This is a genomic window from Sorangium sp. So ce381 (assembly GCF_051473845.1).
Classification (GTDB): Bacteria; Myxococcota_A; Polyangia; order Polyangiales; family Polyangiaceae; genus Sorangium; species Sorangium atrum.
Genome location: NZ_CP150336.1, coordinates 12,912,933 through 12,970,603 on the forward strand (window position 1 = coordinate 12,912,933; position 57,671 = coordinate 12,970,603).

A 57,671-nucleotide genomic window follows, 5' to 3' on the forward strand; every position below is an offset into this window, starting at 1 on the left:
AACGGCGGAGCCCTCCGAGCCGGCCTCGCCCGCCGCGGCAGAGCTCGCTGCGGCGTCCTTGCAGCGCGGCGAGGCGGGGGCTGCGCTGCTCGATCAGGAGCGCTCTGCGCTGCACGAGTCCTCCCCTGACGGCGCGCTGGTCGACGCCTTCTTCCAGGCCACGACCGCGGGGCTCGGGATGATCGACCGCGACCTCCGCGTGGTGCGGCTCAACCAGGCGCTGGCGGACATCAACGGGATCCCCCTCGATGCGCACCTCGGCAGGACGATCCCCGAGCTGCTCCCGGAGATGAGCGACGTGATCGTGGCCCATCTCCGGCGTGTCCTGGCGACGGGCGAGGCGTTCACCGCCGAGGTGACGGGGACGACGCGCGCGTCGGAGCGACCGCGCTCCTGGCTGGTCAATTACGCGCCTGTGCGGGCGAAGGACGGGCGCGTCATGGGTGTGGGGACGATCGTCCTCGACATCACCGAGCGCAAGCAGACGGAGGACCGGCTCCAGGAAGAAGGGGAGACGCTCGAGCTGCTCAATCGCGCCGGCAAGCAGCTCGCCGCCGAGCTGGATCTGGAGAAGCTCGTGCAGGCGGTGACCGACGCGGCCACCCGGCTGAGCGGCGCCCAGTTCGGCGCGTTCTTTTACAATGTCACGAACGCCGAGGGGAAGAGCTACATGCTCTACACCATCTCTGGCGTGCCCCGAGAGCACTTCTCCGGGTTCCCGATGCCGCGCAACACGGACGTGTTCGCGCCGACCTTCAACGGAGAGGGCGTGGTGCGGCTCGACGACGTCACGAAGGACCCGCGCTACGGGAACAGCCCCCCTTACCACGGGATGCCGAAGGGCCACTTGCCTGTCGTCAGCTACCTTGCCGTGCCGGTGGTCTCCCGCTCGGGGCATGTCATCGGCGGGCTGTTCTTCGGGCACTCCGGGCGGGGCGTCTTCACCGAGCGGGCGGAGAAGCTGGTGGTCGGCCTCGCGGCCCAGGCCGCCATTGCGATGGATAACGCGCACCTGTTCCGGAAGGCGCAGCAGCTCATCCAGGCGCTCGAGCGGAGCAACAAGGAGCTCGACCGCTTCGCCTACGTGGCGAGCCACGACCTGAAGGCGCCGCTCCGCGCCATCGCGAACCTCTCGCAGTGGATCGAGGACGATCTCGTGGACAAGGCGACGCCGGAGACGCGCCAGTACATGGATCTCCTGCGCTCGCGCGTGGTCCGGCTGGAGGCGCTCATCGACGGGATCCTGCGCTACTCGCGCGCTGGACGGCTCCGCGACAGGCCCGAGATCGTGGACGTCCAGAAGCTCCTCGAGGACGTCCTCGGGCTGCTCACGCTCCCTGCGAGCGCGTCGATCGATATCGCGGCGGGCATGCCGACGCTCCTCGCCGAGCGGGTCCCGCTGGAGCAGGTCTTCCTGAACCTGATCGGCAATGCGCTGAAGTATGCCGAACGCCCCGACGCGCGCGTCGAGGTGCGGGGGCGGGAGCTGGGCGATGTCTGGGAGTTCTCGGTGAAGGACAACGGGCCCGGGATCGAGCCGCGATACCACGGGAAGGTATGGGAGATCTTCCAGACCCTGAACGCGCGCGACAACATCGAGGGGACGGGCATCGGGCTCGCGATCGTCCAGAAGATCGTGCTCAGCAAGGGGGGGCGTGTGTGGGTCGAGTCCGAGCAGGGCGCCGGCGCCACGTTCTTCTTCACCTGGCCTCGGATGGAGACGGACGGCGGGCTCGGCATGCGCTGAGGAGCGGCTGTGGCGCGGCGCGAGACGAGCGTGGCAATCCGCCACGCCCCGCGCCGCGTGGCGGAGCCCGAGCGCCGCGGCCGCTCGCCGCGGAGCGGTGGCGCGCGATCTGCTTCTCGCTGTCGGGTGGGCATGGGCCCTTGCCCCATGCCGGGAGCGCGACGGTGAAGCATCGATCCATGGCGGTCCTCCTGAACTGCTCCTCCCGGTCGAACCGAGCGGCGGCGCAGCGCGCGCGGCTCGGAGAGCTCCTGAGAGAGAGCGGCCTCGCCGCGGAGGTGTTGTGCGCCGAGAAGGGGCAGCAGCTCGGGGAGCTCGCCCGCCGTGTGGCGCGGGGGCCTTTCGACCTCGTCGTGGCCGGTGGCGGCGACGGGACGGTGAACACCGTCGCTGCCGCGATCGCCGGCACGGACAAGACGATGGGCGTCCTTCCGCTCGGCACGGTGAACCATTTTGCCAAGCACCTCGGCGTTCCGCTGACCCTCGAGGGCGCCGTGCGCACGCTCGTCGAGGGGCGGCGCGTCCGGGTCGATGTCGGCGAGGTCAACGGTCGGGTCTTCGTGAACAACTCGACGCTGGGCATCTACCCCGGCATCGTGCGCGGCCGCGAGGCGCTCCGGAAGCGGCATGGGCTCAACAAGTGGATAGCCCTGGCGCTGTCGGCCGTCTCGGGGATCCGGCGGCACGAGCGCGTCCGTCTCCGGCTCGTCCTGGATGGGCAGGAGGTCGAGCTGGAGACGCCGTTCGTGTTCGTCGCGAACAACGACTTCAAGCTTGGCGACGTGGACATCGGCCGCCAGCGCCCGCCGTGCTCGGGCGAGCTCGGCGTGTGCGTGGCGCACGCCGAGAGCCGCCTCGCCACGCTCAAGCTCATCGCCAGCGCGGTCGTCGGGCGCATTCATCGATCGAACGATTTCAGTATCCTACGAACGACGGAGCTCCGGGTGGAGGCGCCCCACCGCCGCCTCCACGTGGCCGCGGACGGCGAGGTGCTCAGGATGACGCCGCCGCTCTGCTATCGCGTGCTGCCTGCAGCGCTGCGCGTCATCGTGCCGCTGTCGTCCGAGCTCCGCGCGGGCCCGCGGCGGGAGGAGGACCCATCGCGCCCGGTCGCGGCGCTGGGGGGATGAGGCGCCGTGCGCACGCTCGTGCACCTGTCGGATCTGCACTTCGGCCGCGTCGACAAGGCCATCCTCCGTCCGCTGGTCGACAGGCTATGGCGGCTCGAGCCGCACATGGTCGTGATCTCCGGCGATCTGACGCAGCGGGCGCGCGACGCCGAGTTTGCGGAGGCGCGCGCCTTCCTCGACGCGCTGCCCTCGCCGCAGATCGTGGTCCCTGGCAACCACGATGTCCCGCTCTACAACCTGTTCGACCGGTTCTTTCGCCCGCTGGACAGGTACCGGAATCACATCACGGACGACCTCTCGCCGTTCCACCTCGACGGGGAGATCGCCGTCCTGGGCATCAACACCGCGCGCTCGCTGACCATCAAGGATGGGCGCATCAACGCGCGGCAGATCCGGGGGATCGAGGCGAGGATGTGCGATCTCGGGCCCGAGCTCACGAAGATCGTGGTCACGCATCATCCGTTCGATCTGCCCGAGAACTCGCCCCACGCGATCGTCGGGCGCGCGAGGCAGGCGATGGCGGCGATCGCGGGCTGCGGCGTCGACGTCATCCTGTCAGGCCACCTGCACATGAGCCACACGGGTCACTCCGCGGAGCGCTTCGACGCAGGCGGCCACTCCTCGCTCATCATCCAGGCCGGCACGGCCACCTCGACGCGGGGGCGCGGGGAGCGGAACGCGTTCAACGTGATCCGGATAAGCGGGCACAAGATCGACATCGAGCGGAATTTCTGGGAGCCGGAGAGCAGCGTGTTCAGGATCGCGGGCGCGGAGCATTTCGAGGAGACGGCGCGGGGGTGGGTGCGGGCGGCGTAGGGGCGGCGCGCACGACTCCTCCGCTGGAGCGAGCAGCCCGAGCTCGTGGAGTGATGTCGGCGATCTCTCGAAGACTCGTGCTGTTTTGCTCTCCATCAGAGGTGCGAAGGTGAGCTTTCATGCGGACATGTAAGCTACCATTCTGACGGCGATAAATTCCATAGCAGTACGTGTTCCTCCCCTGGGGGACGGAGTAGGCATCGCAGATCGCCATCCTGGGAACAAAGGAAGGCTATCCCGCCAGGAAAGAGCGTGGCGAAGGTGGCCGCGGCACGGTGTCGTGAACCGTGTCGTCGCAGCGGGAAGCGTCTGCCTCGTTTGCCTTCTAGCGTCACTGCTTCGTAAACGGCGAGGGCCGCTTTACTCACCTTGATCGGATACCCGGCGCAGAGGATTTCGAGATTCGGGCCTAGGAGGAGAGCGTTGTCAACGGTAGATAGCTGACCGATGTTGTCGATGAGCGCGTCGAGCGCGTCCTCAGTTCTCCGCTCGTCATCCTCTGCGACCATGCGCTCGAATCGATCGTCGTCCGTTATCGGAGCTGTGGACCCGTCAAGCCGCCCGCAGAGGTCCTGGAGGTGCGCACGGCGCAGCGCGAGCTCTGCGGTCTTTGCGGCCAGCGCGCGACGATGCGCCGGTGGTAGCCGATATTTCCCGAGCGCTGCCTGTCGATCCATTTCTGGGGATTCGGGGAGAAAGGCGATCAGGCCGCCGTGGTTCCCTGCGGACATCCTCTCGACGAGACCGGTGACGACACGATAGACGGTCGCGTATTGATGTTCTCGGTGGAATAGATATGGTCGAGGTGACCCATTCACGATACCGGCACAAAGGCGTCGAAGCGCCGACGCGATGATGCTCTCCTGCTCCGACAGAATTTTGAATAGACTTGGTTTGCTGGACAGGTCGACAGCTCCGCCGCTCTCGTATCGAAACCGCTCTACCCCGTGACGCCATAGCGCCACGTGGCCCGGCCTGCATGAACGCAGTACGATGGATGCTGTTTCTCCTTCCGCAGGGAGGTGCGTATGCTCGACGCGTCTCGCGAGGCCCTGGATCACGAGCCGGCCGTTGCTCAGACCGACAACGATGGCAGTTCGCGGAAGATCTGCCGCAGGGGCCACCTTGGCGAGCGTCTTGACGTTAAGCTCGGTGACTCCTGAGCCATGTTCGAACGGAAGGATCTGCCAGGCAGGCATGCGTCGATGACCAACGCCGACGAACCGATGTTCGAGCACCTGCTCGAGTCCTTCGATGCCCTGCTCATGGTAGACGACACTCACACGCGTGGCGCTTCCCTCTTCTTTCTCCAAACTGGCGAAAAAGACGGTGTCGATAAGCTTACCGAGAAGACGCACGTTCTTTTCGTCGTTCTGCGCTTCCGGGATTGATCGCAGCCACGCCTTGAGGGCTTCGCGTGGGTACTGCAGTCGTGCGTCGCTCATATGACAGCCTACCTCGATCTCGTCCCAGGCTCCGCGCCCACGATAGGCGCCCAGCGCGGGGGTCTACGCGCGGGGTCGGAGATGGGCCGATGTCTGTCTGGTCTGTCTGTTGGATCAATCGAGTGAGCGGTAGGCGCCCGGAGAGGGGGGGCTCCGCGCGGGGTGGGGGATGGGCCGATGTTTGAGCCTGAGTCATCCCTCCTCCGGCTCCGCCGGAGGAGGGATGACTCAGGCGAGTTCGGCGGGGCCCCCACCCCGCGCGGAGCCCCCCCTCTCCGGGCGCCGGGCGACCCGGCAAGACCTCACCCCCGCCGGGACAACGACCGCGTTACCGTAGCCGCCCGGCTCCCATCACCCGATCACGCCAGCTTCCCGAGCTCCCGGAACCGCCCGCGCAGATCGTTGTAGAGCCCCCGGTACACCGCATGGATCTCCCGGTACCGCGCCGAGCGCGCCGCGTCCGGCGCGACCCGGGACACGACATGGACGAACGCGTCCGCCGCCTCCTCGACCGACGAGAACAGCCCCGCGCCCGCCGCGCCGAGCAGCGCCGCGCCGTAGGCCGGGCCCTCGGTCGACGTCGTGATCGCCACCGGCGCCTCGAAGACGTCGGCCATCAGCTGGCGCCAGAACGGGCTCCGCGCCCCGCCGCCGGTCAGGCGGATCTCGTCGATCGAGACCGCCGCCGCGCCGTTCGTCTGCCCCACGCCGCGCATCAGGTCCAGCGAGTCCGCGAGCCCGAACGTGATGCCCTCCAGCACCGCGCGCGACAGATCGGCCTTCGTCGTCCGGGCGCTCAGCCCCACGAACGCGCCGCGCGCCGCCGCGTCGTTGTGCGGCGTCCGCTCGCCCATCAGGTACGGCAGGAAGACGACGCCGCCCGCGCCCGGGCGCGCCGTCGACGCCGTGTCCGAGATGATCTCGTACGGATCGACCTTGCGGAGCTCGGCCGCCAGGCGCTCCCCGTCGCCGAGGACGTCGCGGTACCAGCGGAGCGCGCCGCCGGCGGCGAGCATCACCCCCATCAGGTAGAAGCGGCCCGGCACCGCGTGACAGAAGCTGTGGAGCCGCATCTCGGGCTCCACGATCCACGAGTCGGTGTGCGCCAGGATCACGCCGCTCGTGCCGACCGACGCCATCGCCCGGCCGGGGCGCACGATGCCGAGCCCCACAGCGCCCGCCGCGTTGTCCGCGGCGCCCCGCACGACGGGGATGCCCGCCGGCAGCCCCGTGGCGGCCGCCACCTCGGCCGTCAGCTGGCCGAGCGGCGCGTTCGAGGGCGCAGACCGCGGGAACACCGCGCGCGGGACGCCGACCGCCGAGAGGAGCTCGGCGCTGAAGGAGCGATCCCCGGGCGAGAACGCCAGCGTGCCGCTCGCGTCGCTGTCGTCCGTCCCGAGCTCGCCCGTCAGCCGCAAGCCCACGAAATCCTTCGGCATGAGCACCGCGCGGACACGGGCGAACGCCTCGGGCTCGTTCGCCCGCAGCCAGAGCAGCTTCGGCAGCGTGAACCCCTCGAGCGCGCGGTTGCCGACAAGGCGCGCGAGCCCCGCGTCGCCGACCTTCGGGTTCGCGCGGATGGCCTCGCACTCGGCCGTGGTGCGCGTGTCGCACCACAGGATCGCAGGCCGGATGACCGCCTGCGCCTCGTCCAGCAAGACCGCCGAGTGCATCTGCCCCGTCAGCCCGATCGCGCGCACGTCGTCGCGGCGCGGGCCGAGGGCGCGGGCGAGCTCGCCGAGGGCGCTCAGCGCCGCCGCGGCGAAGTCCTCGGGATCCTGCTCGGCCCACCCGGCGTGCGGCGTGGAGAGCGGGTATTCGCGGTGCGCCGACGCGACCGCCGCGCCGCGCTCCGTTTCGACTGCGATGGCCTTGAGGCCGCTGGTCCCGACGTCGATTCCGATCACGATGGCCATGGAAAGCGTCCTTTTTGCAGTTTCGTCTACTTCGGTGATCTTCGTAACGACTCTTAACTAATCGAGAAAATCGTAAGCTTTGTAAGCGCGCGAGCCGCGCGGCTAGAACACGACCTGGAGCTTCATGGGCGCGGTGCCCTTCTTCATCATCTCGAGGCCGCGCGGGAGCTCCTCGACCGGCATCGCCTCGGAGAGGAGCTTCCTCACGTCGATCGCGCCGCGCTCCATCAGCTTGAATGCCCGGTCGTACGTCCGCCTGATCGCGAAGCTGCCGATGATCTCGAGATCGCGCCGGTAGATCTCGAACGGCGAGATCTCGACTTTGTCCTGCGGCCCACACACGCCGAACACGAGGTACCGGCCGCCGTTCTTGACGTACTGGATCGAGTCGCCGAGCACCCGGGCGATGCCCGTCGCGTCGATCACGACGTCGAAGCCGTAGGGCGCGATCTTCTTGAGCTTCGCCTGGAGCGCGTTGTCGGCGAGCACCACCTCGGCGGCGCCGTGCTGGCGGGCGAGGTCGAGCTTCGACTCGACGACGTCGACGACGGTGACCGCGGCGGCGCCGTTCGCGAGGCTCGCCTGGAGGTGGAGCTGGCCGATCGGGCCGGCGCCGAGGACCAGGACCTCCGAGCCGATCTCGATGCGCGCGCGATCCTGCCCGAAGACGACGCACGCGAGCGGCTCGCAGAAGGCGGCCTCGCTGAACGAGACGCGCTCGAAGCGATAACAGTTCTTCGCGGGGACCCGGACGAGCTCGGCGAACCCGCCGTCGCGCGTCACGCCGACCGCGTTCCACTTCAGGCAGTGGTTCTGCCGGTTGATCATGCAGAAGTGGCACTCTTCGCAGGTCACCGTCGGGTCGACCATCACCCGATCGCCGGGCCGGAGGCCCTCGACCTCGTCGCCCACGGCCGCCACCTCGCCGGCGAGCTCGTGCCCGGGGATCAGCGGGAAGGTCGGGAAGAAGTCGCCCTCCCAGATGTGCACGTCGGTCCCGCAGATGCCGCACGCCTTCGCGCGGACGAGGACGTCGCGCGGGCCGATCTGCGGCGGGGCGACGTCGTGGCGAACGGCGATCTTCTTCACGGCTTCGAGCACGGCAGCCTTCATGCGAGACCCTCCTTGAGAAGGTCGCATAGGCGGGCCAGGGCCGCGCGTCGAGGGTCGAGGACCGCCGGCTGCGCCCGCGCCGCGCCGCGCAGCGCCGGAGACCGCCCCGCGCAGCGTCGCACGACGTCGCGCAGGGGCGGCCTGACGCGGGATGTCAGGACTTCGTGGCCGGCTTGGACGGGGAGATCGTGCGCCAGAGGAACGCGTAGACGTCCATCAGATCGCGCGGGGCGAGGCCGCGCTCGCGCAGGCGCCGCTCGAGCTCGCGCGCCAGCGATTGCATCCGGGCATACCCCTCGGCGCTCGGCGCGCGATCGTAGGCGAGGTTGAAGCCGAGCACGGCGGCCTGCTTCTCGAAGAAGGAGGGCTTCACGAAGACGTGCTCGCCCGGGTAGACGAGCGCGCCGAGGATCGTGACGAGCGGCCACGTGACGACCTTGGCCGCGGCGAGCACGCCGGCCAGCCGGTCGAAGCGCGCGGCGTAGTCGCCCGCGCCATAGAGGAGATCCACGACCGCCTCGGCGTAGGCGCGGTGGTGCTCGGCCGGCATCTTGTTGAAGGGGATGAGATCGCCGAGGGGGTGCAGGAGGCCGGTCGCGGCCTTGTGGACCTTGGTGATCCTCTCCATGAAATCGGTCAGGTTGCCCGCCGCGAGCAGCGCCTCGAGCTCGCCCTTGGCGAGGAGCGCGCGCGCGGTCTCGATGGCGCCCTGCTTGAAGGCCTTGCTCTTCTTCTTCGCGCCGCTCGCCGGGCCCTCGGCCCCCTCGCCCCCGGCGGCGCCGCGCTCCTCGGCGATGAACTGCGGACCCCCGAACCCACCCTCGAATTGCGTCTCGAAGCTCGCGACCTGCTCGTCGAAGCTCGTGACCGGCGGCGCGACGACGCGGGCGCGCTGCTTCTTGGCGGCGGCCGACGGCCGGTCACGGAGACCGCGGATCCTGGCCTCGAGCGCGCTCGCCTCATCGTCGCCGAGCTGCACCGGCTCGAGCTTCGACCAGAAAGCCTTGGCGATGGAGTGATTGAGGCCATCCTCGAAATCGTAGAAGCGCTTTTCGTCGCGCTCCTCGACGAGGTATCCGAGTCCCCACTGGGGACACCCCGGGTGCTTGACGATGATCGGGGCCGAGGGTTCCGTTGAACGAGAGGTCGCCATAGGCGGCGCAGCCTACTCGATCTTGGGGCGACCGCACCCGCCCCGGAGCCCCTTCTGGACCCGTGTTCAGGTGCGCCGCGGCGGCCCATGCGGGCAGGCCGGCGCTAGAGGTCTCAGTTGACGTCGCGCGCCGCCGAGGCGAGCGCGAGCTGCTGGAGCGCGAGCGCCTCGGTCACGCGGCGCACCCGCGCGACGACGTCGAGCGTCTCCAGCACCGTCTGCCGCTCCCGCGCGTCGAGGATGAGGTGGTGGGCGCAGAGATCCGCGACGAGCGATGTGGCCGCGTCGCGCGGCAGCCGGAACTCGAAATTGCTGTCCCGATCCCGGACGAGCGCCGCGAACGAGGCTGCGGTGGAGATGAGCGCGGCGTGATCCTGGGCCGAGACCTCCCCGGGCTCGTCCTCGAGGACCGTCGCCGCGGCCGTGCGGTACGGCGGCACGAACGGCCGCTCCGCCAGGCGGACGCGGGCGCGGCCCCGGAGCAGGATGTTGTAGCGGCCCCCGGGCAGCTCGGCGTGATCGATGATCTCGCCGGCGCCGGCCACCCCCGCGATGGCCGGGTGGCCGTGCGCGTCGATCGCCCGGGGGTCCGTGATGAGGACGACCGAGAGGATGCGGTGCGTCTCGAGGGCGTCGCGCACGAGCGCCCGGTAGCGCGGCTCGAAGATGTGGAGCGGCAGCAGGGCGCCGGGGAAGAGCACCGTCTGCGGCAGCGGGAACAGCGGCAGCTCTGGCAATGCCGCACTGAGGTCGCCCGGGCGCGGAGGCGTCGTGTCCACGGGCCGCAGGGTAGCACGCGGGGGGTCGGGTGTGGCGGCGCCACGCACATGCGCATCGAGCTCGGCGGTCCGCACGTCCATGCGCATCGAGCTCGGCGGTCCGCCGCCAGGCGCGCGTCCTGCGAGGGCGAGGACGGCGCGCCGTCAGCCGAACATCTCGATGGCCGAGCCGGTGACGGCGTCGGGGGCGTCGAGCGCGGCGTACACGATGAGCCGCGCCACCTCGTCGGCGCTCATCTGCGGGGGGAACCCGCTCCCGACGAGCATGTCGGTGTCGACCGAGCCGGGGAGCACGGCGATGGACTGGAGCCCCGTCCCGCGCAGCTCTTCGGCCAGGCTCTTCGAGAAGCCGACGAGGCCCCACTTGGACGCCGCGTACGAGGCGTTGCCGGGGGATGCGATGGTCGAGGAGATGCTGCCGACGTGGACGAGGCGGCCGAGCCCCTGCTTCAGCATGGCCGGGAGGAACGCGCGCGAGATGAGGAAGGGGCCGCGGAGGTTGACGGCCATCACCTCGTCCCAGGCGGCGGGCGCGGTCTCGTGGACCTTCGCGCCGCGGCGCACGATGCCGGCGTTGTTCACGACGACGCGGGGCGCGCCGAGCCACGCCACCACCTCGGCGGAGGCGCGCGCCACCTGCTCCTCGGAGGCGACGTCGCAGGGGACCGGAAGCGCGGCGACGTCGAGGCGGCGGACCTCGTCGGTGACGTCGTCGAGGCGCGGGCTCGGAGGGCCGAGCAGCGCGATGGAGAGGCCGCGGCGCGCGAGCGCGAGCGCCGTCGCGCGGCCGATCCCGCGGCTCGGTCCGGTGACGACCGCGACGTCGGTCACGCCCTCCCCCCGGAGAGCGCGGCGAGGGCGAGATCACGCTCGGGGCCTGGCTCGGCGAACACGCCGGCGACGGCGACGGTCTCGATGAGGGCGCCCGCCTTGCGCTCGCCGCGGGCGATGAGGCACGTGTGCGTCAGCGTGAGCTTGCACAGCGCGCCGCGCGCGCCGAGCTCGCGGACGAGGAGCTCGACGAGCTGCCCGCCGATGCGCTCCTGCAGGGTCAGCCGCCGCGCGAGCGCGTCGAGGACGTGCGCGAGCGTGCCGATGCCGGCGACCCGCGCGCCCGGCAGGTAGACGATGGTGCCGGCGCCGTGCCCCGGCAGCAGGTGGTGCGGGCACATCGTCGTCACGGCGAGCTCGCGCGCGACGACGAGGCCGCGCTCGAAGGGGCCTGTCTCCATGGCGCCCTCGCGGAGCACCGCGGCCGCGTCGATGGCCTCGCCTTCGATCAGGTCGTCGGCCCACGCGTCGGCGACCCGCTCGCCCGTGCCCGCGAGGTCCCCCTCGACGTCGCGCCCGAGGGCGCGGAGGAACTCCTCGATCGCCCACGCCGCTCTCTTCCGATCGATCACAGGGGCCTCGTCAGTTGAGCAGCTGCCGGCGCCTCTCGGCGGTGATCGGTTTGCGCCCGGCGTAGCCGGCCTCGAGCCCGTGGTAGTGCTCCACGGCAGGCTCCCCGTAGCGCCAGCAGAGCCAGACGAGGGCGCCGTCGAGGCGCCCGTAGAAGTCGCAGAGGCCGATCCGCTGGTCCTTCACGACGACCCCGAGCTCCTCGACCTCCTGCCACCCGGACTCGTACGAGGCGATCTTCTCGGAGAGCTCGCGCTCGCGGGCCCGCGCCTGCTCGCTGCCGCTGCGCGCCAGCTCGATGAGCTGGTCGGGCGTCGCCGCCGGGCTCTGCACGGCCTGCACGAGCTCCTGCCAGCAGCGCTCGATATCGCTCGCCAGGGCGAGCTGCCGGCCGATCATCGACGAGAGCCGCGGGACGAGCGCGTTCGCTTCTTCGATCGTCCAGATGCGGGAAGTGCTCACGGGACCTCACCTGAAGGGCGGCGCGACGACCCGGTCATGCAGGGCCGGTAAGCGGAGGAGAGTGCGGTGTCAAGGGCTTCTACGGAAGGAGCCGTCGCGCGCTGCATGGCGGCGGGCGCGGCGGGCGCGAGCAGAGCGCGCACGGCGAGGGCGCGGTCGGCACGGGCGTGCGTGAGGTGGGCGCGCGCGGGCGTGCGGTCGGTGCAGGCGCCTCCTCGCGAACGACAGCCAGCGTGGCCGCGATCACCTGCGTCGTGCCCTTCCTCTCCGCCCGGCAATGTGTTGCAAGCGGCGTTCTGCAAGCGATAAGCTCGCGCGGCGATCCTGTCGGGTTGCGAGACCGCCCCATGCGACTCCGGACGATATCGGGCATCAAGCTGTCGAATGTGCTCCTTGGCGGCTGGAGCGGGCTCGTCCTCCTCTACCTGTATCTGCCGATCCTGCTCCTCATCGCCTACTCCTTCAACGACTCGCGGATGAGCGTGGTGTGGGAGGGGTTCACCTTCAAATGGTATCGGCAGCTCTTCGATGAGCTCGTCGCCCACCTGGGCGACGAGCGGCGGTCGCCGCTCATCGAGTCGCTGAGCAACAGCGTGATCATCGCCGCGATCACGACGGCGTTCTCGGTCGCCCTCGGCACGGCGGGCGCCTTCCTGCTCTACCGGTACAGGTTCCCCGCGCTCCGGTCGATCACGACGCTGATCTTCATTCCCATGATCATCCCGGAGATCATCATGGGGATCAGCCTGCTCATCTTCTTCAAGACGGTGGAGCTCGATCTCGGCTTCACGACCGTCATCGTCTCGCACGTCACCTTCTGTTTCCCGTTCGTGCTGATCGCCGTCCAGGCGCGGCTCGCGGGGCTCGATCCGTCGCTCGAGGAGGCCGCCCTGGATCTCGGGGCGACGCCGCTCAAGGCGTTCTTCCTGATCATGGTGCCTTACCTTCTGCCCGCGATCATCTCCGGTGCGCTGATGTCGTTCACGCTGTCGATGGACGAGCTCATCGTCACCTACTTCACCCGCGGGCCCAAGTCCGAGACCCTGCCGATCAAGGTGTTCGGCATGGCGAAGGTGGGTCTGAACCCGATGCTGAACACGATCTCGACGGTGTTCATCGTAGCGACTGCGATGCTCGTCGTGGTCGCCGAGTCGCTGAAGGGCAGCGCGAAGCGGCTCCCCGACGAGGGCTGAAGGGGAGCGGCGCGCGGCGCGAACGCGGGCGCCTGCGCCGGCGCAGGCGAGACAAGGAAAAGGCCAATGAAACGCATCTCAGCGCTCTTGATACTGATGTTCGTCCCGCTCCTCTGCCTCCTCGGCTGCGGGAAGAAGGAGAGCCCGGCGCCGCAGCAGGCGGCCGCCTCGGGGAGCGCCCCGGCGACCGAGCCGAAGCCCGGCAAAGAGCTCAACCTCTTCGGGTGGTCCGAGTACGTCCCGCAGGAGGTCCTGGACGGCTTCACGAAGGAGACGGGGATCAAGGTCAACTACGAGACCTTCGCCTCGAACGAGGAGATGCTGTCGAAGCTCCTCGCGGGGAGCACCCGGTACGACCTCATCCAGCCCTCGGAGTACGCGGTCGAGGCGCTCATCAACCAGAAGAAGCTGCAGCTGCTGGATCAGTCGCGCATCCCGAACCTGAAGAACATCGCGCCCGCGTTCAGGAACCAGCCGCACGACCCGGAGCTCAAGTACTCGGTCCCGTGGATGGCCACGGTCGTGGGCATCGTCGTCAACACCCAGAAGGTGAAGGAGCCCGTGAAGGGCTTCAAGGACGTGTTCCAGCCGAAGTACAAGGGGCGCATCGTGGCCCTGAACGACAACCGCGAGATGGTCTCGTGGGTCATGGTGACGATGGGGATGAACGCCAACGACGTGACGCCGGAGAACCTCGCGAAGGTCAAGCCGACCCTGGCGGAGTGGATCAAGCTCGTGAAGGTGTTCGACTCCGACAGCCCGAAGACGGCGCTGCTCAACGGCGACGTCGACATCGGCGTCGTCTGGAGCGGGGAGGCGGCCCTGCTCTACCAGGAGAACAAGGACAAGTTCCAGTTCGTCCTGCCGCAGGAGGGGACGCACAAGGCGATCGACAGCCTGGTGATCCCCGACAGCGCCCAGAACAAGATCGGCGCGGAGATGTTCATGAACTACATCCTCCGCCCCGAGGTCAGCAAGCTCATCTCGGACAAGTTCCCTTACACGAACCCGAACGCGGAGGCGCGCAAGCTGCTCACGCCGGAGCAGCTCGCGAACCCGGCGAGCTACCCGCCCATCGCGGGGCTGGAGACCTTCCACGACATCGGCAAGGCGGCCGCGGACGTGGACAAGCTCGTGACCGACCTCAAGGCGTCGGAGTGAGCGGCGGGGCGTCATGAACACGGCCACCGGGCAGGTCGTCGAGTTCCAGGGCGCCCGGCGGAGGCCGGGCGTCCGCGGGTGGCTGCTGCTCGCCCCGCTCCTGATCTGGCTCTTCGCCTTCGTCGTGGCGCCCACCGCGATCATGCTCGTCTACAGCTTCTGCGAGCGGGACGAGCTCGGGCAGGTGGTCTTCGAGCTGTCGCTGTCGAGCTACTCTCGGGTCTTCGACCCGACCTACGTCAAGATCCTGCTGAGCTCGATCAAGTACGCCGCCATCACCACGGTGATCTGCCTCATCGCGGGTTATCCGGTGGCGTACTTCATCGGGCGGGCCAGGGAGGGCGTCAGGAACCGGCTGCTCATGCTGGTGATGGTGCCGTTCTGGACGAGCTTCCTCATCCGGACGTATGCCTGGATGTCGATCCTCAAGTCGGAGGGGCTCCTCAACGGGCTGCTCCTCTACCTGCGGATCATCTCGACCCCCCTCGACATCATGTACACGCCGACGGCGGTGGTCATCGGCCTCGTCTACTCGTATTTGCCGTTCATGATCCTGCCCATCTACGGGAGCGTGGAGAAGCTCGACAACGCCCTGATCGAGGCGGCGTTCGATCTCGGCGCGGGGCCCGTGTCGGCGTTCTCTCACGTCATCGTCCCGCTCACCCGCCCGGGCATCCTCGCGGGCGTCCTGCTCGTGTTCATCCCGGCGCTCGGGATGTTCGCGATCACGGATCTCATGGGGGGATCGCGCGTGCCGATGATCGGCAACGTCATCCAGAACCAGTTCGGTCAGGCGCGCGACTGGCCCTTCGGCGCTGCGCTCGGCATGACGCTCCTGCTCCTGTTCTCGCTCTTCTTCCTGCTCGGCCTGCGCAAGGAGCCAGAGGCCTGATGCGGCGCCGTCCCGCGGGGCGCACCGCCGCGCCTCTCCGCCTCTCCCGCGCTCTTCGCCGGCCCTCTCCCGCTCTTCGCCGGCTCTCCGAGGTGAATCGATGGATGTGATGGTCGAGCTCCGCGCGGTCACCAAGCGATTCGGCGCCTTCCACGCCGTGAGCGAGGTCGATCTCCAGATCAGGGCGGGCGAGTTCATCACCCTCCTCGGGCCCTCGGGGTGCGGCAAGACGACGCTGCTCCGGATGATCTCGGGCTTCGAGACGCCGTCGAGCGGCGCCGTCTTGCTGGAGGGAAAGGACGTCACGCACGAGCCGCCCTACCGCCGGGACGTGAACCAGGTGTTCCAGAGCTACGCGCTGTTCCCGCACATGACCGTGCAGGAGAACATCGGCTTCGGGCTGCGGATGAAGAAGGTGCCCCGGGCGGAGATCGCCGAGCGGGTCCGGGCCGCGGTCGCGATGGTGTCGCTCGGGGGCATGGAGCAGCGCAAGCCGTCGCAGCTGTCCGGCGGGCAGCGGCAGCGGGTCGCGCTCGCGCGGGCCATCGTGTGCCGCCCGAAGGTCCTGCTGCTCGACGAGCCCCTCTCCGCGCTGGACGCGAAGCTCCGGCACGCCATGCAGGTGGAGCTCAAGGAGCTGCAAAAGCAGCTCGGGATCACCTTCGTGTTCGTGACCCACGACCAGGAAGAGGCGCTCACCATGAGCGACCGCATCGCCGTGATCAACAAGGGCCGGATCGAGCAGCTCGGCGACGCGTCGCAGATCTATCACCGCCCCAAGACGACGTTCGTCGCGAACTTCATCGGCCAGGCCAACATCCTCCGCGCGACCGTCCTCTCGCGGAGCGGCGATCACGCCCGGGTCCGGCTCGTCGACGGGGGGCTCGAGCTCCTCGTCAACGCCGAGCACCTGGCGGGCGGGGCCGGGAGCACCCTTGTCTCCATCCGGCCGGAGAAGATCGCGCTCCGCAAGGAGCCGCAGGGCGCGCCGGAGAACCGCTTCGAGGCGCGCGTCGAGGACGAGCTGTTCAAGGGCGCCACCGACCAGCTGCGCCTCCGGACCGACGCCGGCCTCGTGCTCACGGCGGTGGTCGCCAACGAGAGCTCCGGCCAGGCGGCGCTGCACGCCGGAGACCGGGTGTTCTGCCACCTCCACCCCGACGACATCGTGATCGTCCACGAGGAGTGATCCTCGCGGATCGGCCGTCGCGCCCGTGTGGCGCCGGGGCGTCGTGAACCGCCGTTCTCAGCCGGACGCGGCCGTGTGGAAGTTGGCCTCGAACACGGCGTACGCTGGAGGGCATGCTGCTTGCCAATCGGCCTCGCATGCCCCGACGGTCGCTTGCGGTCGCTCTTTCTTCATCGGTCCTTCTCTCGCTCTCCGGCGACGCCCTCGCCACGGGGGCATGGCTGCCCGGCGCCGGACAGGCGTCGGTCGAGCAGCGCGTCGCCGTCGCGGCCGGGCCGGAGCGCACGACGCTCTGGACGAGCCTGCGGTTCCAGGGCGCGAGCGGGCCCGTGGCCCTCGTCGTTCCGGTGCCGCCGCTCGCCGCGCTCGACACGAGCTCGGACGCGTGGTTCGAGGCGCTCGAGGCGGCGACGGCGCCCCGGGTGCTCCCGCCCCAGGGCGTCGACCCGTACTGCCCCGGGGAGGCGGGCGTGCCGGGCCCCTTCGAGACGGTCGGGCGGCTCGCCCACGAGGCGACGCTCGAGCCGGTCGAGGTGACGGTGCTCGAGGACGCCGACGCGGTCGCGCGCTGGGCGGCGTCGGCCGGGCTCGCGCTGTCCTCCGAGACGGCCGCGCAGCTCGGGAGTCTGCAAGGGATGCGGTTCGCGGCGGCCCGCTTCGACGCTCCCGGCGGCGCGGCGGTCACGAGGACGCTGCGCGTCGCCATGGGCGGCGGTGAGCCGATCCTGCCGCTGTCGCTGGCCGCGGCGGGCGCGGGCGACGTGCAGGTGACGGCGTGGCTGCTCGGCGACGGCCGGGGCGCGCTCTCGGGCGCGGCGCCGGTGACGCTCCCGCCGGCCTCGCTGAGCTGGGACGCGAGCGCGCAGCGCAGCGATTATGCGGAGCTCCGCGCCGGGGCCCTCGGCCAGGCGGGGCTCCGCGGGGCGCTCGTCGAGGGCGCGGGCCACGAGGCCCTGAGCCGCCGCATCTCCCTCGGCAGCGACAGCGTAGACAGCGTGATCGAGGCCTATTTCGCCCGCGCGAGCGCGTACGGCGACATCGGCGATGCGCCGGGGACGTGCGCCGCGGTCGCCGCGGCCGCGCTGGAGTCGAGCCTCAAGGTCGCCGCGAGCTGCCCGCGCGCCGCGCACGGCGTGGTCGACGGCGCGCTGGACTGCGCGGAGTCGCCCCGGAGGGACGAGACCGATCCCGATCTCCTGCGCTGCGGTCCGGCCGCCGACGATCTCGCGGTCGGGCTCTCCGGGCTCGCGCCGTCGTCGGTGTGGCTGACCCGCGTCTCGCTCCGGCTCGCGGCCGGGCAGCCCGGCGCGGACTGGCCGCTGACCTTCGGGGAGGGCGCCGCGATCTCGCCGGTCGTGAGGGCCGGGAGCGTCCGCGTGGACGAGTGCTCCGGCGAGGCCGGCGCCGGCGGCGCGGGCGGCTCGTCGGGCGTGGGCGGACCCGACGGCCTGGGCGGCGGGCCCGACGGCCTGGGCGGCGGGCCGGGCAGCGGCGGATCTGGCCCGGCCAGCGGCTCGTCCGGCGCCGGGCACCCGCCGCCGGACGATTACTACGAGGAGCCGGCCGCCGACGTGGGCTGCGGCTGCTCCGGCACCGCCGAGACGGTGGTCGTGGACGACGTCGAACCGCAGGACGTCGACGACGACGAGTACTACGCGGAGGACGACGGCTGCAGCGGCGACACGAGCGAGCCGGCGCCCGAGGACGAGTACTACGCGGAGGACGACGGCTGCAGCGGGGACACGAGCGAGTCCGAGGACGAGTACTACGCGGAGGACGACGGCTGCAGCGGGGACACGAGCGAGTCCGAGGACGAGTACTACGCGGAGGACGACGGCTGCAGCGGGGACACGAGCGAGTCCGAGGACGCCGAGTCGGAGGACTGCTCGATCGCGCGCGAGCGGCAGCCGAGCGCCCGGAAGAAGCGCGGGCCGAAGCTGTCGGTGATGGCGCTCGGGATGTTCGCGATGATCGCGCCCCTCCGGCGCGCGAGCCGGCCGCGGAGCAGCGGCGGGCGCGGCGGGCGGTAGGCCGCGCGGCGGCGCTCCGGGAGGGGGGCGCACCGGAGGGGCGGTTCCCGTGGCATACTCCCGGGCGAGGTCATGACGTGAACGCGCCCGCCCGCCGGCTCTCCTTCGCTTACGCCGACTACCTCGAGCAGGAGCGGGCGAGCCCGACGAAGCACGAGTTCCTCGGCGGCGAGATCTTCGACATGGCCGGCGGCACGCCGGAGCACGCGCGGCTCGCTGCGCGGGTGACCGTGGCGCTCGGCGCGCAGCTCGACCGGCGCCCCTGCGAGGTGTTCTCGTCCGACCTCCGCGTGCGCGTGCGCGCGACCGGCCTCGCGACCTACCCCGACGTGAGCGTCGTCTGCGGCCAGATCGCGCGCGATCCAGAGGACAAGGACGCGGTGGTCAACCCGCTGGTGCTGGTCGAGGTGCTTTCGGACTCCTCGGAGGCGTACGATCGAGGAGAGAAGTTCGCGCACTACCGCCGGATCCCCTCGCTGAGGGAGTACGTCCTGGTCTCCCAGGCGCACCGGCGGATCGAGGTCTTCCGGCGCAACGAGGACGGCTCGTGGACGCTCTACGAGGCCGGGCCCGGCGAGCGCGCGCGGCTCGCGTCGATCGACGCCCTGCTCGATGTGGACGAGGTGTACCGGGGCGCGCTCGAGGCCTCCGCGGCGGTCTGAGCGGCCGTCGTTCCACGGAGAGCTGTTCCACGGAGAGCTGATGCGCGACGTCCGGATGCGGGGTTTTCGCGAGCAAACGGCGGTCGATCGCGCGCTCGACGTCCTGGAGCGGCGGATCCAGCGGCTCGGCGACGAGCTGGCTCCGATCGGCGAGGCGGCCGGGCGGGTGGCGGCGGAGCCCGTGCGCGCGCGGGTCAGCGTGCCGCACTTCGTCCGAGCGGCGATGGACGGCTATGCGTTGCTCGGCGAGGCGACCGCCGGCGCGGCTGCGTTCGCGCCGGTGGAGCTCGCGCTCGTGGGCGCGTCGTTCCCCGGGCGCCCGCACGCAGGCGCGATCCGCCGGGGCGAGGCCGTGCGGATCACGACCGGCGCACCGGTGCCGGAGGGGGCGGACGCGGTGCTGGTGGCGGAGCGCGCGGAGGAGGGCGCCGGCCGCGACGGGGCGGCGATCGTGCGGGCGCGCGAGCCGGTGCCGTCCGGCAAGCACGTCGCGGCGATCGGCGAGGACGTGCTGGAGGGCGCGGAGGTCGTGCCGGCGGGGCGCCGTCTGCGCCCGCAGGACGTCGGCGTGCTCGCCTCGACAGGGGTCGCCGAGGTGCGCGTGGTGCGCAGGCCGTCGGTGCGGATCCTGATCACGGGCGACGAGCTCCTGCCGCCGGGGAGCACGCCGAGCGGGGCGTGCATCGTCGACACGAACAGCCTGGTGCTCTCGGCGCTCGCGCGCCGCGACGGCGCGGAGGACATCGCCGTCGCGTACGTCCCCGACCGGCGCGAGGCGGTGCGGGCTGCCCTCGAGGGGGCGGGCGGGGACGTGGTGCTGGTCTCCGGCGGGTCGTCGGTCGGCTCGGAGGACCATGCGCCGCTCGTCCTCGCGGAGCTGGGTGAGGTGGTGGTCCACGGCGTCGCGATGCGCCCCGCGAAGCCGGCCGGGTTCGGCTTCTTGCCCGGGGGGCGGGCGGTGTTCCTTCTGCCGGGCAACCCGGTGTCGTGCCTCTGCGCCTACGAGTTCTTCGCCGGCCCGTCGATCCGCGCCCTCGGCGGCCTGCCGCGCGCGTGGCCGCACCGGCGGCGGCGGTGCGTTGTGGCGAGCGAGATCGTCTCCCAGCCCGGGCGCGTCGATTACGTGAGGGTGCGCGTCGAGGGAGATCGGGTGTTTCCGATCGCGACGAGCGGCGCGTCCATCCTGTCGTCGACGACGCGCGCGGACGGCGTGGTCGTCGTGCAGGCCGAGGAAGCGGTGATCGGCGAGGGCGCCGAGGTCGAGGTGCTGCTCTACGACGCGTGAGGCGAGGGGCAGCGGGGTCTGCCGCCGGGCGGAGCCGTGTACACGTGTTGCCCGCGCGGCGCGTCCGTTTCAAATTTCCGAGGTCCGGGACCATGAAACCGCTTCGTTTCGAGAGGGCCGGTCCGCGCTTGAGGGGCAGGGGGAACGAACGCCGCCGACGATGAAAGAATCCATCAACCGCGGTCTCCTCCGCGCGCGCTCCTGGGCCGAATCCTGGATGCCAGGCGCCCGAGATGCGATAGGTTAGGCCTCGGCGCTGAGCTCTTTGCGGGCGAGGTTCGTCCTGTCGGCACCGCACTGCCGGCCCCCCCAATTCCGCTCTTCTGTTCTGATCGCGACCGGGCGCGACGAGGTAATGACCATGACTCAGATGAACCGCACACTCCGAGGCACTGCCAGATTCCTGCTCCTCCCACTTCTCGCCATGCTCGCTGCGTCGGGTTGTGGCGAGTCCTCTTCGCCTGGCGCGACCGGTGAGGTCGACAACACCGGAGGGGCCGGTCCGGGGACCGGAGGCGGCGCCACAGCCAGCACGACAGCGGGAACCGGAGGCGGCGCCACAGCCAGCACGACCGCGGGAACCGGGGGCGGCGCCACAGCCAGCACGACCGCGGGAACCGGAGGCGGCGCCACGGTAGGGACCGGATCGGATAGCAGCGGGGCGAGCACCAGCAGCGGGTCGAGCTCAGGTCCGACGTTCCACATCTTCATGCTCATGGGCCAGTCGAACATGGCTGGCGTCGCGGACAAACAGGCCAGTGACCAAAATTCTGACGCCCGGCTCAAGGTCCTCGGCGGATGCAATCAGCCGGCCGGACAGTGGAACGTGGCCAATCCGCCGCTCAACGACTGCCCTGGTGAAAAGGGATGGAACCTGTCGACCTCCGTCGACCCGGGCATCTGGTTCGGCAAGACCCTCCTCGGAAAGCTGCCTGAGGGGGACACGATCGGGCTGGTCGGCACGGCCGAGAGCGGTGAATCGATCAACACGTTCATCTCTGGCGGCTCGCATCACCAGATGATCTTGAACAAGATCGCCAAGGCGAAGACGGCCGAGAACGCGCGCTTCGCGGGCATCATCTTCCACCAGGGTGAGTCCGACAGCGGCCAGACCTCATGGCCCGGCAAGGTCGTTCAGCTCTATAACGAGGTGAAAGAAGCCTGGGGTGTCGACTACGACGTTCCCTTCATCCTTGGAGAGCTCCCCGCGGGCGGGTGCTGCAGCGGCCACAACAACCTCGTGCACCAAGCGGCCGATATGCTGCCTGACGGATACTGGGTCTCTCAGGATGGGACCAAGGTCATGGATCAGTACCACTTCGATCATGCGTCCGTCGTGCTCATGGGCACGCGTTATGGCGAGAAGATGATCGACGCTTTGGGGTGGTGACCTGAGGCGTCTCCGCATCTTCACCTCGCCGAGGAGGACTGCGGTAACTGCGCCTGCCGTGGTCAGTCGACCATGGAGCATCCCCTCGAAGTCTGGGGGAAAATCCGCGGCATCGCGGCGCGCGTGGTAAGGTGCGCCGCATGCTGATCGCCTCTCAGATCGTCGTCACGCTGATCGGAGCCCTTCACATCTACATCCTCGTCCTGGAGATGTTCTTGTGGCGCACCGAACGAGCGTACAAGGCGTTCGGTACGACCCCCGAGGTCGCCGCGATCACCGCGCCGCTGGCGGCCAACCAGGGGCTCTACAACGGATTCCTCGCCGCGGGCCTGCTCTGGGGCGTCATCCATCCGAACAGGGCCTTTGCGTGGCAAATCCAGGCCTTCTTCCTCCTCTGCGTGGCCGTCGCCGGCGTCTACGGCGCCGCGACGGCAAAGCGATCCATCCTGTTCGTGCAGACCATCCCGTCGGCCATCGGCCTCGCCTTGGTCCTGCTCGCCAATCGGGCGGGTGGCTGAAGCGAAGCGGCTCGGCCGACGGCGGCCGCGCGGCGGAGCAGCTCGTCTCTCAGGTTCCTCGCTGGCGGCGTGCGGGGTCGTGCCTTCGGGGCGTCAGAACCCGCCCTCCAGGCCGAAGTTCGGGACGGTGACAGGCCCGAACGTCGTCGGCTCGCACGGCGAGAACGCATCGCACCTCCCCGGCAGGGTCTCCTTCGACAGCGTGGCGTTGAGCACGTCGAGGACGACCGCCAGCCAGCCCGACTTCCCGATCGACCAGCGCTTCTCCAGGCGGACATCGAGGCGGAAGAACGGCGGCAGCCGCTCCCACCGCGGCGCTCCGCCGGCGAGGGATCCGGAGCCTCCGGGGACGCCGCCGATCGGCGGGAGCGTCGCGCCGCCGATCCTCTGGGGGAGCCCGGAGTAGAACACGAAGCGCCCGCCAGCCCTGTACCCGCGGCCGAGGTCGTAGGTCAGCGCGACGTTCGCCACGTGGGTCCGATCGAACGAGCTCAGTTGCCGGCTTCGGCCGATGCTCCGCGTGGAGCGCGACAGCGTGTACGACGCGAACCCGCCGACGCGCCGCGTGAGCCGCCGGTGGGCCGACAGCTCCACGCCGGTCGCGGCGCCGAGCGCGCGGAGCGTGAAGGCGTCCTCGACCGAGTCGAGGCCGAGCGAGCCGAGCGCGTCGGTCATGTTGAAGAAGGCGTTGTGGAACACCGAGACCGTGGCCGTGATGTCCTCCGGCAGCGCGAGCTCGAGGCCGGCGCTCGACTGGAAGCTCCGCTGGAGGCCGTCCTGGAGGCGCGGGCGGAAGCCGGGGATCGGGACGACGAAGCTCGGCAGCTGCGAGGCGATGCCGTGCGCCTGCACGAACGTCACGCCGCGCCCGAGGGAGAGCCGCGCCGAGAGCCGCGGATCCACGGCGAGCGCGACCGTGCCGTCCGAGTGGTAGAGATCGAGCCGGAGCCCAGGGGTGATGCGCAGTCGCGGGGTGATCGCGATGTCGGACTCGATGTAGCCGCCCACCGTGAGGTCGACGCGGCTCAAGAGGAGATCGTCGACGGGGACGTCGTCGTCATCGTCCGGCGCGACGCTGCCCGGAGGGTCGCCGGCGTCGGTCCCGAGATCGATCTCGTTGTCGTCGATCACGGCGTCGATGCCGGCGCGGATCGTGGTCTCGTCGCGCAGCCGGTGAGCGAGCGAGAGGCGCGCGCCGAGGCTCCGAGTCAGCGCTTTCTGGTCGTTCCCGATCCCCGTCTCGTCGTGGCCGAGCGTCAGCGCGCCGCGCAGCGCGCTGCCCTGGCCATAGGCCTGGTCGTACCGGAGATCGAGCCGGTGAAATGTCGTGTCGAAGAGGGTCGTCCTCTCGCCGTCTTCGTCGCTCGCGAGGAAGTCGTGGGCGCCGAACGCGAAGAGGCTCAACCGGCCTTCCGGGACGACCTCGTAGGACAGCCGGGCCTGGTAATCCCAGTAATCGAGCGCGACCTCGGGGGCGGCGAGCGAGAGGAGCAACGCCGTGTACGAGTAGCGGCCGCCCACGAGCGCGACCCCGCGGCCGCCGGCGAAGGGCCCCTCGACGAGCCCGCCCACGTCGACGAGCCGCAGCATGCCCTCACCGTGCCAGTACGGGAGCGGCGGCGTCGTCTCGCCCGCGACGATGCCGCCGGCGTACCGACCGTGACGCGCGGGGTAGCCGCCAGGATAGAGGTCGACGCGATCGACGATGCCGGGATGGACCACGGAGGGCCCGAGCCCGAGGTGATAGAGGTAGGGGACGCGAATGCCATCGAGGAAATAGCCGACGTTGCCCGGCGGTGAGCCGCGGACGTAGAAGAACGGCAGCCCCGAGACGATGGGGGTCACCCCGGGGAGCACCTCGAGGGCGCGGAAGGGGTCGCCGAACGCGCCGGGGACGATCCTGACCTCGCCGCGGCTCAAGCTGGAGACGCCGGGCGCCGGCTGCTCGCCGCGCACGGTGACCTCGATCGCGTGCGGCGCGCTCGGCGCCGGCGCGGCTTCCGTGGCCGGGCGCTCCGGCGCGGGCGCGGAGGCGCCGGGCGCGGCTGCGGAGGCGTCGGGCGGCGCGGGCGATGCGGCCTCGGTGAAGCGGACCTCGACGCGGATCCTGGCGGCGGCCGGCGCGCCGTTCCTTGTGGCCGGCGCAAAGCGGAACGACGTTGCGGCGGCCACGGCGGCCGATGCGAACGGCTCCGCGCCCTCCTCGGCGACCGCGGAGCGGACGGTCCCGTCGGCGTTGACCGTGAGGACGAGGCGGACCGTGGCGTCACCATGCGCCCCAGCAGGGTAGTCGGCGCCGAGCGGCGTGAGCGGCGTTGGTGGGACGAGTGCTGCTGGTGCCGCATCGGGGGGCGGCGCCGCCGGCAGCGCATCGGAGGGCGGCGCCGCCGTTGGCGCATCGGGGGGCGGCGCCGCCGGTGCCGGCGGCGCATCACCGGACGGCTCCGCGGGCGGTTTTGCATGGGGCAGCGGCGTGTCGGGCGCGGCGGCGGCGACGCACGGCGCGAGCGTGATCGCGAGCAGCGCTGCGGCTGCCGTGGATCGCCGGAGGAAGCGCATCGCCGCGCCGCGGAGAGGCGGCTCAGCGAGGACCAGAGCGGGGCGCTGGGTCGAAGAGCGTGGCGGCCAAGTGGTCGAAACCATGGATGTTTTCATGTGAGCGGCGCTCGCGCCGGCGTCCTGATGGGCTTCCTGGGGACCGGTCGCATCGGATCGCTCTCGTCGGATGGGGGTGTCCCGGGGGGACGACCGCCAGCTTCTGCCATGATCTACGCCGAACGACCGCCCACTTCCCCCTCACGGGCGAACACCGCGCTGCGCTGCCAGGCCTTCCTGTGGAGCGCCCTCTCCGGACCGCTCTGGTCGGTGGGCGATGACGGCGCAATGCGATTGCTGGAAAGCTGTTTGCCGCGAATCGTTCAAGGAGCACCGCTTGCCTCGCTTGGTACCGCTGCGGTACGGCAGTATCCTCGGGCAAACGCATGATCCTCCGACTTATCTTCTCCATTCTGCCCGTCCTTGCGCCGGTCGCCTGGCTGACGGGCTGCAGCGACGGCGAGCGCCCCTCGACGCCCGAGTCGTCGACCTCCTCAGGCTCAGGCGGCGCGAACGCAGGCAGCGGCGGCGCGGCGGCGACGACCTCCGAAGCCACCGGCGCGGGGGGCGGCGCGACGACCAGCGGCGCGACGAGCGGCAGCACGACCGCCAGCAGCACGACGACCGGCGGCGGCGGGGCGGAGCCTGTCGCGCCGGGGATCGTCAAGCTCGGCGAGGGAAAGCTCGCGGAGTCGGGGCTCACCGTGGTGTCCTACGGCGGCTACCTGAACGGCGAGTCGTTCCAGCAGGACGCGATCGTGTCGTTCGGCGGCTTCCAGTACACCGCCTTCTGGAACACCAACCGCAACGTCGTCCTCGCGCGACGGCGGCTGTCGACGAGCCCCGGCGGAGCCGCAGGCGGCTGGGAGAAGTTCGACTTCAAGGAGTATCGGCTGAGCGCCGACGACGCCCACAACACGATCTCTCTCGGGATCGCGCCAGGCGACGGCACGCTGCACCTCGCGTTCGATCACCACGGCAGCGACCTGCACTACCGCCGCTCGGTCACGGGCTTCCTGACGGACCCGGAAGGCGCGGCCTGGGCCGCCTCGAGCTTCGGCGCCGTCGCGAGCGCGCTCGTCGGATCGAGCCGAATCTCCCTCGTGACCTATCCGCGGTTCGTCACCGAGCCTGGCGGAGACAGGCTCCTCCTGAGCGCCCGGATCGGCGAGAGCGGCAGCGGCGACGAGCACCTGTGGGAGTACGACGCGACGACGCACGCCTGGACCGCGCTCGGCGAGTACATCGAGGGCACCGACGCCAGCATGAACGCCTACCTGCACGGGCTGTCGTACACGCGCGGCGGCTCGCGCCTGCACGCGGCGTGGTGCTGGCGGGACACGCCCGACGCGACGACCAACCACGATCTCCTGTACGTCTACAGCGACGATCACGGGCGCACCTGGAAGAACAACGCGGGCGCCACGGTCGCGACGACCGGCGCCTCCTTCGTGACACGGAGCACGACGGGCCTCTCCGTGTGGCCCATCGGCCAGAACCGAGGGCTCATCAACCAGGAACACATGACGGTCGACGCGAGCGGCCGCGTCCATGTGCTGCTCTCGCACCTCCCCGACACCGAGGCCGACAATTCGAACTTCACGAGCGCCCGAACGCGCAGCGAGTTCTTCCATTATCTCCGCGACACCGACGGGACCTGGGCGCGCCACGGCATCGGCCTGAAGGTGGTACAGAACTTCCGGGGCAAGCTCGCGATCTCTTCCACCGAGAACGTCTATGCGATCCTCCCCGATCTCCGCATCGCCGGCGCCTCCCCGAGCGACGGCTACGCGACCTGGACGCTCCTCGATGCCGCCGACTCGGGTCGGTTCTTCTCTGATCCTCTGATCGACGCCGCCCGACTCGAGGCCTCGGACGAGCTCACCGTGTTCTACCCAGCGCGGAGCTCCGTGGACATCTGGGGCCTGGAGTACGCGCTCCGCTGAGCCGCGCGAAGGACGCTCGTCGGTCCCCGAGCGCGCCCTTCACGGCCTCATCCCCCCGTGCGAGCGCACGAGCTCTTCCGTGGCGCCGTCCCCGTTGCCCGCCAGCTCTGCCCTGATCGACGGATCTTCCGGTTGTTCCGCCGGACGACGCTCCTGATGCTCGCGGGCGCGCTCCGCGTCCGTATCGGACAAGCGTCAATCGGCGCTGAGCGGTCCAATCAGAGCGGCAATCCATGCCACATGGGGACGCGCGTCGCGTTCGGCGCCGCGCAGGCACGCTCGGTGCTCGTCCCGAGGCGCGGTCTTGCCGGTGGCGAGGGCGTGCACTGCCGCGAACGCCGCGGCGGCAAGGGACACTCGCGCAGCGAGCCCCGGCGCGCTCCGGCCAGGAGGAGCGTTACCCATGAACCCGGACGCGTTCGTCAAGCGCCGATTCGCATTCATCCTGGGAGGAATGGTCGCGGTCTCCGCGTATTTTCAGGCCTCCGGGGTATCTCATCTCATCGCCCACCAGATCACGCGGGACGGCGAGACCTCCGCCCCGCCCGTCACAGATCCTGTCGAAGCGCCGCTCTCCGAGGATCCCCGGCCGAGCGCGGCGCCGATCCTGGAGCGCAATCCGTTCGACTCGACGACAGGGCCGCTCGTACCCCCGCCGAGCGCCGCGCCCGCCGGCCCGGCGGATCTCTCGCAGCTCGACCCCTACCTCGCTCCACCCTGCGATACGGGCCGCGTCGTGCTGATCGCCATGTCCGAGGACCCCGAATGGTCGTTCGCCGCCTTCGAGAGCGATGGTGGACACACGGCGCTCGGGCGGCGAGGCGGGGAGATCGGCGGCCGGAAGGTCCAGGACATCGCCTGGGATCGGGTGTGGATGACCTCGACCTCGGGGGGCGCGCGCTGCCAGATGCAGCTCGGAAAGAAGGGCGGAGAGGGCGGCAAGAAGGAGCCCGAGCCGCAGGCGCCAGCGCCGGCTCCGTCCCGCGCGACGTACCGCCCGAGCAGCAGGAGCGATGTCCCGCCCGAGATCGCCTCGCGGATGCAGCGGGTGAGCGACACGGAGATCGACATCGACCGCTCGGCCGCCGAGAAGATCTTCGCGCAGCCCGAGCTCGTGACGCAGACCTCGGCGGCGGTCCCGGAGATGCGGGACGACAAGGTGGTCGGGCTGAAGATGATGATCAAGCCCGGCTCGGTGCTCGAGTCGTTCGGGCTGCAGAGCGGCGATCTCGTGAAGTCGGTCAACGGCATCGACCTGACCGACCCACAGAAGGCCATGCTGGCCTACTCGCGCATGCGCTCCGACAAGAGCCTGTCCGTCGTCGTCGAGCGCGACGGCCGCCCGACGAGGCTCAGGGTCAACATTCGCTGAGGCGAGGAGGCGGGCCGGGCCGGCAGCCGCGCTCCGTGCAGGAGCGACGCCGAGCGCCCCCGGGCTTGTCGCACACGCAGGCGGCGGCCGGGCGGCTGACGCCGAGGTCGAATGCCGGCGCACGGACGACTCCTGCCGAACAATGGTCGATCGCCGCTGTCTCTGGCTGGAGCGCCCGACGGCGGCCGAGGCCGTCGCTCGGGAGCGGAGCGACAGAACAGATGCGGCGCTCACCCGTCAGACCGAGCACCCGCTCTGTCCGCGGGAGGGGAAGACCATGAACGAACTCGGAATCGTGTGGGTGAAGCGAGCGCTCGTCGGCGGCTCGCTCGTGCTGGGGCTCTCGGGGGCGGGGATCGCGTGCAGCACGAAGGAAGCCCCCGCGACGTCGGAGGCGTCCCCGGCGTCGATGCCGCTGGGGAACGCCGCCGAGGCGAAGCGCGAGGCCGTGGGGTCGGCCGCCGAACCCCTGGCGGCGCGTGGGGCCGCCGCCCCCAGGCTCGACATGGCGGGCGGGAAGGGGCGCGCGGGCGTCGACGGCCTGGTGGTCCCCGCCCCGTCGGCCACCGGAGCGCCGGGCGAGGGCGCTGCCCGCGCCGCGGCGCCCGAGGCCGCGGGCCTCGACCCGAACGGCCGCTTCGCCACCACGTACCGCCCCGGCGGCGGCCACCTCGCCGCGTTCGAGTCCGCTGTCGCGCGCGGCATCGTCCCACCCGACGGGCGCGAGCTCGTCAGCGACGTCGGCGCCCGCTACGCCCCGTCGATCGACGTCCCGAAGGGCTCGGCGCTCGCCCTGCGCACGGACCTCGAGCGCACGCGGGTCCCGCCCGGCGGCGGCCCCGTGCACGTGCGCGTCGCGCTCCGCTCGACGGCGCAGGCGCCCGCGGCGCGGCCGCACCTGTCGGTGCACCTCGTGCTCGACGTGAGCGGATCCATGCAGGGCGAGCCCATGGCGCGGGCGCGCGACGCGGCCCGGGCGCTCGTCGACAAGCTCGACGCGAACGACGACTTCTCCCTTGTCACCTTCTCGAGCGGCGCCGACGTCAGGATCGACGATGGGCCCGTCGGGCCGCGGCGAGCGGAGATCAAGGCCACGATCGACGGCATCCGCGAGGGCGGCGGCACCAACATCGGCCAGGGCCTCGCGCTCGGCTACGCGCAGGCCGGCCGGCCGGGCATCCCGGAGGGCGCGGTGAAGGTCGTGCTGCTGCTCTCCGACGGCCGCGCGAACTCCGGGATCACGAGCTCGGAGCGGCTCTCGAGGCTCGCGCTCGACGCCTTCCAGGGCGGCGTCCAGACGAGCACGTTCGGGCTCGGCGCCGACTACGACGGCGCGCTGATGAGCTCGATCGCGAGCGACGGCGCGGGCGGGTACTACTACCTGCGCGATCCCGATCAGATCGCCCCGGCCCTCGCGACGGAGCTCGACAGGCGGCTCGATCCTGTCGCGACCGCGGTCGAGCTGCGGGTGCGGCTGAAGCCGGACGTGAAGCTGCTCCAGGTCTACGGGTCGCGCCGGCTGAACGACGTGGAGGCGGCGCGCGTGCGGACGATCGAGGTCGCGGCGGACGCGCAGTCCCAGCGGCGCGACGGCATCGAGCGGGACCGGCAGGACGACGCCGAGGGCGGGATGCGGTTCTTCATCCCGGCGTTCTCGCGCGACGACAGCCACGCGATGCTCTTCAAGCTGGGCCTCCCGGCGGGCGCGGACACGCGGGCCATCGCGGTGATCGAGCTCAAGTACAAGGACCGCGTCGCCAAGAAGAACGTCGTGGACGAGGCGCCGCTCCGGGTCGCGTACGCGACCGGCGACGCGGACAGCGCGGCGAGCGTCGACCCGTCGGTCGCGCGCACGATCCAGGGCTTCGCCGCCGGCGAGACGCTGGCCGAGGCCGCCCGTCAGATCGCGCTCGGCGATCGCGACCGCGCCGCCGCGCTGCTCTCCGAGCGGGAGGGGATCCTGCATGCCGCGGCCGAGGCGCTCGGGGAGCCGCTCTTCCTCAAGGATGCGGCCCGCCTCGCGCGCCTCCGGGGCCACGCGGGGGCCGCGGGCGGCCTGGGTGATCCGCTCGTCCTGGCGATGCTGCTCGAGACGGCGTCGCGGACGCACCTTCACTGAGGGCGAGGCTCGGGGCACGATGGCGCGAGGGCGATCCACCGGCGGAGCCGAGGGGCGGACATGACCCAGACATTCACACTCCGGCGCGATGTGGCGGCGCAGCACGTCGACGTCGCGCCGGGCGGCGAGATCGTCCTCCGCGGCAAGCTGGTCTGCTCGACCGACGCCTCGATCATCGACGCGGCGACGACGACCTGGCCCGCCGGCGCGCCGGGCGGCGCGTCGGTCGACAGCGGCGGGCTCGTCGACCTCGAGCAGGGCGGCTTCCACATGACGAGCCGCGACCCCGCGACCCACGAGGTCCACGCCATCGCGACCGGGGATCCGGCCCCCGCGTGCGCGCTCGCGGGCGTGGAGGCCCCGTGCCTTCCGCTCCGGCTCCTGCCGCTCGCGCGCTCGCGGCTCCAGACGGCGCAGGAGCTGGGCAGCTGCCTTCGCGGGGGCATCACGGTCGAGGTGCCGGACGCCGTGCTCCCGCCCGTCGCGCCCGCGGCCGTTCCTTACGTGCAGGGCGCGGCCGTGCTGCTCGGCGTCTCCGTGCTCGCGTCGATCGGGTGGGTCGTGCAGCGCCGGCGCGCCCGATCGCCGCGCGGCCGCCTGCTCGATCTTGCGAAGCGCACCCGGGCCAAGCTGAGGGCCGCTGACCCGGTCGTGGCCGCGCCGCTCGTGCCGGCCGTGGAGGCCGCGCTGGGCGCGCTGAAGCGGCGGCGTGTGGACGCCGCCTCGACGGAGGGCAAGCGGGTCGCGGAGGTGCTGCGGCGGGTGGAGCTGCGCCTCGACGCGTCGGCCGTGGAGGCGCGCGCCGACAGGGAGCAGCAGGCGGCGGACGAGCTCGTCCGCGAGATCGAGAGCGCGCTCGAGGCGGTCGACGAGGTGGACGGCGCGCGGCGCGGGCGGGCCTGAGGTCGACCAGCCCCCGCCGGAGGTCTGCGCGACGCTGCTGTCGCGCGGCGTCCATCTCGCCTCCATCCGCGCGATGTACCGGCTGCTCGCCGCCTCCGGCGAGCGCGGCGAGCGGCGCGCCCAGCGTGCGCCGATGAAGCACGCCAAGCGGGCGCTCACCGCCGCGGCCCCAACCCGATCTGGACGTGGGACATCACCAGGCTGCGCGGGCCGCTGCCTGGGGTCTTCTACTTCCTGTACGTCGTCCTCGACCTGCTCAGTCGCATGACCGTCGGCTGGAGCCGGAACGCGCCTCTCTGCGCGATCCACTCATAGGATTCTCGTCCGGCCTGTCTCAGTCCTGTTGGCATTTTCCGCTCCCTCTGTGCCAATGTTGGATGAGAAACACGAGCAATGAAACCGCGCAAAATGGCGTTGTGTCGCGGTCGCTTCATGGCGTATAAATCTAGTCGAAGGACCACATGATCTTCCAGGGAGAGCATGGGTGTCCGGACAAGGTTTCGGACTCTGCGAATGGCACTACGTGATCCTGTGTGATCGGTTGCGAATGTCGTTGTCTCCCCTGGTCTCAATGCGCGACAGAGAGTCCCTGACAGGCGAGTCGCTTCGTGTGCATCTTCGGGAAACATTGGAAACACCTATGAAAAATTCAAAGCAGAATCAGTCCTCTCGTTGGTTCATACTGGCGTTCGCGTCAGTCGCGCTGGCAGCCTGTGGCGGTGATGACGACACCACAGGGCCCTCGAGCAGCTCATCGTCTTCTAGCAGCTCTTCATCCTCCAGCTCCAGCTCATCTTCGAGCAGCTCCAGCTCGTCTTCGAGCAGCTCCAGCTCGTCTTCGAGCAGCTCCAGCTCGTCTTCGAGCAGCTCCAGCTCGTCTTCGAGCAGCTCCAGCTCGTCTGGCGGCGATCTCGCATTGGTGGTCGCCATTGACTCCGGTAGCAATTCGAGCTCAACGGTTGATGGCGTAGAGTACCAGGCGGACAAATACTCTAGCGGTGGTTCGACCAACAGCACGCAAGACGCTGTCGTTGGCGGGCAGCTCTATCAAACAGAGCGGTATGGTTCGTTCAAGTATGAAGTCCCGGTTACCGCCAATGGCAGGTACACCGTGAAGTTGCATTTTGCGGAAATCGACAAAACCAGCGCTGGATCGCGCAAGTTCAGCGTTGCGGTCGAAGGCAACACGGTTGTCAGTGATCTGGATATTTATGCGGAGGTCGGTCATGACGTGGGCTACACGGAGACCTTCGCGGATATCGCGGTGAATGACGGCAGCGTCACGATTGAGCTGATCAAGGGGGTGGATAACCCGACGATCGCAGGATTTGCCATTTTCTCCAACGATGGAGAGTTGGATACGACGGTCAAGCCCGACCCCCTCCCCGATTTCTCCAAGTACTCGGCCTACACTCAGCAATACACTGAGAAGACCGTGATCAATTCGAATCACGCGACGGGCCACGTCGGTGAGTTCTTCTTCACTCACTGGAAAGACGGCGGCTCTACGTCTTTGACCGTGGACCCGAATGGCGAATTCAGCGTGACCTGGCAGGGCGGCGGCTATAACTATGTCGGTGGTCCAGGATGGCATTACGGAGATGAGAAGAGGGTGATCGGCTACCGCCTCAATAACGACAGCGGCGCGAGCTATATCGCTTTGTACGGCTGGGGGTACGACAAGACCATGCCTACTTCCAACGCGGCACACCTGGTGGAGTATTACATCCTGCAGCGATGGAGTTATGATCCCAGCCAGGGCGCTACCGCTGGCAAGACCTTCACGAGCGATGGAGTTCAGTATTCCACGTACCGCTCGACGCGGCAGCAGCAGCCCTCTATCAATGGTCGCTCCACCTTCTACCAATACTGGAGCAAGCCTGCTCAGCCGCAGGCTCTCGGGCAGGATCACAAGATCGTATTCGCCGATCACGTGAAGGCATGGGCCGACAACGGCTGGATCCTTCCGAACACGAACAACCTGGACGCGAGCGACGATCCCACCTATCAGGTCCTGGCCGTCGAGGTGTTCAACCCCGGTAGCAATGGGACTGCGTCTGGTCGCGTCTGGAACGCGACGCCCTGATCCAATGCCTCGATGGCGCCGTGCTCGACGCCATCGAGGCTCTCCGCTTCGCTCCGACCCGCTTCGCGGGCGCCCTTTCGGGCGGCCTCCGCCCAACGGCCGGCGCCGACCGACGGTGCCGAGCGATTCGCGCGCGTGTCCGCCGCAAGGCCGCGACGCGTCGCTCAGCGGATCGGGCCGGCGATCTCCGGGCGCGGCGCCGGGGCCGCCTTCGCCGCGGGCTCGAGCGGCGCGCAGCCGTCGGCGGCGAAGGGGCCGATCGCCGGCTCGCCCTTGACGAACGCCGAGACGCGGCGCATCCGCTTGGCGAACGCAGCCTCGGTCTCGGCGCGCCGGGGGTCGGCCGCGAGCGGGACGGTCCCGAGGCCCTCGCTGCGCACGGGGCAGATCTCCGCGAGGGGCGGCGCGCCCCGCCGCAGGCGCAGGCGCGCGAGCATCGCGAGCTCGACCGCGGGGCCGGTCCTCTTCACCTTCATGAGGAAGTTGCCGAGGCTGTAGAAGATGGGCCGGCCGCGGCGGAGCTCGATGCCCTGGAGCACGTGCGGGTGGTGGCCGAGGAAGGCGTCGGCGCCCGCGTCGATGGCGGCGCCGGCGAGCGCGCGCGCCTGGGGCAGCGGGGTGTCCAGGTACTCGGTGCCGCCGTGGTAGCTCACAACGACCGCGTCCACGCCGGGCTGCTTGCGCGCGGCGCGCACCGCGGCGGCGAGCCCGTCCCGCTCCGCGCCCGCGACGAACTCCCGCGCCGGGTGCTGCCAGAGCGAGCCCTGGTTCCAGATGCCGGTCACGGCGAGCAGCGCCACGCGGAAGCCGCGGCGCTCGACGACGGCCGGCGCGTACGCCTGGAGCCGCGTCCGGCCGGCGCCCACGTAGGCGACGCCCGCGCGCTCCAGGTGGCCGAGCGTCTCGAGGAACGCGCCCTTGCCGTAGTCCCACATGTGGTTGTTCGCGAGCGACACCACGCCGATGCCGGCGCGCGCGAGCGCGTCCGCGCCGGCCGGTGGGCCTACGAACACGAGCGGCTGGCGCGCGTGCTGGGTCTCTCCGCGCTGGTCGCTGAGCTGGTTCTCGAGGTTGACGAAGCGCACGTCGGCGGACGCGAACAGCGCCGCGACGGAGGCGAACGGATCGTACGCCGGATCGCGGAGCAGCTCCTGGCCGAGCGCCTTGCCGAGGCAGACGTCGCCGCCGGCAATGAGCGTGATCGCGTCGGCCGGCGCGGCGGCGGCCCGCGCGGCGGTGGCGGCGGCGGCCCGCGCGGCGGTGGCGGCGGCGGCCCGCGCGGCGGTGGCGGCGGCGGCCGGCGCGGCGGCGGCGGCCGCCGCGGCGCGAGCCTCCCGGGGCCCTTCTGCGGCGTCGCGGGGCGCGGCCGGCGCGACGGCGGGCGGCGGCGCGAGCCCGGCGCCCACGTTGGCGGGTCGCTCGCAGCCGATCTGCGCGGCCACGGCGCACGTCGCGAGGAAGCAAAGGGCAGGGCGCATCTCGAGCGGCGTCTCGGAGCGCATTATCCACGGGCGCGCGGCGGCTCCCAAGTATCCGGTGGCTCGCGCGCCGCCCTTCGTGCCACCATCGCGGCGCGTTGAGCGGGCGACGAGGAGGCGCGGCGGCCACCGGCGGCAGCGCCCTCGCGATGAACGCCAGGCCTGCTCCAGCGCGATCTACTCCGGATTGGACGCGCGCTCGTGCGCGGGTTGCTTGGAAGGTCTTATCTCCATGGTGAATCGAAGACGTGAGACTCCCTCGGGCTCGACGCTGCTCTCTTCGCGCGGCGCGACGCCGGCGAGCACGCGCATCGTGCCGGGCCCCGCGGCGCGCGACGAGGCGCGCGACGAGGAGCGCAAGGACGGCTGGGGCTTTGCCGACACCCGGTTCGTCGTCAAGCCGAGCGGCAGCGTCGTGCTCACCGGCACGCGGTACAGCATCAGCAACGTCGAGCTGCCGTCGCTGCTCCCGTGGATGTCGGCCACGCTCGCCGCGCCGCTTTCCTACGAGAACCGCAACGAGCCGCACTACCCGCCTCGGATCCCCGACGCCAAGGTCGCGAGCGAGCTGCTCGCCGCGCTCCGCGGCTTCCTGGCGGACGATCAGATCTCGCAGGATCCGCTCGTGCGCCTCCGGCGCGGCCACGGCCACACCGGGGCCGAGATCTGGGCGATCCGCTACGAGCGCCTCGAGCGCGTCCCGGATCTCGTCGTGTTCCCCGCCTCGCACGACGACGTCGTGCGCGTCACCGAGGCCGCCAAGCAGCACGGCGCGTGCCTCGTCCCGTTCGGCGGCGGCACCAACGTCACGGACGCCCTGCGCCTGTCGATCCATGAGGAGCGGACCGTGATCGCGGTGGACATGCGGCGCATGAACAGGATCCTCTGGCTCGATCCCGTGAACCGCATGGCCTGCATCGAGGCGGGCGCGACCGGGCGGCACATCGTCGCGGAGCTCGAGAAGCACGGGCTCACCATGGGCCACGAGCCCGACAGCCTCGAGTTCTCGACCCTCGGGGGGTGGATCGCGACGAACGCGAGCGGGATGAAGAAGAACCGTTATGGCAACATCGAGGATCTCGTCCTCGACATGCAGGTCGTGACCGCGCATGGCGTGGTCGAGCGGCCGCACGTTGCCCCGCGCGAGAGCGTCGGCGCCAACCCGAAGAACTGCATGTTCGGCAGCGAGGGCAACTATGGAATCGTCACCAGCGCTGTCGTCAAGCTGTTCCCCCTGCCGGAGGTCCAGCGCTACGGCAGCGTCATCTTCCCCGACCTCGCGCGCGGGCTCGCGTTCCTCTATGACCTGCAGGGCGCCGGCGCGCTGCCCGCGAGCGTGCGCGTCATGGACAACACGCAGTTCCATTTCGGTCAGGCGCTCAAGCCGAAGAAGTCCGGGGTGCTCGCCCGGGTGAAGAGCGAGGCGGAGAAGCTCGTGGTGACCCGGATCAAGGGCTTCGATCCGCACCAGCTCGCCGTCGCCACCCTCGTGTTCGAGGGGACGAAGGAGGAGGTCGACTTCCAGGAGAAGACGCTCTACCGCATCGCGGCGCAGCACGGCGGGATGAAGGCGGGCGCGGCGAACGGCGAGCGTGGTTATCAGCTCACCTTCGGCATCGCGTACATCCGCGATCTCACGTTCGAGCACTGGGCGATCGCGGAGAGCTTCGAGACGAGCGTCCCGTGGAGCCGCGCGCTCGAGCTCTACGACCGGGTGCGCCAGCGCGTCCTGCGCGAGCACGAGCAGCGGCGCCTGCCTGGCAAGCCGTTCTTCACCGGCCGCATCACCCAGGTCTACCCCACGGGGGTCTGCATCTATTTCTATCTCGGCTTCTACGCCAAGGGCGTCGACGACCCCGTGCGCCATTACGCCGAGATGGAGCACGCCGCGCGAGAGGAGATCCTCGCCGCCGGAGGGTCGCTGTCCCACCATCATGGAATCGGCAAGATCCGGCAGGATTTCGTGAAGGACATCTACTCGGACGGCGCGCGCGCCTTCATGCGGCAGGTGAAGCAGGCCGTCGATCCGGACAACCTGTTCGGCGCCGCGAACCACGGCGTGGTCGGCGAGGTCGCGCTGTCGAGCGCGGCGCTCCGCGAATCCGAGGTATCGCATGCTGAGACGGGCGGTTCACCGGCTGGACATGCGACGTTGACTCGATAGCTCACCCACGCCCCGGAGCGGGCGCCTCCACGTAACCGCCTGCGGAGACGAGCACGCTGTCGAGCCGCGTGCGCCCGAAGATGCGTAGGACGCCGTCGAGTCGCTGATCTGGCAGAATCAGGACCAGAAGGGGAAGTCTTTCCCACCGAGGTCCTGGTACATCATGGGCACGACGCAGCATCTTGCCCCCGTCTGCGAGGTGACGCACGAGGGCACCGCCGGCACGCTCGGCGCGCAGTGAGCGCATGTTCCGGGCCGGGGTGGTATTATGCAGGGCGGCGGTGCAGCTCATGACAGTGCCCTCGGAGGACGGTGACGGCGCGGGCCGCGTGGCCGGGCTCGCGGGCGTCGTGCTGTGCGGCGGGCAGAGCAGCCGGATGGGGCGCCCCAAGGCATGGCTGCCGTTCGGGGGCGAGGCGCTGCTCCAGCGGGTGGTGCGGCGCCTCGGCGAGGCGGCCTGGCCGATCGTCGTGGTCGCGGCGCCGGGACAGGAGCTGCCGCCGTTGCCGGACGGGGTGCTGCTCGCGCGCGATCCGGTGGAGGGCCGCGGGCCGCTCCAGGGCATCGCGGCCGGGCTCGATGCTGTCGCGCCGCTGGCCGAGCGGGCCTACGTCTCCTCGACCGACTCGCCCTTCCTGCACCCCGCCTTCGTGCGGCGCCTTGCGGAGCTCCAGGCGGGCGGCCACGCCATCGCAGTGCCGCGGGCGGAGGGGCACCATCACCCGCTCGCCGCGGTGTACGCCTGCTCGGTGCGCGGCGAGGTGGCGGCCCTGCTCGCCGAGGGCAGGCTGCGGCTCTCCACCCTGTTCGAGCGGGCGCGCACCCTGGTCGCGGATCCGGAGCTCCTGCTCTCGGATCCGCGGCTCAGCGCTGCGGATCCGGCGCTGCGATCGCTGCGCAACCTGAACACGCCCGAGGACTACGCGGCGGCGCTGCGCGAGCTCGACTGACCCGGCTATTCGCCGCGCGCCGCTGGCTTGCTCGCCGCCGCCGCGCCCCCGGGCTCGCCCCTCGCCATGAGGACCCGCTGCTCGCCGTGCCTGGGCAGGAACACCCGATCCGGCCCCAGCCCGCGCGCGGCCATGACGCGCCGGAGCTCGCGGGGCGCCTCTCCGAACGTATCGGTGCTGTTGATGAAGGTGTCGAAATGGATGGCCATCATCCGCCGCGCCCCGAGGTCGAGGAAGGCCTGCACCGCCTCCTCCGGATCGACGTGCTTGCTCTCCATGAACTCGCGCGGCCCCACCGGCGCGATCGGCAAGAGGGCCAGATCGATCGAGGGGAATCGCGCGCGCGTCTTCACGAAGTCATCGCGGTCGTACGCGGTATCGCCGCCGAAGTAGACCGTGATCCCATGGTACTCGACGACATAGCCCGTGAAGCTCTCCGTCATCCAGTCCCGGTCCAGCCCGTAGCGATAGCCGGAGTGCCGCACCGGGACGGCCGTGATCTTCAGATCGCCCTGCCGCCATGTCGTCCAGGTCGGGACCTCGAACGACGCGAAGCTGTAGTTGGGCACGTAGACGAGCCCGCCCCGAGGCGCGAGCAGCGCGCGGACCTTCGGCTCGATCAGGGACAGCGAGCCGAGCGAGAGGTGGTCGAGGTGCATGTGCGAGATCAGCACGGCGTCGATGGGCGGCAGATCCTCCGGAGCGAACCCCGGCTCGACGAGCCGCTTCACCATGAGGCCCACCGTCGACGTGAAGACGGGATCGGTCAGGATCCATCGATCGTCGATCTGCACGAGCACGGTCGCGTGCCCGACCCAGAGCGCGGCGAGCCGCGCCTCGGGGCGGTACGGCGCGCGCACCTTGTCCGGCACGGGCAGCGGGCTCGCGAACAGCCTCGCCACGTTGCTCTCCAGGATGCGCGCGGGCACGCTGCACGACAGGCCCGCGAGCGCGAGGAGCGCCGCGGCGGGGAGGCGAGCTGGCGACGAGGAGGGGCGCGTGGCCATGCGCGGCGTCAGAAGTAGCGGATGCTGAGCGTGAACGTGGTCGATCGCAAGGCGGCGGTCGGCGTGGTCGCCACCTGCGCGCCCAGGGCGCCGAACAGGGTATAGACCCCCGCCTCGTACGAGGCCGCCACGTGCCCTCGAGCAAAGAGCGCGGATCCGCCGAGCGAGCAGGACAGGTAGTCGCCTCCATAGAGGAGCGGGAAGTAAGCGCGGACGCCGCTCCGGATCAGCCAGCGATCGGCGAACGCGCCCGGACGGGCGACGTACCCCGGCGAGCCGAAGAGCTCGATCGAGCCGGCGTGGCGCGTGAGCGGCTCCGCGATGAGGGTGCGCCACGGCGAGAGCTTGCGGTTGATTCCGAACGAGTAGAGCAGCGGCGTCACCTGCCACCGGAACCCGAAGCGCGCCTCGCCCGGATCGAGCCACAGCTCGGGGCTCGGCACGAGCTGGACGAGGAGCCACGCCAGCGTGGGTTGGATGTCGGGCTCCGTGGCGGCGGCCGCCGGCGCCGCCCGCAGCGGCTCCTTGGGCGACGCGCCCGCGACGAGCGGCCAGAGCAGCCAGCCGAGGGCGGCGACGCAAGCGGCCAGCGCAGGAGCGCGGTGTCGCGCGAGGGAGCGCGCTCCGGTGCGTCGCGCGAGGGAGCGCGCTCCGGTCATGGCGCGGCTACGGCGCTGCGCCGTACACCCTTCCGAGCTGCTTGTAGAGGAACCGCGCCGCGTGCTCTCCATAGGGCGTCTGCGCCGCGTACACGTCGGGCGAGGCGATCGGCGCGTGCGCCGCCAGCGCGCCTGGCCGCCCGAGCCGGGCGAGATCCTCGCAGAGCGCCTCCATCGAGGCATACCGGTTCTCCGGCCGCTTGCGCAGGCACTTCGTGATCACCGCCTCTAGCGCGCGGGACGCCGGGCTCTCACCCAGGTTGGGCGGCGGGGGCGGCGTGACGAGCTGGTTGGCCAGCACCACGGCCTCGTCCATGGCGGGCGCGAGGGCGGGGGAGGAGCTCCGCGCGACGCTGAAGGGGAGCCGGCCGGTGAACATCCGGTACATGAGCATGCCGAAGCCGTAGACGTCCGTGCGCCCGTCGGGAGGGTCGCTGACGGTCTGCTCCGGCGCCATGTACTCCAGGGTGCCGACGGTCACCCCGGCCTGCGTGAGCCCCGAGTGCTCGTACAGCTTCGCGAACCCGAAATCGACGACCTTGGCCGCCCACGCGTCGCCCTTCTCCCCGACGAGGAACACGTTGGCGGGCTTCACGTCGCGGTGGACGATCCCCGCGCGGTGGGCCGCGCCGAGCCCGGCCGCGGCCTGCAAAAGGAAGGGGACACCGGCCTCCGGGGACAGCCGCTTCTCGCGCAGGAGCAGCGAGCTCAGCGACTCGCCGAAGAGGAACTCCAGCACGAGGTAAGGCGACCCTTCATGGAGGCCGATATCGAGGACCTCGACGATGTTCGGGTGAACGACCGTGGCCGCGGCCTTGGCCTCCAGGAGGAACCGCGCCTTCACCTTGGGCTCGCGGCGGAACCTCTGCTCCAGCAGCTTCAGCGCGACGGGCGCGCCGCTCTTCGTGTCCTCCGCCAGGAACACCTGCGCCATGGCGCCGCTGCCGATCAGGCCCCGCACCCGGTAGCGCTCGGCGACGATCGTGCCCACGTGCTCGGTGGGCTGGGACCGGATCCGCCGGATGTCGTGGCTCGCGACCAGCTTCTCTCCGTCGTGCGGGCAGAAGCGGTGGTCATCCGCGTACCGCCGATGGCAACGAGGGCACAGCATGAGGTCCCATTCCGGGCATAGCCCCTCCAAGGCCCTCTTTGCAAGGCCCGTGTCCCCGCCGGTCGGCGCGGTCACGCAGGGTCGCAGGGGCGCTGGGTCACATGCCGTCGTCACACGGCGCCGGCGTCGAGCTCGGCGAGCCTGCCGACGAGCGGGTCGTCGGCGCCGAGCTGCTCGAACGCGACGGGGTCGCTCTTCTCGAGCGCCGCCAGCAGCTGCCCCAGCCCGCGCCGCGATCCGTAGTAGTTGGACAGCTCGTGGTCCTCGTCCGTGATGCACGCGCGCACCGCGCTGCGGGAGACATCCGGGAGCCGCAGCGCCTTGAGTGCCATCGACCACAGGCCGTCGATGCGGTTCTGGTCTGCCGGGAACTCCAGCAGACCGGCCATCGTGAGGAGCATGGCGCAGCGCTGCCCTCGCGGCGTCGACAGCGCCTCCTCGCCCGCGAGGTGGCCGAGATCGAAGGCGCGGCGCATGGCGTCGGCCGCGCAGAGCAGGCGCTTCAGCTCCTTTGCCGCGTGGCTCAGGTGGCTGTGGAACATGACCTCGACCGAGAGGCCGCCGAGCGCCTCCTCGCTCTGCTGAAAGCGGGTGACGGCCGGGAGCCGCCCGAGATCCTGCTGCACGGCGCCGCCCGTGGGTACGTCGAGCGGCGGCTCGCGGTGGCTGAAGAAGCCCCCCGACTGGAAGGCATAGTAGAGCTCGCTCTGGCCCGCGAGCCCCGCCCAGATGTCCGAGTACTGCGCGACACGATTGAGGCTGCCCGCCGCCCAGTCGAGGCCCGCCGCGCCGTCGCCGCCGATCTGCGAGGCGCTCACCCCCGGGTCGCGCGGCGTCATCGAGGCCTCGATGTCCTCGGCGATGTCCGTGAGCTGGAAGTCGAGGAAGCCGTCGTAGTAATCCGCGCGCCCGTCCCGGTTCACGTCGGAGTAGCGGGCGACGACGAGCGGGTGCGAGGGCCCGACGAACTGCGAGAACCCGGGGACCCGCGCCTGCGGGTGGGGCCACTGCGCCTTCCGGAGGCGCGCGTCGAGCTCGGCGTGCGACGCGCGCTCGCTCATCCCGCGCAGCGCGGCGACGAAGCAGTCGACCCCCTCGGAGGAGGTGACCACCCCGTCCGGTCCGGCCCTGAAATATGTCGAGCCCCACGAAGAGTAGATGTCCGCGTCGGGGAACATCTGGGAGACGGCAAAGCGCGTGGTGAGCCCCGCGCACTGCGAGTTCATCATCAGCTTGTACCCTTCCTGCTTCACCTGCACCGCGGCCGCGCGGAGGTCGAAGGCGCCGAGCTGGGCGTGGCGGTTGATGAGCAGCCCGATGAAGAACGCCATCCCCATCTCCAGGTTCTCGTCGCGCGGGGCGGCGGCGCGGGCGAAGATGCGGATGGGCTCGCCGGCCGGCGTCTTGAAGGGGGCCTCGAAGGCGCGGTAAGGGCTCCAGCCGTTCGGCGACGGGGGCGCCTCGGGCGGGAGGGCGATCTCCTTGAAGCCGTGGGTCGACACGAGGATGTTGCACTCGCCCTCGTGGAACTCCGACCCGCCGCACATCGCGAGGTTCCACGGTCCCGTGAGTTCGTGGTACGGCGGCGCCTCCCGGAGCAGCCCTCGGACGAGCGCCCGCGCTCGCTCCTGCTGGGCCGACGTGAGCCCCGGGGCGCGCAGCTGGAGCAGGTGGATCGCGTGCGCGCGCAGCGCCGGCCGGGCCGCCTCGTCGCCCGCCTCCTTGTCGATGAGCGCGAGGATCTCCTCGGCGGCGCGCTCCGCGACCGGCGCGAAGCCGCGGTCGTCCAGCGACGTCGCGATGAGGTGCGAGAGGATGGTCGTCGCCGCCGAGCGGAGGGTCGCAGCGGCGGTCGGATCGCGCCTCGCCTCGTCGCCGCCCACGGCCGCGACATCGAGCGCCGCGCGCGCCTGATCCAGCAGCGCCGCGCCCCGGCGCGCCGAGAGCCGCTCCTTGCGCACAGGCTCCTCCGGGTGGAACGCGCTCGGCGGGAAGAGCTGCGTGAGCGTGCTCGTCCGGCGCGACGAGATCCACCGGGCCGCGGTGACGAGGGCATCGCGGGCGGCGGGCCCGTCGGGGCCGAGGGTCGGGCTCGCGCTGAACACCCCGGCGGGCAGGAGCCAGAGCGGCGCGGCGCCCTCGCGCCCCGCGTTCAGGTCGAGCGGCGCCGCCTGCGACGCCACGCCCGGATCCGGTACGACCTCGACGTTGGAGACGGCGACGGCGCGCAGCCGCCGGCGCACGGGCGAGTGGCCGGGAAACACGATGAGCAGCGCCCTGCCCTCGCGCTCCCGGAGCGCCGCGAGGCTCTCCCCGGGGACCGGCGCCGAGAGCGAGATGGCATAAGCGCTGTCGCTCACCGCGTCCGCGAGCAGGTGAATGCCCGGCGCGGACTTCCGCTCTTCGAAGGCGGAGGACGCGGCTGGCCCGACGGCGTCCACGGTGCCAGGCAGGTCGACGAACCCTCGGGGCGAACGGATCCGGACGGTGACATCGCTGGGCATGAAGCTCTCCTGAGGTGAGAGAGCGTGGCCGCGTTCAAGATCCCGGCGCAACAGGAATCCGACCGGGCAGAACGCGGTCGTACCGCGTCACAACCAGATTTTGGCGAGCTCGACACTGGCTCGTTCAGGCGGCTCCCTCAAGGGCTCTCCGGCAGATCCGGAGTTGCCCTGATCACTCATCGTTCGATGGAGCGCGCGTCTCTGGCGCGATGGCGGGGTGGTGGGGCGACTCCTGCGCTGACGAGGCGGAGCAGCGAAGCAGCGAGAAGCCTGCTCCGGCGGCGAGGAGCACGCCGGCGGCGACGAGCTTGAGCCCTGCGCGCTTCGCGCGGCGCGCCCCTGCCGACGGGGCGACAGCTCCCTCTTCGGCGAGCGCGGCGGCGTCGTCGGCCGCCTCCGGCGTGGAGAGCGCCGCGGCGTCGGGCGGCGCCTCCAGGGAGGCCGCTCCGGCGCTGCGCGCGCGCAGCCGGTTGCTCGAGGGAGGCGCTGGCAGGAGGCTGCCTGCGCGCAGCGTCGCGATCGACGCCTCCCCGTCCAGATCGGCGGTGCTGGCCGGGAACGCGTCGCTGATGCGGGCGTCGGGCGCGAGCGAGCCGCTGAGGCGGGCGCTCTGCACGAGCGGGTCGCTGGCGCGGGCGCTGGGCACGAGCGAGTCGCTCTCCGGCTCCCTGGGCGCCGCCGGGGGACCGAAGGGGCGGAGGGCGACGGCCGCGTAGCGCTCGAGGAGCGCGCCGACCTCGCGCAGATCGGCCGGGCGCTGCGCGCGATCCGGGCTGAGCATGCGATCGATCATGGCCGCGACGTCGGCGGGCAGCGTGGGCGCGCTCTCCCCGATCGGCTGGATCGAGCCGGTCAGGACGCGCTTCATCACCTTGCCCATGTTCTCGGCCTCGGTGGGCCGCACCGAGGTGAGGCACTCGTAGAGGATGACGCCGAGCGACCAGATGTCGGCGCGGTGATCCACGTCGTGCTCGCCGAGGATCTGCTCCGGCGACATGTAGTACGGGGTCCCGAGCATCTCGCCGCTCCCGGTGCGTCCCCAGGACCAGCTTGTCTCGCCCTGGGCCGCGGTGACCTTGGCGATGCCGAAGTCGAGCACCCGGACGCGGGCGTCGTGCTGCGCGGCCTCCGGCGCACCAGCGGAATCCGCGGAGCCGCGTCCCGGCGCGCCGCTCGGGCGCTCCTCGGCGGCGGCGTCCGCTGCGCCGGGCGAGCCTCGTGGCGCGGCCGCGTCGGGCGTGAGCAGGAAGATGTTGTCGGGCTTCAGGTCGCGGTGGACGATGCCCAGCGCGTGGGCGGTGCCGACGGCCGAGATGACCGGCAGCAGGATGCGCGACAGCTCGGGGAGGGGGATCTGCGCCTCGCGCAGCAGCTTGTCGCGGAGCGATTCCCCCTCGAGCAGATCCATGACGAGGAACGGCGTCCCGTTGTCGAGCTCGAGCACGTCGTGGATGGATGGCACGTTCGGGTGATCGACCGCGGCCGCCGCGCGCGCTTCCCGGACGAGGCGCCGCCGAGTCGACGCGTCATCCGCCGTGCCGGGGCGCAGCAGCTTCAGCGCCACACGTTCGCCGTTCGCGAGGTGGGTGGCGGCCCAGATGACCCCCATGCCTCCCTCGGCCAGCTGGCGATCGACCCGATAGCGACTCGCCACCAGGGCGCCTGGCATCAGCGGATTGCTCACGCAAAGATCAGGATACCACGCGCCGTCCTCCTGACCTTCTCCGCGCGCCTCAAACGCCCCGACACCGCTCCGGTCGGACAATTACGAGTTCGACGCAGCACCGCCGCCCCGCCGCTCCATACGACATGGGTATTCGCGTGTACGTCCCTGTCGCCGCAGAACCGCAGTGATTTTTCAACACGGATGTTCGATTGCCCACCGCGATCTCGGGAGCCACATAACATCACCGGTCAACTGTACGTCCGTGTCACCGCGGAAGCGCCGATATCTTCTCGATACCAAACATCACCGGTCATGAAACACACCTTGCTAACGAGCGTCACCACCGCTCGTTCATCGCGGCGCGCCCCCACCAGGCTCATCCGTAGTGAATCGCCCCCGCCGCCGAGCTCATCCCCCCCGGAACGCGCCCTGCCGAGCGGCGCGCGCCCGCACAGGAGACGGGCCCAGATCGGCGTTTTCGGCGCGCAGGCGTACTCTCGTACGCCGAGCACCGAAAACGTCGAGATGGGCCCGTATCCGAAGCGGGCGCGTGCCGCTCAGACGGCGGGCCAGATGGAGCCGGCTCGCCGGCGCTCGGCGTAGGCCTCGGCCGAGAGCGCGTAGCGCAGCAGCTCGTTCGACACCGGGTGTTGAAGGAGCAGGCGGGGCTCCTCGGTCGAGCGGGCCATGTCGCGATCGTACCGGCGGAGGTAGTCGATCGCGGCGAGCGCGTCGCCGCAGAGCAGGTAGCCGATGCGGTGCTCGCTCCGGCGCAGGCCGAGGACGAAGGCGCGCGCGTCGTACGACACCGCGACGGTCGACGCGAGCTCCTCGAGCATCTTGCGCTGGCGGCGCCCGATCGCCCGCTGCACGCCGGGGAGCATCTGCTGCGCGGCGTGCTCGCGCGGGGGCGAGATCGCGCCCGACCCGAAGCCGGGATCGATCGTGCGGATCGACGCCAGCAGCAGGCCATCCGTCGCCTCGGGCGGGATCTCGTCGAGGAACGTGAAGCCGACCGCGATGCGCGCGAAGAGGCGGGCGAGCGCGAACGTCTGCTCGAGCTCCGGGAGCTCCATGAACGACGTCGGCGCGACGAGGGCAGGGGGATCACCCGGGAAGACGCGGGCGGCCCCTTGCCACGAGGGGACGAGGTAGAGCTCGAACGCCTCGATGCCGAGCGCGCGGCCCACGCGCTCGGCGAGCTGCCGCGTCGGGTGGTTGTCGCGCGGGCTGATCCGCTCGCGCGAGCTGATGCCGAAGTTGCTCAGCTCGAAGCGGATCGCCTTCGCCGCGATCGGCGCGATCGCCAGCGCCACGTCGATCCAGGGGCTCCGGGCCTCCGGGAGGAGCAGCCGGCCCATCTCGGGGCCCGCGAAGGCCCCGGCGTACGGCGCCTCCGACGGGACGCGCCGGCTCCTGAGCCGGGCCATGCGGTCCAGCGACACCTCGCCGAGGCAGGCGCGGACCTCCTCCACGGTGATCCGCTCCTCCGCGCGCCCGTCCTTGGCGAGCGCGGCCTCGAGCGCGGCGAGCGCCGGGCCGAGGTCCGGGAGCCGGGTGAAGACCTCCGGATCGGGCGTCAGCACGTCCCGCAGCACCTGGACCGCCTCCGCGTTGCGCCCCGCGGCCTCGAGGCCGCGGCCGAGCGCGGTGCGCGACTCGGGCGGCGCGCCCGGGAGCGCGACGGCCTGCTGGAGGCGCGCGAGCCCGTCGCGAGGCCGCACGAGCAGGGTCGACTCGAGCAGGCCGAGCGTGGTCAGCCAGCGCGGATCGGCCGGGATGCGGCGCGACTCGGCGACCTCGAGCAGCTGCGCGAGCGCCTTGGCGTAGGCCGCCGCGCCCTCGCTCGTGTCGACGCGGTACAGGCGGGCGAGCGCCACCCACCCGCGCGTGTCGCCGCCGGGCGCGCTCACGATCGCGTCGCACAGCGTGCGGACCATGCCGGCCGTGTCGCCGGCGTCGCGGTAGGCGTCCGCGAGGCGCAGGGCGGCCTCGACGCGGGAGCCCGGGTCGGGCGACAGCTCGACGAGGCGCCCCAGCGCGCGCAGCGCGAGCGCGTGGTCGCCGCGCGTGACGCCGAGCTTGTGCAGCCGCTCGAGCGCGGGCCGGTTCTGCGCGTCGAGCGACAGGACCGCCTGGAGCGCGTCCTGGGCGAGCGCCGGGTTCGCGAGCGGCCCCTCGTACAGATCGGCGATCAGGAACTGCGCCGCGATCTTGGTCTCGGCGTCCGTCGCGGCGGCCACGGCGCGCTTCAGGGCGTCGCGGGCCTCGAGCCAGACGCGCTGCGCGGTGAGCAGCCGCGCGAGCAGGAGCAGCGCCGCCGCGTCGTTCGGGAGCGCCTCGATCACCCGCCGGACGGCCGCGATGCCCACGCCGGCGTCGATCGCGCCCGGGCGCCCGTGGTGCTGCAGCACCGACCGGGCGATCTCCGTGCCGAGCAGCGAGATCGCCTCGCGGCTCGCGGCCTTGCCGAGCGCCTCGCCGAGCCGGTCGGTGAGCCGCTGGGGCTCGCCCGCGAGCTCCCTGGCGAGCGCGCGCGCCGCGGCCACGCAGCTCGGATCCGCGCGGAGCGCGCTCTCGTACAGCTCGAGCGCGCGCGCGCGGCCGTCGGGGGACGCGTCCTCGGCGGTGAGCTCCGCCGCGCGCACGAGGTGCGTCGCGCGCGCGGGCGCTCCGAGGACGAGGTCGGCGAGCGCCAGCTGGGCCGCGATCACGCTTGCGCGGTCGCCGAGGCGCTGCGCGAGCCGATCGAGCCCGCGCGCCGCGATGAGGCTCTCGGGCCACAGCCCGAGGGCGTTGCGGAAGCCGGCGAGCGCCGCGCGGGCGGCGGCGGGGTCCGCGTCGGCCTGCGCCTCCGCGAGGAGCGCCTCCTCGACGCTGTAGAGGGCGCGCGCGATGGGATCGGGCGTCAGCTCCCGGCTGTCGCGGATGGCGCCGGCGAAGAGGGCCTGCGCCCGCGGCGCGATCGGATCGGCGGGGCTCGCCTTGGCGGCGATGCGGAGGATCGCCAGGTGGGCGGCCGCGTCGTCGGGCGCCTCCTTCACGATGCGCGCGAGCGCCTCGAGCGCGGCGCTCGGGCCGAGCTGCTCCTCGAGCGACGCGATCTCCCAGAGGGCGCCGCCGCGCGCGGTGGAGGAGGTGAACACGTCGGCCTCCGCGCGCAGGACGGTCGCGAGCGACGTCGGCGCGTCGAGGTGCCGGTAGAGCTGCTCCAGCATGCGGAGCGCCGGGATGTGGTTCGGCACCACCCCGACGAGCCCCTCCAGGATCTCGACGGCCTGGCGCGGGCTGCTGTCCGCGAGGACCAGCGCAAGGGAGATCCGGAGCGCGTGATCGACGAGCGCCGGCGGCTTGCGCTCGAGCCAGCGCGCGTACAGCCCCGCGAGCTCGCTCGCGATCATGGAGGCGGACATCCCCGGCAGGCTGGACGCGCGTACGCCGGTCGCGGGCCGCTGCGCGACGGGCGCGCCGAGGCCGACGCCGACGCCTGCGCCGCCGGCGCGGACGTAGATGCGCTCCATCGCGTCGAGGATCGCCGGATCGTGCTGGCCCGAGGCGAGGGCCGCGTCGGCGCGGGCGAGGAGGCGGAGGGCGTCCTGATCGCGCCCGAGGGCGAGCTCCTGCACCTCGGCCGCCTGGAAGAGAAGCCGCGCGTGGTCGTCGGGCCGCTGCGCCTCGTCGGCGAGCGAGCTGAGGACCTCGACGAGCTTCTCGTAGTTGCCGGTCTCGCGGAGGAGCCGCGCGATCTCGAGCCGGGGCAGCGGGTGAGCGGGCTTCTTCCGCGCCGCTTCGCGGTACGACTCCACGGCGCTGTGCGGCCGCTTGAGGCGCCGCTCGTCGAGCCCCGCGACCTCGATCCAGAGGCTGAACGCCGCGTCCCCCGCGGGGTCGCGCTGGATGAGCTTGAGCAGCGCGCGCCGCGCCTCCTCGTACCGGCCGGCGCGCTCGTCGAGGCGGACGCGCGCGCGCAGCGCGTCGGGGTCGGTCGGATCGATCGCGAGCGCGCGGTCGACCAGCGACGAGGCCCGGTCGCGATCGCCGAGCCTGAGCTCGGTGACGTCGGCGGCGCGCAGGAGGAGCCTGCGCTGCTCGCGCGGGCTGCTCGTGAGCTCGGCCTCGGCGCAGAGCGCGCGCGCGAGCCGCTGCGCGTCGCCCGCGCGCGCGGCGTTGCGCTGGAGCGCGAGGATCGCGGCGCGCCGCTCCGGGTCGATCTCGAGGATCTTCTCGATCTCCTCCACGGCGCGGGCGGGCTGGGCGAGCTCGTCCTCCCAGATGGAGACGAGCTTCTCGAGCAGCCCGATCTTGCGCGTCGGGTCCTCCGTCGCGCTCGCGGCCTGCGTGTAGAGGTCGAGCCGCGCCTGCACGCCGCGCGGATCTTCCTCGACGGCCAGGGCGTCGGGCGTGAGCAGGGCGGAGAGCGCGTCGAAGACCGAGCTGTTGCCCGGCTCGATCGCCCACGCGGCGCGCAGGATGGCGAGCGCCTCGTCGCGCCGCTTCAGGTGGCGCTCGGAGATGTCCGCGGCGCGGAGGAGCGCCGCGACCCGGACGGGCGCGGGCCGGTCCGCGTTGGCGACGGCGGTCCACACCTCCACGCGCTCGGCGTGGTGGCCGAGGCGCTGGAGGGCGCGGTCGAGCCGCTCCCGCGTCGAGCTGTCCTCGGGATCGAGCTCGAGCGCGCGCGTCGCGTGGAGCGCGGCCTGCTCTGCGTCCCCGAGGGTGTCGTAGATCTCCGCGAGGCGGACGTGCTCGTGGATGATCGCCTCTTTGTCGGTGAGGAGCGCGAGCTCCTTCTGGCGCACGTTGGCGGCGAGCTCGAGCATGCCGCTCGCCTCGAGCAGGCGGATCAGCTCGCCCACCACGCGCCGCGCGGTCGGCGAGCCGGCCGGCGCCCGCGTCGACGCGCGCCGGAGGAGGGGCACCGCGTCCGCCGGGGACCGGATCTTGTCGATGAGCAGCCGCGCCGCCGTGTAGAGCAGCCGCGCCGCGCGGTCGTCGTCGCTCTCGTGATCGGCCTCCAGGGAGAGCGCGCTGACGAGGCCGACGATGCCGTCGTGGTGCACGAGGTGGCGGCGGAGCGCCTCCCGCACGGGTCCGGGCCCTGGATCGAACGCGATCGCGCCCTCGAGGGACGCGAGGGCGAGCTCCGGCTTGTAGAGCTTCCGATCGAGCACGGCGGCGCGCTCGACGTGGATCCAGGCGGTGAGCTGGCCGTCGCCGTCCGACCGCCCGCGCCCCGGGGCGTAGGCGGCGGAGAGCCGGTCGAGGTGCGCGGCGAGGTCCTTGGCCGCCTGCTCGGCGCCGCGGGCGCTCTCGCGCCGGAGGGCGATCTCGAGCCCGCGCAGCGACGCGGCGTGGAGCGGGACGAGCCGCAGCGCCTCGGTGAACGCCTCGCAGCTCTCGGGCGTCCGCCCGAGCGCCTGGAGCAGGCGCGCCCGCTCGGCGAGGAGGTCGGCCCGGAGGGCGTCGGTCTCGGCGACGCGGAGCTTGTCCTCGACGACCTCGAGCGCGAGGGCGAGCTCGGTGCGCGCGTCGAGCACGCGGTGGACCCGCGAGAGCGCCGGCTCGAGCGTGCGGGACAGCTGTCGCGCGCGCTCGTACGAGCGGCGCGCGGCGGCGGGGTTCTTGAGCGCCCGCTCTTCATGGATGCCGAGCTCGACGAGGGCGCGCGCCGCGCCGACCGGATCGCTGCCCTTGAGCCGATCGGCGCGCTGCTGGAGCTCGGTGGCGAGGTCCGGAGCGGCGAGCTGCGGGCTCTGCGCGGGCGCCTCGGGCGCGTTCGGCTGCGAGCGCGGCGCGGGAGGCGGCTGGGCGGGCGAGGCGGTCGCGTGCGTGGCGCTCGGCGCGGGCGCAGGAGCGGCGCTCGGCGCGTGCAGCACGGTCGCCGCATGCGCGGCGTTCGGCGCGTGCAGGACGGTGGCCGCATGCGCGACGCTCTGCGCGGGCGCCGCGGGCGTGACACCCGGCGCATGCGCGGCGTTCGGCGTCACGCCCGGTATCGGCGCGCGTGGGGCGCCTGGCGCGGGCGCGCCGCCCGGCAAAGGCGTGCGCGTGGCGCCCGGTGCGGGCGCGCCGCCCGGCAAAGGCGTGCGCGTGGCGCTCGGCGCGGGCGCGCCGCCCGGCAAAGGCGTGCGCGTGGCGCTCGGCGCGGGCGCCGGCGCGGCGCTCGGTGCGGGCGCCGGCGCAGCGCTCGGTGCCGGCGCGGCGCTCGGTGCCGGCGCGGCGCTCGGTGCGGGCGCCGGCGCAGCACTCTGCGCCGGTGCGGCGCCTCGCGTGGACGCCGGCGCGGCGCTCTGCGCGAGCGCCGGATCGATCGACTCGACCGAGATGGGCGTCGGCGACGAGCTCGGCTCGACCGAGATGGGCAGCGGCGTCGCGGTCGGCTCGACCGAGATGGGCAGCGGCGTCGCGGTCGGCTCGACCGAGATGGGCATCGGCGTCGTGCTTGCGTCGAAGGCGGCGATCGCCTGGGCAGGGGCGCCCGGCTGGGAGCCAGGCGCCGGCTTCCCCGCGCTCGCGGCGGAGCCTGGAGCGGGCTGCGTTGCGGCGCGGTTCGGGCTCGGCGGGCGCTGGCCTGGGCCGCGCGCCGGAGGGCGGGCCGGGCTGGCTCCAGGGGGCGCCGCCGTCGTCTTGGACGCGCCTCCCGGCGGCATCGGCGGCGGTGGCCTCGACGGCGGCGCAAGCGACGGCGGCGCCGGCGGCGGCGCGCTCGCGACGCTGCCGTCCTTGCGGCGGATCAGCGGCGGTGGCCTGCTCGGAACCGGCGGCGGTACGCTCGGTGCCGGCGTCTTGTTCGGCCCTGGCGGCGGCGCGCTCGGCAGCGGCGGTGGGCTCGAGGCCAGCGGCGCGCTGGGCAGCGGCGGCGGGTTCGGCGGCGGCAGCGGGTTCGGCGGCGGCAGCGGGCTTGAGGTAGCCGACAGCGGTTCGCCGCCTGCGGGCGCGCTCGCGGCCGCCGGCAGCGGTTCGCCACCTGCCGGCGCGCTCGTGGCCGCCGGCAGCGGTTCGCCGCCTGCCGGCGCGCTCGCAGCCGCCGGCAGCGGTTCGCCGCCTGCCGGCGCGCTCGCAGCCGCCGGCAGCGGTTCGCCGTCCGTCGGCGCGCTCGCGCTCGACGGCGCGTCGAGCCTCGACGTGCTCGTGCCGACGAGCAGCGTCTTCGCGCCGGGCTGAGGTTGCGCGCTCGCGCGCGTCATTTGAGCGTTGTCGGCGTTGGCTTCCCAGCCAGCTTCGTCCGGCGATCCGGACAGGCTTGGCAAACCAGGCCGGCGCGACGCTTCGTGTTGCGGATCGTCCCCGTGGGCCACCGCCGCGGATGCTACACATCCACGCGCCCTCAATCTACAGTCGATGCGCCTGCTCGCTGGCGTCGCGCGCTTACCGATACAGGGGCGACCTACTTGTTGAACGGTGCTGTCGACGCGCAGCGCAGCAAGGCGAGCTTCATCGCTTTTCCGGCCGGCTGCGCCACGAGCAGCGCCTCTGCGGAGGCGGCGATCGGCTCGCCGCGCCCGAGGGCCGGCTCGGCGTGCAGCCCGCCTTCGAGCTCACCTCTCGCGGTGAGCGCCGCGAGCTGCGTCGGGCCGGATGCGTTCGCGATCGCCAGCCACGCCGCGGCGCCCGCGGCCTTCGCCGGGTCCTGCCCGCCCGGGCCTCGAGCGCCGGGGAGGAGCGCCGGCACCCCGGCGCCCAGGCCCAGCGCGGCCTCGGGCGGGGCGTCCTGGTCGCGATCGCCGCCGACGAGCACGCGCGGCTCGCTGGCGCCGCCGAGCCGCACCAGCACGGCGCTGATGCGCCCTCCGATCGAGCCGCTCGGGGTGTCATCGTCCCGGAAGGCCAGGATGAGCCCGTCGTCCTCGCCGAGCGTCAGGTCGTACGCGAGCACGTGTCCGTTCTTGGGGGTGACCGCGCGGGGCGTGGCGGTGAGCGCGCCCGTCTCGTCGAGGGGGACGACCTCGATCCACTGGTGGGCGATCGTCTCGCCTGCCGCGGCCGTGTCCTCGTCGCCGTCGTCCTTCTTCGCCGCGGCCTTTCGGGCCGGCTCCTCGGCGCGCGCGATGTACGCGAGCCAGTAGCCGCCCGGCCGGCCGATCACGCGCGGCGTCTCGGCGTCGGTGCTCGGCTGGGAGACCGGGCGGGCCGACGTCACGGAGCGCAGCGTGCCCACGTCGGCGGAGGCGAGCATGATCCGCGAGCGCTTGCCGTCGCGGGTCACGTCGTCCCAGACGATGACCGCGCGCTCGCCGGACGCGGCGATGTCGAGCGCGAGCGACTCGTCCCGCCCCTCGGCGAGCTCGGCCCCCCACGTGACGTGGTCCCCTTCGACCCTGGCGACCTTGATGGCGCGCCCGCCGGCGTTCGGCTCGAGCATCGCGGCGAGGATCGCCCCCCCGGCGCCTGCGACGACCGGAGGATCCATGTCTCCGCGCGATCGCGCGAGCCGGACGAGCTTCCCCTGGGCGCCGTCGGCCGAGAGCGTGGCCACCATCGCGACGGTCCCGCCCTCGGCCTCTCGCTGGGCGCCCACGGCGAACCCGCCGGAGAACGTCGTCCCGCGGCCGACCTCGACGGCGAACGGCGCGATGTCTTCAACGCTGTCCGCGCCGCCGCCCCCCGCGCCTTCCTCGGCCCCGCGCGCGGCCGGCGGCGCGTCGCCGATGACGAACGGCGGCGGGCTCGCGGGCGTGCAGCGCGGGGGCGGCGGCTCCTGCGCCGCGCCGGCATCGTCGGTGTCGCTCGGCGCGGACGCCGCGGGGGTCGCGCTGGGCGGCGCGGGCGCGTCGCTCGCGGCGCCTCCCGGTGTGGAGCAGGCGCGCCACACAACGAGGCCACCGACGACGAGGGCGACGGCCAGCGCGCCCTTCCAGGCGACGCCCTCGGGCTCCTCCGCCGGCGGCGGCTGTCGATCTGCGCCCGTGCTCCCCTGGCTGGTGTTCCGCTGGGTGGCGCGCTGCTCGGGATCCATGGCGCGTGGGTGTTAGCGCTGATCGCTCCGCGAGGGCAGGGGGAGCGTAAGCCGCGCAGCGCCGCGAGGGTGGCCGCTGCGCGCGAGCTCGCGACGGGACGCGACCTCCTCTCGTCGAATCGCCGGATCCGTGTGGCAGGTTGGCCGCCTCTGCGTGGCCCGACGCGACGCCGGTTCGCACGCGCTGAGTCGTGCGGATAGCCATCGATGCTCGATATCGACCATCGAGAGACCACTTCGGGACGCAGGACCCTGCGATATCACCTCCGCCAGGAGGACGAGCGATCACCGAAACAGCCATGTTGTTCCCGAGCCCGGTGTGCGTTTGAACCAGGCCGATCTGCCCCACGACGGGCCTCCCGACACGGCCCTCTATGGATGATCAACGACCTGAACAACCACGGGGAGCGGACGCGCGCAGGCGAGCTCATCTGCCTCGCCGGCTGGACCCACGATCGCGGTGCGCGCCGCGCTTCGGGCACCCCGGTGAGCCGAGAACTTCCCCTCCGCCGCCCGCGCGGCTAACGAGCGGCTGTCAGTGTCAGCTTCGTCCGTCCGGTGCCTGGCGCCGCGGCCCTCCTCTCTTCTTTCGTCGTGATGCCCAGCCGTCCTCTCCTCGCCACCTTCCTCCTCGGGCTCGTCGCGCTCTGCTGCGCGGCCTGCGTCGGCTCCTCGCCCACGCCGCTCGCCCCTGCGCTCCGCGGCTCGATCGGCGTCCCGCACCACGGCGTCATCACCGACGCCGTCGAGCTCCCGAAGCAGGGCCCGGGCTACCGGCTGCTCCGCAGCAACGGCATCCGGTGGGGGACGGCGGGGCTGGTCGCCGCGGTCCAGCGCGCCGCGGCGGAGGTGGCGCTGGCGCGGCCGGGTGGCGAGCCGCTCGTCGTCGGCGACCTCTCCGCGCGCTACGGCGGCGCCACGCGGGGGCACCGCTCCCACCGCACCGGGCGCGACGCCGACCTCTTGCTCTACGCGCTGACCCCGGACGGCCGCCCCGTGCGCTCGCCAGGCTTCGTCGCCTTCGGGCCGGACGGGCTCGGGCGGATCAGCGATGGCGCCGAGGAGCCCGCGTCGCCGCGCGCGGGCGCGCCGCAGTACGTCCGCTTCGACGTCGAGCGGGAGTGGCTGCTCGTGAAGTCGCTCGTCCGCTCGCCCGAGGCGCACGTCCAGTGGCTCTTCCTGGCCCGCTGGCTCGAGGCGCTGCTCATCGAGTACGCCCGCGCGCTCGGCGAGGACCCGGAGCTCATCTGGTATGCCGAGAGCGTGCTGCTCCAGCCGGGCGACAGCACGGCGCACGCCGATCACATCCACCTCCGCGTCGCGTGCACGCCCGACGAAGCCCTCTCCGGCTGCCTCGGCGGCGGCCCGCAGTGGCCATGGCTGCCGGCCGTGCCGCAGCTCATCGCGCCGTCGGACGGCGACCTCGCCGCCGCGTTGCTCGACGACCTCCTGCCTGGAAGCGCCGCCGCGGGCTCTCGCGTGGCGGCTCCGGACAGCGCCCTGTGAGCCACCTCCTGGCGCATGGCGACGCGGCCGACGTCTGCGAGGCGCTCCCCGCGGACGTGCGGTTCGATCTCGTCTACCTCGATCCTCCCTTCGGCGTCGGGACGACGATGACCGCGCGGGCGGCGCGGGGCCAGGCGCGCGGGCGGCGCCGGCCGGAGAGCGGGCCCGACGCGTACGACGATCGCGCGAGCGCCGACGCGCTCGTCGCGATGCTCGAGCCGCGCCTCGCGGCCATCCGCGATCGCATGACCGAGGGCGCGACGCTGTACCTGCACCTCGATCACCGCGCGGTCCACGACGCGAAGGTCGCGTGTGATCGCCTGTTCGGCCGCGGCGCCTTCCTCGGCGAGATCATCTGGGCGCCCGGCAACGGCGGCCGGGGCGCGCGCGGCTTCTCCGTCACGCACCAGACGATCCTCCTTTACGCGCGCGCCGCGGGCGAGCGCGGCCAGGTGGTCTACAACGTCGCGGATCCGATGCTCCGCGAGCCGTACGCCGAGACCAGCCTCGCGATGCATTTCAAGCACCGCGACGAGGAAGGCCGCCTGTACCGCGAGCGGATCCTCGGCGGCAAAGCGTACCGGTACTACGCCGACGAGGGCCGCCGGCTCGGGAGCGTGTGGAGCGACATTCCCGGGATGGTCGCCAACACCCCGCTGCGCCGCGAGGCCACCGGCTACCCCACGCAGAAGCCGGAGCGGCTGCTGGAGCGCATCGTCCGCGCGTCCTCCGCGCCCGGCGCGACCGTCGCCGATCTCATGTGCGGCAGCGGCACCACGCTCATCGCGGCCGCGCGCCTCGGCCGCCGCTTCGTCGGCGGCGACAGGAGCCCGCTCGCCTTCGCGACGGCGCGGGAGCGGCTCGACCGCGAGGGGATCGTGTACACGGCGTACGAGTCCGTTTCAGCCGCGGACGGCGAGCCGGAACGTCCCTGACTGGGCTCTACGAGCTCCCTCTCCTCGGGCCGGGCAGCTCGGATGCCCCTCTCTCCCTCTCGCCCTGCCTCAGACGAGATCGTCCGTCGGCCCCGCGCCCTGCCGGACGATCTGCACATCGCCCTGGCTCAGGTCGATCACGGTCGTGGGCACGGCCCCGCCGGTCCCTGCGTCGAGGACGAGCGCGAGCCCCGGGAACCGATCGTCGATCTCCCCCGGATCGATGATCGGATCCTCCCCGGGAGGCGCCGCGGTCGTGCTGATGAGCGGCCGCCCGAGCGCTCGGACCAGCGCGAGCGCGACCGGGTGGTTCGGCACGCGGATGCCGACCGTCTTCTGCTTGAGGTGCACGTACTTCGGCACCTCGCGCGTCGCGGGGAGGATGAAGGTGTACGGCCCGGGCAGGAAGCGCTTCAGGATGCGGTACGCCTGGTTCTCGACGATCGCGTAGCGCGCGATGTCGCTCAGATCCGGGCAGATGAACGCCAGGTTCTTGTTCTGGCGCATCCCCTTGATCTGATACACCCGCTCGATAGCCGCCTTGTTCATCAGGTCGCACCCGAACCCGTACACGGTATCGGTCGGGTAGCCGATGACCTCCCCCTTCTGAATGAGATCGATCGCTCGCGCGATCTTGCGGGGTTCCGGGTGATCGGGGTTGATGGGCTGGAGCACGGGAACGCAACCATGGGGCCGCCCGGCCGACTTCGCCAGTGCTGGCTGCTCGGATGCGCCGCCAGCGTGGGGCAGCCGGAGGGCGATGCTGAGGGTGAAGAGAGGCGGGGCGAAGCCCCCGAAACGCGAGCCGGTCGCACGCGCGACCGGCCCCGAGGCGGAGATCGAAGATCCCGGCGTTGCAGCGCGGCTCGCTACTCCTTGAGCGCCTCGCTGCCGCCGATGATCTCCATGAGCTCCTTGGTGATCGCCGCCTGACGCGCCTTGTTGTACTCGAGCGTCAGGTTGTCGATGACTTCCTTGGCGTTCTTGTTCGCGGCGTCCATCGCCGTGAGCTTCGCGCCGAGCTCGCTGGCCATCGACTCGTAGAGCGCGCGCAGGATCGAGATGTCCACGTACATCGGCACGAGCCGCTCCAGGAGCGCGCCCTTGTCCGGCTCGTAGAGGAACTCCGACGCAGCGGAAGGCGCGCCGTGGCCGCCCTCGTCTCCCTGCTCCTGCTCCTTCGCCGGACCGCCGGCGGGCGGCAGGAGCCGCTCGACGACGACCGTCTGCGTGATCGCGCTCTTGAACTCGTTGTAGACGAGGTAGATCGCGTCGACCTCGCCCTTGTTGAACGGGGCGAGGAGCTTCGCGCCGACGGCCTGGGCCGTCTCGAGGTTGAGCTTGTCCCAGACCCCGGCCAGGTACTCGAGGATCGGCGCGCCGCGGCGGTTGAAGTAGTCCCGGCCCTTGCGGCCGATGATCGCGAGCTGGA

The 57,671-nt window shown here is 71.8% G+C and carries 42 protein-coding genes (2 of these 42 cut by a window edge); 22 read left to right on the forward strand and 20 right to left on the reverse strand.

Annotation, left to right across the window (positions count from 1 at the left end; translation table 11 throughout):
- The 3 genes from WMF29_RS48600 to WMF29_RS48610 all read left to right on the forward strand — a co-directional run.
- On the forward strand, window positions 1-1,747 hold the 3' portion of the coding sequence (locus WMF29_RS48600) for a sensor histidine kinase (RefSeq protein WP_437326822.1). 26 nt of this gene lie to the left of the window's left edge; the window shows 1,747 of its 1,773 coding nt (coding positions 27-1,773); the start codon falls outside the window, past its left edge; the stop codon is at window positions 1,745-1,747.
- 179 nt (window positions 1,748-1,926) lie between these two features.
- Window positions 1,927-2,877, forward strand: a complete 951-nt coding sequence (locus WMF29_RS48605) for a diacylglycerol/lipid kinase family protein (RefSeq protein WP_437326823.1) — start codon at window positions 1,927-1,929, stop codon at window positions 2,875-2,877.
- Between the two features lie 6 nt (window positions 2,878-2,883).
- Window positions 2,884-3,693 carry a metallophosphoesterase family protein gene (locus WMF29_RS48610; RefSeq protein WP_437326824.1) on the forward strand — a complete coding sequence of 270 codons (810 nt, stop codon included), beginning with the start codon at window positions 2,884-2,886 and terminating at the stop codon, window positions 3,691-3,693.
- A gap of 134 nt (window positions 3,694-3,827) precedes the next feature.
- On the opposite strand, the gene WMF29_RS48615 is transcribed toward WMF29_RS48610, so the two are convergent.
- The 8 genes from WMF29_RS48615 to WMF29_RS48650 form a co-directional block, all read right to left on the reverse strand.
- The gene (locus WMF29_RS48615) at window positions 3,828-5,138 is read right to left on the reverse strand and encodes a putative sensor domain DACNV-containing protein (RefSeq protein ID WP_437326825.1); all 1,311 of its coding nucleotides are present in this window, start codon (window positions 5,136-5,138) and stop codon (window positions 3,828-3,830) included.
- Between the two features lie 359 nt (window positions 5,139-5,497).
- Window positions 5,498-7,054, reverse strand: coding sequence for a xylulokinase (xylB, locus tag WMF29_RS48620; protein WP_272096991.1), 1,557 nt, complete (start codon window positions 7,052-7,054; stop codon window positions 5,498-5,500).
- A gap of 102 nt (window positions 7,055-7,156) precedes the next feature.
- A complete protein-coding gene (locus WMF29_RS48625; RefSeq protein ID WP_272096992.1) occupies window positions 7,157-8,167 on the reverse strand; it encodes a zinc-dependent alcohol dehydrogenase family protein in 1,011 nt (336 codons plus the stop codon).
- A 154-nt stretch (window positions 8,168-8,321) separates the two neighbouring features.
- The gene (locus WMF29_RS48630; protein WP_437326826.1) at window positions 8,322-9,320 is read right to left on the reverse strand and encodes a hypothetical protein; all 999 of its coding nucleotides are present in this window, start codon (window positions 9,318-9,320) and stop codon (window positions 8,322-8,324) included.
- Between the two features lie 113 nt (window positions 9,321-9,433).
- Window positions 9,434-10,099: an LON peptidase substrate-binding domain-containing protein gene (locus WMF29_RS48635; RefSeq protein WP_272096994.1), complete on the reverse strand. Its 666-nt coding sequence runs from the start codon at window positions 10,097-10,099 to the stop codon at window positions 9,434-9,436.
- A gap of 144 nt (window positions 10,100-10,243) precedes the next feature.
- Entirely contained in the window at window positions 10,244-10,930 is a 687-nt protein-coding gene (locus WMF29_RS48640; protein ID WP_437326827.1) for an SDR family NAD(P)-dependent oxidoreductase, read from the reverse strand.
- Window positions 10,927-11,502, reverse strand: coding sequence for a GTP cyclohydrolase I (folE, locus tag WMF29_RS48645; protein WP_272096996.1), 576 nt, complete (start codon window positions 11,500-11,502; stop codon window positions 10,927-10,929). Before folE ends, WMF29_RS48640 begins: the two co-directional genes overlap by 4 nt.
- A 10-nt stretch (window positions 11,503-11,512) precedes the next feature.
- Complete coding sequence (locus WMF29_RS48650) at window positions 11,513-11,962, reverse strand: DUF2203 domain-containing protein (protein ID WP_437326828.1); 450 nt, start codon at window positions 11,960-11,962, stop codon at window positions 11,513-11,515.
- Window positions 11,963-12,309: 347 nt separating this feature from the next.
- On the opposite strand from WMF29_RS48650, the gene WMF29_RS48655 reads away from it, so the two are divergent.
- The 9 genes from WMF29_RS48655 to WMF29_RS48695 all read left to right on the forward strand — a co-directional run bounded on the left by WMF29_RS48655 (window position 12,310) and on the right by WMF29_RS48695 (window position 22,282).
- Entirely contained in the window at window positions 12,310-13,155 is an 846-nt protein-coding gene (locus WMF29_RS48655; RefSeq protein ID WP_437326829.1) for an ABC transporter permease, read from the forward strand.
- A 66-nt stretch (window positions 13,156-13,221) separates the two neighbouring features.
- A complete protein-coding gene (locus tag WMF29_RS48660; protein ID WP_437326830.1) occupies window positions 13,222-14,316 on the forward strand; it encodes a polyamine ABC transporter substrate-binding protein in 1,095 nt (364 codons plus the stop codon).
- Window positions 14,317-14,329: 13 nt separating this feature from the next.
- Entirely contained in the window at window positions 14,330-15,208 is an 879-nt protein-coding gene (locus WMF29_RS48665) for an ABC transporter permease (protein ID WP_437326831.1), read from the forward strand.
- A gap of 100 nt (window positions 15,209-15,308) precedes the next feature.
- On the forward strand, window positions 15,309-16,397 hold the full coding sequence (locus WMF29_RS48670; RefSeq protein WP_437326832.1) for an ABC transporter ATP-binding protein: 1,089 nt from the start codon (window positions 15,309-15,311) through the stop codon (window positions 16,395-16,397).
- Window positions 16,398-16,534: 137 nt separating this feature from the next.
- A complete protein-coding gene (locus WMF29_RS48675) occupies window positions 16,535-18,427 on the forward strand; it encodes a DUF2330 domain-containing protein (protein WP_437326833.1) in 1,893 nt (630 codons plus the stop codon).
- Between the two features lie 77 nt (window positions 18,428-18,504).
- A complete protein-coding gene (locus WMF29_RS48680) occupies window positions 18,505-19,089 on the forward strand; it encodes a Uma2 family endonuclease (RefSeq protein WP_437326834.1) in 585 nt (194 codons plus the stop codon).
- 40 nt (window positions 19,090-19,129) lie between these two features.
- Complete coding sequence (locus tag WMF29_RS48685; protein WP_437326835.1) at window positions 19,130-20,374, forward strand: molybdopterin molybdotransferase MoeA; 1,245 nt, start codon at window positions 19,130-19,132, stop codon at window positions 20,372-20,374.
- A gap of 709 nt (window positions 20,375-21,083) precedes the next feature.
- Window positions 21,084-21,764: a sialate O-acetylesterase gene (locus tag WMF29_RS48690; protein ID WP_437326836.1), complete on the forward strand. Its 681-nt coding sequence runs from the start codon at window positions 21,084-21,086 to the stop codon at window positions 21,762-21,764.
- Window positions 21,765-21,904: 140 nt separating this feature from the next.
- Complete coding sequence (locus WMF29_RS48695) at window positions 21,905-22,282, forward strand: DUF1304 domain-containing protein (protein ID WP_437326837.1); 378 nt, start codon at window positions 21,905-21,907, stop codon at window positions 22,280-22,282.
- Between the two features lie 93 nt (window positions 22,283-22,375).
- Here WMF29_RS48695 and WMF29_RS48700 read toward each other — a convergent pair whose 3' ends face one another.
- Window positions 22,376-24,841 carry a TonB-dependent receptor domain-containing protein gene (locus WMF29_RS48700; protein ID WP_437326838.1) on the reverse strand — a complete coding sequence of 822 codons (2,466 nt, stop codon included), beginning with the start codon at window positions 24,839-24,841 and terminating at the stop codon, window positions 22,376-22,378.
- 422 nt (window positions 24,842-25,263) lie between these two features.
- On the opposite strand from WMF29_RS48700, the gene WMF29_RS48705 reads away from it, so the two are divergent.
- From WMF29_RS48705 to WMF29_RS48720, 4 genes are all read left to right on the forward strand, one after another.
- Window positions 25,264-26,823 (forward strand): BNR repeat-containing protein, encoded by a 1,560-nt coding sequence (locus tag WMF29_RS48705; RefSeq protein ID WP_437326839.1) that lies wholly within the window; start codon window positions 25,264-25,266, stop codon window positions 26,821-26,823.
- 403 nt (window positions 26,824-27,226) lie between these two features.
- Window positions 27,227-28,195 (forward strand): type II secretion system protein GspC, encoded by a 969-nt coding sequence (gene gspC, locus WMF29_RS48710; RefSeq protein ID WP_437326840.1) that lies wholly within the window; start codon window positions 27,227-27,229, stop codon window positions 28,193-28,195.
- A gap of 277 nt (window positions 28,196-28,472) precedes the next feature.
- Window positions 28,473-30,314 carry a vWA domain-containing protein gene (locus tag WMF29_RS48715; RefSeq protein WP_437326841.1) on the forward strand — a complete coding sequence of 614 codons (1,842 nt, stop codon included), beginning with the start codon at window positions 28,473-28,475 and terminating at the stop codon, window positions 30,312-30,314.
- Window positions 30,315-30,374: 60 nt separating this feature from the next.
- Window positions 30,375-31,217 carry a hypothetical protein gene (locus tag WMF29_RS48720; protein ID WP_437326842.1) on the forward strand — a complete coding sequence of 281 codons (843 nt, stop codon included), beginning with the start codon at window positions 30,375-30,377 and terminating at the stop codon, window positions 31,215-31,217.
- Window positions 31,218-31,877: 660 nt separating this feature from the next.
- Here WMF29_RS48720 and WMF29_RS48725 read toward each other — a convergent pair.
- Window positions 31,878-32,147, reverse strand: a complete 270-nt coding sequence (locus WMF29_RS48725) for a hypothetical protein (RefSeq protein ID WP_437326843.1) — start codon at window positions 32,145-32,147, stop codon at window positions 31,878-31,880.
- Here WMF29_RS48725 and WMF29_RS48730 point away from each other — a divergent pair.
- On the forward strand, window positions 32,137-33,303 hold the full coding sequence (locus WMF29_RS48730) for a glycoside hydrolase family 11 protein (RefSeq protein ID WP_437326844.1): 1,167 nt from the start codon (window positions 32,137-32,139) through the stop codon (window positions 33,301-33,303). The genes WMF29_RS48725 and WMF29_RS48730 overlap by 11 nt on opposite strands.
- A 164-nt stretch (window positions 33,304-33,467) precedes the next feature.
- Here the strand turns inward: WMF29_RS48730 and WMF29_RS48735 are convergent, their stop codons facing one another.
- Entirely contained in the window at window positions 33,468-34,781 is a 1,314-nt protein-coding gene (locus WMF29_RS48735; protein ID WP_437326845.1) for a CapA family protein, read from the reverse strand.
- 232 nt (window positions 34,782-35,013) lie between these two features.
- Between WMF29_RS48735 and WMF29_RS48740 the strand changes: the two genes are divergently transcribed.
- Window positions 35,014-36,945 (forward strand): FAD-binding oxidoreductase, encoded by a 1,932-nt coding sequence (locus WMF29_RS48740; RefSeq protein WP_437326846.1) that lies wholly within the window; start codon window positions 35,014-35,016, stop codon window positions 36,943-36,945.
- A gap of 290 nt (window positions 36,946-37,235) precedes the next feature.
- Window positions 37,236-37,895: a molybdenum cofactor guanylyltransferase gene (mobA, locus tag WMF29_RS48745; RefSeq protein WP_437326847.1), complete on the forward strand. Its 660-nt coding sequence runs from the start codon at window positions 37,236-37,238 to the stop codon at window positions 37,893-37,895.
- Between the two features lie 5 nt (window positions 37,896-37,900).
- On the opposite strand, the gene WMF29_RS48750 is transcribed toward mobA, so the two are convergent.
- From WMF29_RS48750 to WMF29_RS48775, 6 genes are all read right to left on the reverse strand, one after another.
- Window positions 37,901-38,902, reverse strand: a complete 1,002-nt coding sequence (locus WMF29_RS48750; RefSeq protein ID WP_437326848.1) for an MBL fold metallo-hydrolase — start codon at window positions 38,900-38,902, stop codon at window positions 37,901-37,903.
- 8 nt (window positions 38,903-38,910) lie between these two features.
- On the reverse strand, window positions 38,911-39,561 hold the full coding sequence (locus WMF29_RS48755; RefSeq protein WP_437326849.1) for a hypothetical protein: 651 nt from the start codon (window positions 39,559-39,561) through the stop codon (window positions 38,911-38,913).
- Window positions 39,562-39,568: 7 nt separating this feature from the next.
- Entirely contained in the window at window positions 39,569-40,672 is a 1,104-nt protein-coding gene (locus WMF29_RS48760; RefSeq protein ID WP_437326850.1) for a serine/threonine-protein kinase, read from the reverse strand.
- Window positions 40,673-40,782: 110 nt separating this feature from the next.
- Window positions 40,783-43,176, reverse strand: a complete 2,394-nt coding sequence (locus WMF29_RS48765; protein WP_437326851.1) for a hypothetical protein — start codon at window positions 43,174-43,176, stop codon at window positions 40,783-40,785.
- 172 nt (window positions 43,177-43,348) lie between these two features.
- Window positions 43,349-44,860, reverse strand: coding sequence for a serine/threonine-protein kinase (locus WMF29_RS48770; protein WP_437326852.1), 1,512 nt, complete (start codon window positions 44,858-44,860; stop codon window positions 43,349-43,351).
- A gap of 539 nt (window positions 44,861-45,399) precedes the next feature.
- Window positions 45,400-50,829: a tetratricopeptide repeat protein gene (locus tag WMF29_RS48775; protein ID WP_437326853.1), complete on the reverse strand. Its 5,430-nt coding sequence runs from the start codon at window positions 50,827-50,829 to the stop codon at window positions 45,400-45,402.
- A gap of 61 nt (window positions 50,830-50,890) precedes the next feature.
- Here WMF29_RS48775 and WMF29_RS48780 point away from each other — a divergent pair, with 61 nt between their 5' ends.
- Window positions 50,891-52,006: a hypothetical protein gene (locus tag WMF29_RS48780; RefSeq protein ID WP_437326854.1), complete on the forward strand. Its 1,116-nt coding sequence runs from the start codon at window positions 50,891-50,893 to the stop codon at window positions 52,004-52,006.
- Window positions 52,007-52,229: 223 nt separating this feature from the next.
- On the opposite strand, the gene WMF29_RS48785 is transcribed toward WMF29_RS48780, so the two are convergent.
- Window positions 52,230-53,798 (reverse strand): hypothetical protein, encoded by a 1,569-nt coding sequence (locus tag WMF29_RS48785; protein WP_437326855.1) that lies wholly within the window; start codon window positions 53,796-53,798, stop codon window positions 52,230-52,232.
- Between the two features lie 597 nt (window positions 53,799-54,395).
- Here WMF29_RS48785 and WMF29_RS48790 point away from each other — a divergent pair.
- Both WMF29_RS48790 and WMF29_RS48795 read left to right on the forward strand, forming a co-directional pair.
- The gene (locus WMF29_RS48790) at window positions 54,396-55,304 is read left to right on the forward strand and encodes a penicillin-insensitive murein endopeptidase (RefSeq protein ID WP_437326856.1); all 909 of its coding nucleotides are present in this window, start codon (window positions 54,396-54,398) and stop codon (window positions 55,302-55,304) included.
- Window positions 55,301-56,239 (forward strand): DNA-methyltransferase, encoded by a 939-nt coding sequence (locus WMF29_RS48795; protein WP_437326857.1) that lies wholly within the window; start codon window positions 55,301-55,303, stop codon window positions 56,237-56,239. The genes WMF29_RS48790 and WMF29_RS48795 overlap by 4 nt, the downstream gene beginning before the upstream one ends.
- A 69-nt stretch (window positions 56,240-56,308) precedes the next feature.
- Here WMF29_RS48795 and WMF29_RS48800 read toward each other — a convergent pair whose 3' ends face one another.
- Window positions 56,309-56,914, reverse strand: coding sequence for an L-threonylcarbamoyladenylate synthase (locus WMF29_RS48800; protein WP_272097034.1), 606 nt, complete (start codon window positions 56,912-56,914; stop codon window positions 56,309-56,311).
- 194 nt (window positions 56,915-57,108) lie between these two features.
- A protein-coding gene (atpG, locus tag WMF29_RS48805; protein WP_437326858.1) for an ATP synthase F1 subunit gamma crosses the window boundary here: on the reverse strand, window positions 57,109-57,671 show its 3' portion. 409 nt of this gene lie beyond the right edge of the window; 563 of the gene's 972 nt are visible here — the last part of the coding sequence; the start codon falls outside the window, past its right edge; it ends in the stop codon at window positions 57,109-57,111.

What these genes read in the sequence shown, in the direction of transcription:
- WMF29_RS48605 (WP_437326823.1), top strand. Translation starts at nt 1,927, where the DNA reads ATGGCGGTCCTCCTGAACTGCTCCTCCCGGTCGAACCGAGCGGCGGCG.
- WMF29_RS48615 (WP_437326825.1), bottom strand. Translation starts at nt 5,138, where the DNA reads ATGAGCGACGCACGACTGCAGTACCCACGCGAAGCCCTCAAGGCGTGG.
- xylB (WP_272096991.1), bottom strand. Translation starts at nt 7,054, where the DNA reads ATGGCCATCGTGATCGGAATCGACGTCGGGACCAGCGGCCTCAAGGCC.
- WMF29_RS48625 (WP_272096992.1), bottom strand. Translation starts at nt 8,167, where the DNA reads ATGAAGGCTGCCGTGCTCGAAGCCGTGAAGAAGATCGCCGTTCGCCAC.
- WMF29_RS48630 (WP_437326826.1), bottom strand. Translation starts at nt 9,320, where the DNA reads ATGGCGACCTCTCGTTCAACGGAACCCTCGGCCCCGATCATCGTCAAG.
- WMF29_RS48655 (WP_437326829.1), top strand. Translation starts at nt 12,310, where the DNA reads ATGCGACTCCGGACGATATCGGGCATCAAGCTGTCGAATGTGCTCCTT.
- WMF29_RS48660 (WP_437326830.1), top strand. Translation starts at nt 13,222, where the DNA reads ATGAAACGCATCTCAGCGCTCTTGATACTGATGTTCGTCCCGCTCCTC.
- WMF29_RS48665 (WP_437326831.1), top strand. Translation starts at nt 14,330, where the DNA reads ATGAACACGGCCACCGGGCAGGTCGTCGAGTTCCAGGGCGCCCGGCGG.
- WMF29_RS48670 (WP_437326832.1), top strand. Translation starts at nt 15,309, where the DNA reads ATGGATGTGATGGTCGAGCTCCGCGCGGTCACCAAGCGATTCGGCGCC.
- WMF29_RS48675 (WP_437326833.1), top strand. Translation starts at nt 16,535, where the DNA reads ATGCCCCGACGGTCGCTTGCGGTCGCTCTTTCTTCATCGGTCCTTCTC.
- WMF29_RS48685 (WP_437326835.1), top strand. Translation starts at nt 19,130, where the DNA reads ATGCGCGACGTCCGGATGCGGGGTTTTCGCGAGCAAACGGCGGTCGAT.
- WMF29_RS48690 (WP_437326836.1), top strand. Translation starts at nt 21,084, where the DNA reads ATGCTCATGGGCCAGTCGAACATGGCTGGCGTCGCGGACAAACAGGCC.
- WMF29_RS48695 (WP_437326837.1), top strand. Translation starts at nt 21,905, where the DNA reads ATGCTGATCGCCTCTCAGATCGTCGTCACGCTGATCGGAGCCCTTCAC.
- WMF29_RS48700 (WP_437326838.1), bottom strand. Translation starts at nt 24,841, where the DNA reads ATGCGCTTCCTCCGGCGATCCACGGCAGCCGCAGCGCTGCTCGCGATC.
- WMF29_RS48705 (WP_437326839.1), top strand. Translation starts at nt 25,264, where the DNA reads ATGATCCTCCGACTTATCTTCTCCATTCTGCCCGTCCTTGCGCCGGTC.
- gspC (WP_437326840.1), top strand. Translation starts at nt 27,227, where the DNA reads ATGAACCCGGACGCGTTCGTCAAGCGCCGATTCGCATTCATCCTGGGA.
- WMF29_RS48715 (WP_437326841.1), top strand. Translation starts at nt 28,473, where the DNA reads ATGAACGAACTCGGAATCGTGTGGGTGAAGCGAGCGCTCGTCGGCGGC.
- WMF29_RS48720 (WP_437326842.1), top strand. Translation starts at nt 30,375, where the DNA reads ATGACCCAGACATTCACACTCCGGCGCGATGTGGCGGCGCAGCACGTC.
- WMF29_RS48725 (WP_437326843.1), bottom strand. Translation starts at nt 32,147, where the DNA reads ATGGCGACCACCAATGCGAGATCGCCGCCAGACGAGCTGGAGCTGCTC.
- WMF29_RS48735 (WP_437326845.1), bottom strand. Translation starts at nt 34,781, where the DNA reads ATGCGCCCTGCCCTTTGCTTCCTCGCGACGTGCGCCGTGGCCGCGCAG.
- WMF29_RS48740 (WP_437326846.1), top strand. Translation starts at nt 35,014, where the DNA reads ATGGTGAATCGAAGACGTGAGACTCCCTCGGGCTCGACGCTGCTCTCT.
- mobA (WP_437326847.1), top strand. Translation starts at nt 37,236, where the DNA reads ATGACAGTGCCCTCGGAGGACGGTGACGGCGCGGGCCGCGTGGCCGGG.
- WMF29_RS48750 (WP_437326848.1), bottom strand. Translation starts at nt 38,902, where the DNA reads ATGGCCACGCGCCCCTCCTCGTCGCCAGCTCGCCTCCCCGCCGCGGCG.
- WMF29_RS48755 (WP_437326849.1), bottom strand. Translation starts at nt 39,561, where the DNA reads ATGACCGGAGCGCGCTCCCTCGCGCGACGCACCGGAGCGCGCTCCCTC.
- WMF29_RS48760 (WP_437326850.1), bottom strand. Translation starts at nt 40,672, where the DNA reads ATGCTGTGCCCTCGTTGCCATCGGCGGTACGCGGATGACCACCGCTTC.
- WMF29_RS48765 (WP_437326851.1), bottom strand. Translation starts at nt 43,176, where the DNA reads ATGCCCAGCGATGTCACCGTCCGGATCCGTTCGCCCCGAGGGTTCGTC.
- WMF29_RS48785 (WP_437326855.1), bottom strand. Translation starts at nt 53,798, where the DNA reads ATGGATCCCGAGCAGCGCGCCACCCAGCGGAACACCAGCCAGGGGAGC.
- WMF29_RS48790 (WP_437326856.1), top strand. Translation starts at nt 54,396, where the DNA reads ATGCCCAGCCGTCCTCTCCTCGCCACCTTCCTCCTCGGGCTCGTCGCG.